Annotated in this window: 39 protein-coding genes and 2 tRNA genes (2 of these 41 only partly in view); 7 read left to right on the top strand and 34 right to left on the bottom strand. The window is 67.0% G+C overall.

The genetic code is table 11. From position 1 onward, the window contains the following. The 9 genes from F6S87_RS06105 to F6S87_RS06065 form a co-directional block, all read right to left on the bottom strand. On the bottom strand, positions 1–391 hold the 5' end (the start) of the coding sequence (locus F6S87_RS06105; RefSeq protein WP_163227765.1) for a succinate dehydrogenase/fumarate reductase iron-sulfur subunit. It extends 584 nt beyond the left edge of the window; only the first 391 of its 975 coding nucleotides appear in the window; the start codon lies at positions 389–391; the stop codon falls past the left edge of the window. 61 nt (positions 392–452) lie between these two features. Beyond that, on the bottom strand, positions 453–2,444 hold the full coding sequence (locus F6S87_RS06100; RefSeq protein ID WP_163227764.1) for an FAD-binding protein: 1,992 nt from the start codon (positions 2,442–2,444) through the stop codon (positions 453–455). 36 nt (positions 2,445–2,480) lie between these two features. Next, positions 2,481–3,227, bottom strand: coding sequence for an LOG family protein (locus tag F6S87_RS06095; protein WP_231129418.1), 747 nt, complete (start codon positions 3,225–3,227; stop codon positions 2,481–2,483). A gap of 58 nt (positions 3,228–3,285) precedes the next feature. After that, positions 3,286–4,710 carry a Na+/H+ antiporter NhaA gene (gene nhaA, locus F6S87_RS06090; RefSeq protein WP_163227762.1) on the bottom strand — a complete coding sequence of 475 codons (1,425 nt, stop codon included), beginning with the start codon at positions 4,708–4,710 and terminating at the stop codon, positions 3,286–3,288. A 251-nt stretch (positions 4,711–4,961) separates the two neighbouring features. Continuing rightward, a tRNA-Arg gene (locus F6S87_RS06085) sits at positions 4,962–5,035 on the bottom strand. A gap of 57 nt (positions 5,036–5,092) precedes the next feature. Continuing rightward, positions 5,093–5,166, bottom strand: a tRNA-Arg gene (locus tag F6S87_RS06080). 178 nt (positions 5,167–5,344) lie between these two features. Continuing rightward, positions 5,345–6,832: an ATP-dependent Clp protease ATP-binding subunit ClpX gene (gene clpX / locus F6S87_RS06075; protein WP_163227761.1), complete on the bottom strand. Its 1,488-nt coding sequence runs from the start codon at positions 6,830–6,832 to the stop codon at positions 5,345–5,347. A 158-nt stretch (positions 6,833–6,990) separates the two neighbouring features. Beyond that, entirely contained in the window at positions 6,991–7,698 is a 708-nt protein-coding gene (locus F6S87_RS06070; RefSeq protein WP_163227760.1) for an ATP-dependent Clp protease proteolytic subunit, read from the bottom strand. 27 nt (positions 7,699–7,725) lie between these two features. Then, the gene (locus tag F6S87_RS06065) at positions 7,726–8,340 is read right to left on the bottom strand and encodes an ATP-dependent Clp protease proteolytic subunit (protein WP_331270764.1); all 615 of its coding nucleotides are present in this window, start codon (positions 8,338–8,340) and stop codon (positions 7,726–7,728) included. Positions 8,341–8,487: 147 nt separating this feature from the next. Between F6S87_RS06065 and F6S87_RS06060 the strand changes: the two genes are divergently transcribed. Further along, complete coding sequence (locus F6S87_RS06060) at positions 8,488–9,954, top strand: chloride channel protein (RefSeq protein WP_163227759.1); 1,467 nt, start codon at positions 8,488–8,490, stop codon at positions 9,952–9,954. A gap of 444 nt (positions 9,955–10,398) precedes the next feature. Here F6S87_RS06060 and F6S87_RS06055 read toward each other — a convergent pair whose 3' ends face one another. From F6S87_RS06055 to F6S87_RS06005, 11 genes are all read right to left on the bottom strand, one after another. Then, positions 10,399–11,496 carry a hypothetical protein gene (locus F6S87_RS06055; RefSeq protein WP_163227758.1) on the bottom strand — a complete coding sequence of 366 codons (1,098 nt, stop codon included), beginning with the start codon at positions 11,494–11,496 and terminating at the stop codon, positions 10,399–10,401. 626 nt (positions 11,497–12,122) lie between these two features. Continuing rightward, positions 12,123–13,523, bottom strand: coding sequence for a trigger factor (gene tig / locus F6S87_RS06050; protein ID WP_163227757.1), 1,401 nt, complete (start codon positions 13,521–13,523; stop codon positions 12,123–12,125). 105 nt (positions 13,524–13,628) lie between these two features. Continuing rightward, the gene (locus F6S87_RS06045) at positions 13,629–14,945 is read right to left on the bottom strand and encodes an HRDC domain-containing protein (protein WP_163227756.1); all 1,317 of its coding nucleotides are present in this window, start codon (positions 14,943–14,945) and stop codon (positions 13,629–13,631) included. Between the two features lie 149 nt (positions 14,946–15,094). Beyond that, positions 15,095–15,979, bottom strand: coding sequence for a pyruvate formate-lyase-activating protein (pflA, locus tag F6S87_RS06040; protein WP_163227755.1), 885 nt, complete (start codon positions 15,977–15,979; stop codon positions 15,095–15,097). A 123-nt stretch (positions 15,980–16,102) separates the two neighbouring features. Continuing rightward, the gene (gene pflB / locus F6S87_RS06035) at positions 16,103–18,478 is read right to left on the bottom strand and encodes a formate C-acetyltransferase (RefSeq protein ID WP_163227754.1); all 2,376 of its coding nucleotides are present in this window, start codon (positions 18,476–18,478) and stop codon (positions 16,103–16,105) included. 329 nt (positions 18,479–18,807) lie between these two features. Continuing rightward, positions 18,808–19,011, bottom strand: a complete 204-nt coding sequence (locus F6S87_RS06030) for a hypothetical protein (RefSeq protein WP_163227753.1) — start codon at positions 19,009–19,011, stop codon at positions 18,808–18,810. A gap of 36 nt (positions 19,012–19,047) precedes the next feature. Next, the gene (locus tag F6S87_RS06025) at positions 19,048–20,748 is read right to left on the bottom strand and encodes an NAD+ synthase (RefSeq protein WP_163227752.1); all 1,701 of its coding nucleotides are present in this window, start codon (positions 20,746–20,748) and stop codon (positions 19,048–19,050) included. Positions 20,749–20,769: 21 nt separating this feature from the next. Further along, positions 20,770–22,014 carry a M20 metallopeptidase family protein gene (locus F6S87_RS06020; protein WP_163227751.1) on the bottom strand — a complete coding sequence of 415 codons (1,245 nt, stop codon included), beginning with the start codon at positions 22,012–22,014 and terminating at the stop codon, positions 20,770–20,772. Positions 22,015–22,089: 75 nt separating this feature from the next. Then, positions 22,090–22,794: a methionine ABC transporter permease gene (locus F6S87_RS06015; RefSeq protein WP_163227750.1), complete on the bottom strand. Its 705-nt coding sequence runs from the start codon at positions 22,792–22,794 to the stop codon at positions 22,090–22,092. 3 nt (positions 22,795–22,797) lie between these two features. Next, positions 22,798–24,132, bottom strand: a complete 1,335-nt coding sequence (locus F6S87_RS06010) for a methionine ABC transporter ATP-binding protein (protein ID WP_163227858.1) — start codon at positions 24,130–24,132, stop codon at positions 22,798–22,800. Positions 24,133–24,176: 44 nt separating this feature from the next. Next, positions 24,177–25,190, bottom strand: coding sequence for a MetQ/NlpA family ABC transporter substrate-binding protein (locus F6S87_RS06005; RefSeq protein ID WP_163227857.1), 1,014 nt, complete (start codon positions 25,188–25,190; stop codon positions 24,177–24,179). Positions 25,191–25,779: 589 nt separating this feature from the next. Here F6S87_RS06005 and F6S87_RS06000 point away from each other — a divergent pair. After that, positions 25,780–26,613, top strand: a complete 834-nt coding sequence (locus F6S87_RS06000; RefSeq protein WP_163227749.1) for a Cof-type HAD-IIB family hydrolase — start codon at positions 25,780–25,782, stop codon at positions 26,611–26,613. Positions 26,614–26,888: 275 nt separating this feature from the next. Here F6S87_RS06000 and F6S87_RS05995 read toward each other — a convergent pair whose 3' ends face one another. From F6S87_RS05995 to F6S87_RS05980, 4 genes are all read right to left on the bottom strand, one after another. Continuing rightward, the gene (locus tag F6S87_RS05995; RefSeq protein WP_163227748.1) at positions 26,889–27,425 is read right to left on the bottom strand and encodes a peptidylprolyl isomerase; all 537 of its coding nucleotides are present in this window, start codon (positions 27,423–27,425) and stop codon (positions 26,889–26,891) included. Between the two features lie 110 nt (positions 27,426–27,535). Then, on the bottom strand, positions 27,536–29,944 hold the full coding sequence (locus tag F6S87_RS05990; protein WP_163227747.1) for a RelA/SpoT family protein: 2,409 nt from the start codon (positions 29,942–29,944) through the stop codon (positions 27,536–27,538). A 154-nt stretch (positions 29,945–30,098) separates the two neighbouring features. Continuing rightward, positions 30,099–30,578, bottom strand: coding sequence for a dUTP diphosphatase (gene dut / locus F6S87_RS05985; protein ID WP_163227746.1), 480 nt, complete (start codon positions 30,576–30,578; stop codon positions 30,099–30,101). Continuing rightward, positions 30,578–30,871 (bottom strand): DUF4193 domain-containing protein, encoded by a 294-nt coding sequence (locus tag F6S87_RS05980; protein WP_163227745.1) that lies wholly within the window; start codon positions 30,869–30,871, stop codon positions 30,578–30,580. Before F6S87_RS05980 ends, dut begins: the two co-directional genes overlap by 1 nt. A 289-nt stretch (positions 30,872–31,160) precedes the next feature. On the opposite strand from F6S87_RS05980, the gene sepH reads away from it, so the two are divergent. Next, positions 31,161–32,660, top strand: coding sequence for a septation protein SepH (gene sepH, locus F6S87_RS05975; RefSeq protein ID WP_163227744.1), 1,500 nt, complete (start codon positions 31,161–31,163; stop codon positions 32,658–32,660). 130 nt (positions 32,661–32,790) lie between these two features. Here the strand turns inward: sepH and F6S87_RS05970 are convergent, their stop codons facing one another. The 6 genes from F6S87_RS05970 to F6S87_RS05945 all read right to left on the bottom strand — a co-directional run bounded on the left by F6S87_RS05970 (position 32,791) and on the right by F6S87_RS05945 (position 46,367). Continuing rightward, positions 32,791–35,634, bottom strand: a complete 2,844-nt coding sequence (locus F6S87_RS05970) for a DNA gyrase/topoisomerase IV subunit A (protein WP_163227743.1) — start codon at positions 35,632–35,634, stop codon at positions 32,791–32,793. A gap of 187 nt (positions 35,635–35,821) precedes the next feature. Further along, entirely contained in the window at positions 35,822–37,147 is a 1,326-nt protein-coding gene (locus F6S87_RS05965; protein ID WP_163227742.1) for an alkaline phosphatase family protein, read from the bottom strand. A 36-nt stretch (positions 37,148–37,183) separates the two neighbouring features. After that, entirely contained in the window at positions 37,184–38,305 is a 1,122-nt protein-coding gene (locus F6S87_RS08760) for a GRP family sugar transporter (protein ID WP_163227741.1), read from the bottom strand. Between the two features lie 107 nt (positions 38,306–38,412). Beyond that, positions 38,413–43,332, bottom strand: coding sequence for a DEAD/DEAH box helicase (locus tag F6S87_RS05955; RefSeq protein WP_163227740.1), 4,920 nt, complete (start codon positions 43,330–43,332; stop codon positions 38,413–38,415). 57 nt (positions 43,333–43,389) lie between these two features. Further along, a complete protein-coding gene (locus tag F6S87_RS05950) occupies positions 43,390–44,709 on the bottom strand; it encodes an MFS transporter (RefSeq protein WP_163227739.1) in 1,320 nt (439 codons plus the stop codon). A gap of 143 nt (positions 44,710–44,852) precedes the next feature. Next, on the bottom strand, positions 44,853–46,367 hold the full coding sequence (locus F6S87_RS05945) for an MFS transporter (RefSeq protein ID WP_163227738.1): 1,515 nt from the start codon (positions 46,365–46,367) through the stop codon (positions 44,853–44,855). A 277-nt stretch (positions 46,368–46,644) separates the two neighbouring features. Between F6S87_RS05945 and F6S87_RS05940 the strand changes: the two genes are divergently transcribed. Further along, positions 46,645–47,817: a glycosyltransferase family 4 protein gene (locus F6S87_RS05940; RefSeq protein ID WP_163227737.1), complete on the top strand. Its 1,173-nt coding sequence runs from the start codon at positions 46,645–46,647 to the stop codon at positions 47,815–47,817. Positions 47,818–47,877: 60 nt separating this feature from the next. On the opposite strand, the gene F6S87_RS05935 is transcribed toward F6S87_RS05940, so the two are convergent. The 3 genes from F6S87_RS05935 to F6S87_RS05925 form a co-directional block, all read right to left on the bottom strand. Then, a complete protein-coding gene (locus tag F6S87_RS05935) occupies positions 47,878–50,328 on the bottom strand; it encodes a DNA gyrase/topoisomerase IV subunit B (protein WP_163227736.1) in 2,451 nt (816 codons plus the stop codon). Positions 50,329–50,454: 126 nt separating this feature from the next. After that, a complete protein-coding gene (locus tag F6S87_RS05930) occupies positions 50,455–51,942 on the bottom strand; it encodes an RNA polymerase sigma factor (RefSeq protein ID WP_163227735.1) in 1,488 nt (495 codons plus the stop codon). A gap of 157 nt (positions 51,943–52,099) precedes the next feature. Beyond that, positions 52,100–52,909, bottom strand: a complete 810-nt coding sequence (locus tag F6S87_RS05925) for a hypothetical protein (protein WP_163227734.1) — start codon at positions 52,907–52,909, stop codon at positions 52,100–52,102. A 164-nt stretch (positions 52,910–53,073) separates the two neighbouring features. On the opposite strand from F6S87_RS05925, the gene F6S87_RS05920 reads away from it, so the two are divergent. After that, positions 53,074–54,204 (top strand): polyprenyl synthetase family protein, encoded by a 1,131-nt coding sequence (locus tag F6S87_RS05920; protein ID WP_163227733.1) that lies wholly within the window; start codon positions 53,074–53,076, stop codon positions 54,202–54,204. Positions 54,205–54,236: 32 nt separating this feature from the next. After that, complete coding sequence (locus tag F6S87_RS05915) at positions 54,237–56,498, top strand: Stk1 family PASTA domain-containing Ser/Thr kinase (RefSeq protein ID WP_163227732.1); 2,262 nt, start codon at positions 54,237–54,239, stop codon at positions 56,496–56,498. Positions 56,499–56,561: 63 nt separating this feature from the next. On the opposite strand, the gene F6S87_RS05910 is transcribed toward F6S87_RS05915, so the two are convergent. Next, positions 56,562–57,305 carry a lysophospholipid acyltransferase family protein gene (locus F6S87_RS05910; RefSeq protein WP_163227731.1) on the bottom strand — a complete coding sequence of 248 codons (744 nt, stop codon included), beginning with the start codon at positions 57,303–57,305 and terminating at the stop codon, positions 56,562–56,564. 48 nt (positions 57,306–57,353) lie between these two features. On the opposite strand from F6S87_RS05910, the gene F6S87_RS05905 reads away from it, so the two are divergent. Further along, positions 57,354–57,671, top strand: partial view of a DUF4491 family protein gene (locus F6S87_RS05905; RefSeq protein WP_163227730.1) — the 5' portion only. It continues 270 nt past the right edge of the window; only the first 318 of its 588 coding nucleotides appear in the window; its start codon is at positions 57,354–57,356; its stop codon lies off the right edge, out of view.

Genomic DNA, 57,671 nt, shown 5'->3' with positions numbered 1-57,671 from the left:
GGAAACTCGACGGCAGCTTGGCGACGTCGCGGATCTTCGCCGTGCACAGCAGCGTCGGCGTGCCGTTGACGGCGACGGCGTCGGAACCGCACATGCCATGGCCGCACGAGTAGCGGAACGCGAGCGACGGGTCGACGGTGCGCTTGACGGTCAGCAGCGCGTCGAGCAGCGTCGTCTCCGGCGACAGCTCGAGCCGGTAGTCCTGCGTCCACTGCCTGCCGCGCACGCGCTTGGCGCCGCCGAACGGCGACGACGAGCCGCGCCGGCCGCCGAACGGCGAGCCGCCGCGCTCGCGACGCCCGGCCCTCGCCGGACGCTCGCGCTCGGCCTTCGGCTGGAATCTCGCCACGCGCAGCGTCACGGTCGCCTTGTCGCTTCGCTCGTCACTCATCGTCTGGCCTTTCCATTGATCGAACCAAGGAACCCATTATATACGGCCGTCCTCCGCGCCGTCAGTACGCCCGCTGTCGCGGCTCGATGTCGACGATCTCGACCGGCTTCCAGTCGACGTCGCCGTCGCGACCGGTCATCGAGTGGGCCAGGAAATGCCCGTCGTCGCGCTTCGGATAGTCGGTGCGGTAGAGCGATCCGCGCGACTCGTGCCGCGCGGCCGTCGCCTCGAGCACGGCCGTCGCCAGCTCGATCAGGTGGCGCGTCTCCCAGATCGCCGTGATTTCCTGGTTGAACGCGGCGGCGTCCATGTGCGACGCCAGCGCGGCGGCCTGTTCGCGCAGCTCGCCGACTTCGGCGAGCGCGCGGTCGATCTTGTCGCCGTCGGTGATGACGGCGAGCGCCGCGTCCATGACGGCGCCGAGCCGGTCCATGACCTGGTAGGCGTTGGCGTCGGACGATTCTTCCGCGGCGGTCCCGCCCATGTTGTCGACGTTGTCGTCCTCGCCGGCGGTTTCGTTCTCCGGTCCCGGCGTGACGGTGCCGAGCAGCGCCCTGACGTCGTCGGCGCGGGCGTCGGCGGCTTCCCGCACGGGGTCGGTGTCGTCTCCGGTGTCGGCGCCGTCGTCGGCCATCGGGTTGTCGACGGGGTCGGCGAGGACATTGGCGGCGATCGTGTGGCCGGCGCGCGTGCCGAACAGGCAGGCGTCGAGCAGCGAGTTGCCGCCGAGGCGGTTGGCGCCGTGGACGGAGACGCACGAGCATTCGCCGGCCGCGTACAGGCCGGTGACGGGCGACGTCCTGACGCCGTCCCCGTCGCCGGTCACGGTGTAGACCTGGCCGTCCACGGTGATCGGGATGCCGCCCATCGTGTAGTGGGCCGTCGGCTTGACTGGCACCCAGTCGCGCGTCGGGTCGAGGCCGCCGTACATCTCGATCGTCTCGAGGACCTGCGGCAGCACTTCGCGCATGTGTTCCGGGTCGATGCCGGTCATGTCGAGCCAGACGCAGTCCTTCGGACCGTCGGGGTCCTTCGGGTCGGCGACGCCGCGGCCCGCGTCGACTTCGGCGCGGATGGCGCGGCTGACGACGTCGCGGGCGGCGAGGTCGCGGTGCTCGGGCGCGTAGTCGGCCATGAACGCCTTGCCGTCGCCGTTGCGCAGGATGCCGCCCTCGGCGCGGCTCGCTTCCGACAGCAGGATGCCGGTGTGGGCCAGGCCGGTCGGATGGAACTGGACGAATTCGACGTCCTCGACCTGCAGGCCGGCGTCCAGCGCGAGCGCCATGCCGTCGCCGGTCAGGTCGTAGGAATTCGACGTCGTGTGGAACAGCCGGCCGGCGCCGCCGGTCGCGATCAGCACGTTGCGGGCGTGGACGGCATGTGTCTTGCCGGTGTGGGTGTCGAACGCGACGACGCCCTCGACCCTGCGTTCCCCGCTGCCGGAGGACGATTCGGCCGTGGATTCGGTGGCGGCAGCGGCGCGCGAATCGTGCCAGTCGTCGAGAACCAGGTCGGAAACGTACCATTCCTCGGCGAACTGGACGCCGTAGTTGACGCACTGCTGCCACAGCGTCATCAGGATCTGGTGGCCGATGCGGTCGGCGGCGTAGGCGGCGCGCTCCATCGGTTCCCCGCCATAATCCTTCGTGTGGCCGCCGAAGCGGCGCTGGGCGATATGGCCGTCGGCGGTGCGCGAGAACGCGACGCCGGAACGCTCGAGGTTGACGACAGTTTCCGGCGCGTACTGCGCGAGCAGCTTCGCGGCCGGCTGGTCGACGAGATAGTCGCCGCCCTTGACGGTGTCGTAGTAGTGCCACTGCCATTCGTCGGGCTCGATGTTCCCGAGGCTCGCGGCAATGCCGCCCTCGGCCGATCCGGTATGGCTGCGCAGCGGCTGGAGCTTCGAGATGACGAGCACCTTCGGCTCGACGCCCCGCTCCCTCAGCTCGTTCACCGCCTCGCTGCGATAGAACCCCAGTGCCGCCGACAGGCCCGCGGCGCCCGCGCCGATGATCACGGCATCGTACATCTCTTCGACTGTGTTCGGACTCATGCGGGCCATTATACAAAACGCGCCGGCCGGTGACTCCTAGATCGCGCTCGTCGCGACGTCGACGGCCTCGTCGACGTCGTCGGTGATCGTCACGAGGCTCGGATCGAATTCGGAAATCATGCCGTGTTCGCTCACCGGACCGTTGATCCAGTCGAACAGGCCCTTCCAGTATTCGCTGTCGAACAGCACGACCGGCATCGACGCGACCTTGTGCGTCTGGACGAGCGTGAGCAGCTCGAACGTCTCGTCGAGCGTGCCGAAGCCGCCGGGGCAGATGATGACGCCGTTCGCGTACTTGACGAACATCGTCTTGCGCACGAAGAAATAGCGGAACGTCATGCCGAGGTTGACCCACTCGTTGATGCCCTGCTCGTGCGGCAGCTCGATGCCGAGGCCCACCGACTTGCCGCCGGCTTCCGCGGCGCCACGGTTGGCGGCTTCCATGATGCCGGGGCCGCCGCCGGTGATGACGGCGATCTTGCGGCCGGCGATCTTGCGGCCCATGTCGTAGGCGGACCGGTAGGACGGTTCGTCCGGCTTGATCCTCGCCGAGCCGAAGACCGAGACGGCCGGACCGAGCTCGGCGAGCGCGCCGAAGCCGTCGACGAACTCGGCCTGGATGCGCAGCACGCGCCACGGATCGTGGTGCAGCCAGTCGGATTCGTCCTTCTCGAGCAGCTGTTCGGTGCTCGATTTCTCCGGCACCAGGTTGCCGCGCAGGATGACCGGGCCGCGGTGGTAGGTCTCGCCGAGCGGCGACTCGACCTGCGGGTTCGGCGGCATGACGGACGAATCGTCCGTATCGCCGGCGGAACCGCCGGCGGACGAGGCGTTCACGAAATTAGCGTTGGCTGCCGGATGCCTGCCCGGCACCCTCGGAGGTTCCATTCTGGCCATGGTGATGCAGTCCCTTCATTGTCTGACTGACCACCACCGTACCATCGGAGAGCGTGGTGGCGGTTTCGCCGGCACCGGAATCGAGGGCTTCCTCCCCGGCCTCGAGCGCCGGATGGAGCTTCGCGAACCTCGCCGACTGACGGCTCAGCAGCACGCCGGAGATCGCGGCGGCGAGCAGCGACGCGAGCAGCACGCCGAAGCGGCCCTCCGCCGACAGCTCGGCGTTCGAGTACGCGAGCGAGGCGATGAGGAACGAGACGGTGAAGCCGATGCCGCAGGCGCAGGCCGCCGGGAACATGTCCCGCACGCGCAGGCCCTTCGGCATCTTCAGGCCGCCGGCATGCGTGGCGAGCCACGCCGTGATCATGATGCCCAGCGGCTTGCCGACAACGAGCGCGACGATGATGCCAATCACGACCGGCGAGACGAACAGCATCAGCGAGATCTCGTCGAAGTGGACGCCGGTCGCGAAGAACGCGAAGATCGGCAGCGCGAGCAGCGCCGAGAACGGCTGGAGCTTCTCGGCGTAGCGCTCGGCGCGCGGCGTGCGCTCGCCGTAGACGGCGCGCGCCGGCGTCAGCAGGCCGACGAGGACGCCGGCGAGCGTCGGATGGACGCCGGCCTCGTACATCATGACCCACGCGAGGATGCCGATGACGGCAACGCCGAACCACGGCACCTTCTTCATCCTGACGAGGAAGTACCAGGCGACGCCGCAGATGGCGATGCCGAGGAACCAGTACCAGGCGTTAAGCGACGAGAAGAACACGGCGATCAAGATGATCGCGAGCAGGTCGTCGACGGTGGCGAGCGTCATCAGGAACGCGCGGATGGAGCCGGGCAGCGCCTTGGCGAACAGGGCGAGGACGGCGAGCGAGAACGCGATGTCGGTGGCCGTCGGGATGGCCCAGCCGTGGGCCGTGTCCGCGAAGCTGAACATCGAGCCGTTCGCAATGACCAGGCTGCCGGGGTCGCCGGCGCCGACGTGGCAGAAGATCGCGATGACGGCGAGGAACAGGACCGGCGGCACGATCATGCCGCCGACGGCGCACAGCATCGGCACGGCGGCGGCCTTCGGATTGGCGAGCGAGCCGGTCGACAGTTCCTGGCGCAACTCGAGGCCGACGACGAGGAAGAAGATCGTCAGCAGGCCGTCCTGCGCCCAGTGGCCCAGGCCCATGTCGATGTTGGTGCCTGGGATGCCGAGGTGAAACTCGGAGAGTTCCTCGAAGAAGTGATAGGTGGCCGGCAGGTTGGCGAGCACGAGGCCGGCGAGCGCGAACCCGAGCATGATCAGGCCGGAAATCCTGTCGGAGGCGGCCACGTGCCGGATTTTCGCCCACACCCCGTTGCTGCTGCTTTCGCCCATGTCTGTCCATCCCTTCGTCGGCGGCCGTGCCGCCGGTGCCGTGATCGGTCAATACGCAAATCGATACCGCTAATCAATACCGCCACCGTCAACAGCCGGTCAAGCCCGGTCATTCCGGCCGCGGCCAACCGCGACCAAACGTTCACCATTATGCCATCCGGACGCGTCTTCGGGGGCCTGCTGCACCGACGGCGCAGCTACCGCGGCAACGAAAAACCCCGGCCGCTTTCGCGACCGGGGTTTCGGTTCCGTGCGCGAGACAGGATTCGAACCTGCGACCTGCTGATCCGTAGTCAGCTGCTCTAATCCGCTGGGCTACTCGCGCAACACCACTTGCATCCGCCATGTGCTCGACTCGCGGTTTGGCGGAAACCGTGGCCAGTGCGCGAGACAGGATTCGAACCTGCGACCTGCTGATCCGTAGTCAGCTGCTCTAATCCGCTGGGCTACTCGCGCATGTTGTCCGTCAAGCTGCAATTTCTTGCTTGCTTGAAGCAACTCGTATAAGTTACCGCCGTTTGCCGGTTTGGCCAAATCGCGGCGTGTCGAAACGGGGGCATTCGGCTTGGTTTCGCCGGAATTCCAACGGTTTTCGCCGCCGGAACAGGCAATGGTCCCGGGCGGAGGAATCGTTTTACATCTGCGAGAGCGACGGATGGCCGAACGACGTCAGGCGGCCGCGGCCGCCGCGGATGACCCGGAACGCCGCCGTGTCCGCGCCGCCGGTCTTCCAGGCGCGGTACTCGGTCTCGTCCATCGCCTTCGGGACATCGCCGTCCGTCACGCACTTCTCGTCGACGATGACGCCGCCGCCCTCGAGGCCGGCGCCGGGCACGCGGAACATCGTGTCCTCGAGCGTGCGCTCGATGATCGAGCGCAGGCCGCGGGCGCCGGTGCCGCGGGCGATCGACTGCCGCGCGATCGCGGCGATGGCGTTCGGCGTGAACTCGAGCGCCACGCCGTCGGCGGCGAACAGCTTGCGGTACTGCTTGACGAGCGCGTTTTCCGGCTCGGTCAGGATGCGGCACAGGTCGTCCTCGGTCAGTTCGTCGAGCGTCGTGACGACGGGCAGGCGGCCGACGAATTCGGGCAGCAGGCCGAATTCGGCGAGGTCGTCGGCGCTGACCTGACCGAGCAGTTCCTCCTTCGGCACCTCGTGGTCGTGCCAGGAAGCGCCGAAGCCGCTCTCCCGGGCGCCGAGGCGCCTCGCGACGATGTCGGCGAGGCCGACGAACGCGCCGCCGCAGATGAACAGGATGTTGCGCGTGTCCACCTTGACGGTCTCGACGTCGCGATGCTTGCGTCCGCCCTCGACCGGCACGGCGGCGACGGTGCCCTCGAGGATCTTGAGCAGCGCCTGCTGCACGCCCTCGCCGGAGACGTCGCGCGTGACGGAGGTGTTCTCGCCGGACTTGCGGGCGATCTTGTCGATCTCGTCGATGTAGACGATGCCGCGCTGCGCGGCCTCGATGTCGCCGTCGGCGGCCTGCAGCAGTCGCTGCAGCACCGTCTCGACGTCGTCGCCGACGTAGCCGGCCTCGGTCAGCGTCGTCGCGTCGGCGATGACGAACGGCACGTTCATCGTGCGCGCGAGCGTCTGCGCGAGGTACGTCTTGCCGACGCCGGTCGGCCCGATCATCAGGATGTTCGATTTCGCAACGGTGACGTTGGCCAGCTCGTCGGCGTCGTCGGGCATGAACGCCGCGCCGCCGGGGGCCGGCACGCCGCGGCCGGCGTCGCGGTCGGCGAAGAACCGCCGGTACTCCGGACCCATCTTCGCCTTGAGTTCGTCGGCCTGCCGCCGCTCCCGTCCGGAACGATCCATCCGCAGGCGCTTGAAGTGGTTGTAGACCGCCACCGACAGCGTGCGCTTGGCCGCGCGCTGGCCGACGACGTCGCGGTCGAGCTCGTCGAAGATCTCGGCCGGCCGCACGGGCGCGACGTCGTCGTCGACGGTTCCGCCGGTGTTGTCCGGTTCGGCGATGATGTCCACGCACAGCGCAATGCATTCGTCGCAGATCGCCACGCCGGCGCCGGCGACGAGCTTGACGACCTCGCGCTCGGACTTGCCGCAGAACGCGCAGCGCTGCACCCCTTCGTTGTAGCTGATGACGTGTCCCACGGCTCACCTCCCCCGGCGTTGCAGTTGCCACGATTCTAACACGGACGGTCCGCGTCCCGGCGGCATGTGCCACCGGGACGCGGACCGTCGCAAGCGCGGGAAACCGTGCTATCCTACGCCGTCATGCCGGCGCGGCATCGCGGCACGGCCGCGTCACGTCACTTGGCGCGGTGCTCGAGCACCTCGTCGACGACGCCGTATTCCTTGGCCTCCTGGGCCGTCAGGAACGTGTCAACCTCAATGTCCTTGCGGATCTTCTCGATCGGCTGGCCGGTGTGCTCGGCGAGCGTCTTCTCGAGCCAGTCGCGCATGCGCAGCATTTCCTTGGCCTGGATCTCGATCTCGGTCGCCTTGCCGAAGCCCTGGTCGATGGCCGGCTGGTGGATGAGCACTCGGGCGTTCGGCAGGATCAGGCGCTTGCCCTTCGTGCCGGACGCGAGCAGGATGGCCGCCGCCGAGGCCGCCTGGCCCAGGCACACCGTCTGCACGTCGGGCTTGATGTACTGCATCGTGTCGTAAATCGCCGTCATCGCCGTCATCGAGCCGCCCGGCGAGTTGATGTACATCATGACGTCGCGGTTCGGGTCGAGGCTCTCGAGCACGAGCAGCTGGGCCATGATGTCGTCGGCCGACGTGTCGTCGACCTGGACGCCAAGGAAGATGATGCGGTCCTCGAACAGGCGCGTGTACGGATTCTGGCGCTTGTAGCCGTACGGCGTCTTCTCCTCGAACTCCGGGACGACGTAGCGGTCGACGGGCTGGCCGAACGCCGCCGCGCGGGCGGCCGCCGGCTGGAAGCCGACGATGCCGGACGGTCCGGCGAGCCGCTCGGCGCGGCCGACAAACTTCGCTTCTTCAGATGCCATGGTTATGTTCACTCCCCTTCCGCGGACTCACTCGGCCTTCGTCATCGTCTCGGGCGTGGAGACGAGCTTGTCGACGAAGCCGTACTCCAGCGCCTCCTGGGCGGTGAACCAGTGGTCGTATTCGTTGTCGCGGTAGATTTCCTCGACGGTGTGGCCGGTCTGCTCGGCCGTCAGCTCGGCGAGCGTCTTCTTCATGTTCATGATGAGCTCGGCGGAAATGCGCACGTCGGTCGTCGTGCCGCCGATGCCGCCGGACGGCTGGTGCATCAGCACGCGGGCGTGGCTCGTCAGGAAGCGCTTGCCCTTCGTGCCGGAGCTCAGCAGGAACTGGCCCATCGACGCGCACATGCCGATGCCGACCGTCGCGACGTCCGGCTCGATGAGCTGCATCGTGTCGTAGATCGCCATGCCGGCGGTAATCGAACCGCCCGGCGAATTGATGTACAGCCAGATGTCCTTCTTCGGATCCTCGGCGGCCAGCATCAGCATCTGGGCGCAGATGCGGTTGGCCATGTCGTCCTTGACCTCTTCGCCCATCCAGATGATGCGGTCCTTGAGCAGCCGGTTGAAAATCGGATCGATCGGGCCGCTCGGCGCGTCGCCTTCATCCATCCGAGGCGACGTCGTCATGAGATTGCTCACCTTTGTCTCCTTGTCTTCACAGTTGTGCCTTAGCCTACCTCGGTCAAACGACGGTGCCGGATATTATTCCCGTTTTATTCCCGCGTAGCCGATATTGTCGCCGGGTCGCCGTCTTCGGCACGCGAATCGTTAGACTTGACGTTCAGTATGAGACGGAACTTTCTTCGCAAGCATTCTCCCGACGACGGCACCGCCGGCAGCCGTGCCGCTGGCGCCGGCGACGCCGGCGACCACGCCGGTCCTTCCTTCTACACCGGCGACCTCAAGGACGCCGGCCACTTCGACAATACCGAGCTGCGGCCCGGCCAGCAGGTCGCCGACACCACGCTCGACCATCCCGACACCCGCCGCGACGGCCGCGTGCGCATCCTCGTCGTCATCGTCGCGACAGTCGTCCTCGGCCTTGCCGTCGGTGCCGGCGCCGGCCTGCTCACCGAGCTGCTGTACGGCATCGAGCATTGCTTCCTCGGCTTCGTCGAGAGTCCGGACCTGCCGGGACCGTTCGAGACCGACTGGCGCCGCCGTTTTCTCTCCGTCGTCGTCGCCGCCGTCGTCGCCGCCGTGCTGTGGTACCTGCTGCGCACGAAGACGAAGAAAGTACCGTCGGTCGGCCAGGCGTTCCGCGGCGCGCTGATGCCGGTCTGGCAGACCGTCGTCCACGTGCTGCTGCAGATCTTCATCGTCGGCGCCGGCCTGTCCGTCGGCCGCGAGGTCGCCCCGCGCGAACTCGGCTCGATGTTCGCCCAGCGCGTCGGATCGTGGCTGCGCGTCCGCGAATCCGACCTGCACCTGCTCGTCGCCATCGCCGCCGGCGCCGGCATCGGCGGCGTCTACAACGCCCCGCTCGCCGGCGCGTTCTTCGCCATCGAGATCCTCATGGTCGACGTCACCGTCGGCCGCGTGGCGCTCGCGTTCGGCTGTTCGGCGCTCGCCGCGTGGACGGCGTCGCTGATCAAGGGCACGCACACGTTCTATGTCATGGGCACCGTCGACGCGCTCTACTCCCCCGACCTCATGCTGTACGCCGTGCCGGCCGGCATCGTGCTCGGCCTGCTGGGCATGTGGTTCCGCCGCGGCGCGCAGTGGGCGGAACGCAGGAAGGCGTCCGACCGCTCGATCCTCTGGATGCTGCCGCTGGCCGGCCTTGTCACCGGCGTCGTCGCGATCTGGGTGCCGCAGGTCATGGGCAACGGCCGCGCGACGGCCCAGATTGCGTTCTCGGGCACGCCGACGATGTCGCTGATCCCGCTGCTGCTGTTGTCGTTCGTCGCGAAGGCGCTCGTCACCTTGTTCACGATCCGCTCGGGCGCGTCCGGCGGCGTGCTGACGCCGGGCATCGCGCTCGGTTCGTCGATGGGTTGCATCCTCGGCATCCTGTGGATGCAGCTCGCCGGCACGAACTCGATCGGCGTCTACGCGCTGATGGGCGCCTGCGCGCTGCTGTCGGCGTCGCAGAACGCCCCGCTGATGGCGATGTCGCTCGTCATGGAGCTCACCGAGGCCCCGCTCAATCTCTTCATCCCGGTCGCCTGGATCAGCATCGTCGCCGTCCTCACGGCGAAAATCACCGAACACTGGCACGATTCTCCCGCCAAAACGCTGCTGGGAGACTGACCAACACTCCTGTGTCCCAGAACCTCCACCAATTTGGCAGGCACGGTATGTGACAAAACGTCCCGTATCCGGGAGCTGCCTGCGTTGGTGGCGGCGGTTTTCGCGGTGGTCATCAAAACGCCCCGTATCCGGGAGCTGCCACCACGCGCCTACGCCAACGACAACAGTGAAACTGCCCGTATTCAGTCTGCCATCCCGGGGGCAACGGAGACCCAGCATGTGGTTTCCGCCAAATGCAACTGGCTTCTGGCAGCTCCCTCATGCTGCGGTCTCTTTTCCGTGAGGCAGATGCCAAACTGCTGGTCACGGTGATCATCGCCTCACGCTATTTGCCTCCTGGCATGACTTTCTTGTGCGAAGTAGGCATCTCCTGTCAGTTGCCTCACGCTACCGATCCATAAGCATGGGACAACTGACAAATCATGGACCGTCCTGACGGCAGCCTCACTGGATCATTGCGCACCAGTCGGGTGCGGCATATGCGCCACCAGAACAATTCAGGGGTGCCATGAACCCACGGTTACATCGGGGAATCCCGGCACTCAGCAACAGCGCAATGAATCGTTCGGTGTTCAAGACGTCGGCGAACGTGAACCGAAAGACCCTGGTGACACCGCAATGCCGGACAAGCCACGTTTCGCGACGGGACTCCTCGTGGCCGATCTGCGCCGGCGACTTGCCGCGCGTCATTACAGGGTCGCCGTATTTATCCTTGCCATCCAGTTCCCCGACAATGACGACGCCATTGGGTAGCCGCCAACAAAAATCCACGCGGTAGGGGAAATCGGGATTGTCCGGATTCGGGAATTGCACCTGCAAATCCGGCAGCAGGAACCCCTGCTGGATCATGACTCCCCGCGCAAACGATTCGCCGCCGTTATCGGACAGCGGATTTGCATAGTCCACCAGCTGTCGCACCTTGTCCACCGGCACGCCCAGCGAACCGGCCGAACGGGACGCAAATTCGAGCAGTCGATCATCGTTCACCGCGGGAATCGTTTTCATTGCCGAATCAAACACGGCAAGTGCGTGAGGAAAATCAGTCATCGCCGCGATCACCACCAGCTGCCGGACCGGAGACGTTACGACAACGCCGCCGACATTCCATTGCTCGGCCGGGTCGTCGTCCGGAATATACAGCTTGTTCAGCGTAGCCGGAACCTTCCATCCCCGCGCCGGCGCCGACGTCGCCATTGGAACCGTACGATTGTCACGTCGTGTTCCGACGACGAACAGTCCGCCGGCATGCAGCACCCGCGGCACTTCGAAACCCATCAGCATTGCGCCCGTCGGACCGTCGAAACAGTATTTCCCCGGACGCAATTCTTGCAGTCCCAATGCAAGGTGCCATGCTTGCCGGGGTTGATCGAGGCCGTTCCAGTATGGAATGTCAATGAAGAGTCCTTCCATCGGACTCAGCAGTTCGCCATTGCGCACGCGCCGGCGAGACGCCTCCTGCAGATTGCAGTCATGCGGCGCCGCACAACGCTGTCGGGCATGCGCGTCGGCAAGCATTGTTTCCAGTCGTTCGTTTCTTCTCATCGCCATGGTCCAACGCTATGCGCCGTAGCGACGTCATTCAAGGAAAAATGGTACGGGTGGACGACTGCCTCGTTTTCCACAGTTCGCTCGCCGCACACGGCACCGGCGTCGGTCCCGCCCACGCATGAATCCAGTGACCAACCTTGTCTCCACCGGCGCCTTCTTGACACGGGTCCTCGCCCGCGTGGAAATCCCGATAACAGCAATGTCCGACGATTTCCCATTGGATTCCGACGCCTCGCTTACGCATGGGTCCGATGACAGGAGGAACTCTTTTTTGGTCGCTTCCCCACGCGCTCACGATCTAAGCGTGAGTTCGTCGCCATAATTGCCCTGTTATTGACTGTCAACCCACGCTACGCTTGCCAAAGCATGTATCCGACGGCATATAGCTCTTGTTTTGGCAGCGGACTCACGCTACCGGGCGCCAACTGTGCGGTTCCTGCCATTCCGGGCCTGTTTTTGGCAAGACACTCACGCAAGACTCTCACGCAAGACACTCACGCAAGACACTCACGGAAAAAACGAAGGTGCCGGACCTGCATGGTCCGGCACCTTCAGACAGGACGATTCGCGCGACGGAACTGTCGCGCGACGGACGTCAGTACCGAATTACCCGGCGAACGTCACTCGGCGTCCTCGGCGTCCTCGGCGGATTCGTCGGTGGCAGCGAGGTCGTCGGCGACGGCGGCAGCGGCGGCCGCGGCGGCGACGGACTCGTCCTCGTCGAGAGCCTCCTCGGCTTCCTCGGAGCCCAGGAAGTCGGACAGGTCGAGCGGCTCGCCGTCAACGGTGAAGCTGACCTTGCGCATGCCGGCGACCATGCCCTTCGAGCGGGCGACTTCCTCGACGGCCGAGCCGATCTGGCCGTTCTTGATGATGGCCTGGATGAACATGTTCGGATCCATGCCGTACTGCTGGGCGATGGAGGCGATGAACTGGAAGACCTCGTTCTGGGAGACCTGGACGTTCATCGTCTCGGCGAGCTGGTCGAGGACGATCTGGTTGCGCAGGTCCTTCTCGACCTGCTCCTCGACGTCCTTCTTCTCCTCGGCGGAGATCGTCTCCGGATCCTGGCCGGAGTTCTTGAGCTGCTGCTCGACCATGTTGGCCTTGATGCCCTTCGGCACCGGCACCTCGATGTTCTCCTCGAGGTAGGCGACGAACGCGTCGCGGGCGGCGGTGGCCTGGCGGCCCTTGGCGTCGGCGGCGGCGGCCTTGCGGATGTCTTCCTTGAGCTCGTCGAGCGTGTCGAACTCGGAGGCTTCCTGGGCGAACTCGTCATCGAGCTCCGGGAGCTCCTCGGCCTTGACGGAGTTGACCTTGACCTTGACGAGGGCCTTCTCGCCCTCGTGCTCGCCGGCTTCCAGCGTCGACTCGAACGAGGTCTCCTCGCCGGCGGACAGGCCCTCGAGGGCCTCGTCGATGCCGTCAAGCATGGTGCCGGAGCCGAGCTCGTAGCTCACGCCTTCCTGGGAGTCGACCGACTCGCCGTCGATGACGGCGTCGAGGTCGATGTTGACGAAGTCGCCCTTGGCGGCCGGACGGTCGACGCCGACGAGCGTGGCGAAGCGCTGCTGCAGCACGTTGAGGCGGCGGTCGACGTCCTCGTCGGAGACCTCGGTCTTCTCGACGGCGATCGTCACGTCGTCGAGGGCCGGCAGCTCGAAGTCGGGGCGGCGCTCGACGGTGGCGGTGAACTTCAGCTTGGTGTCGTCGTCGGCGGATTCCGGCACGTCGACGACCTCGATCTCCGGGCGGTCCATCGGCTTGATGTTCTTTTCGCCGAGGGCTTCCTCGTAGAACTTCGGGACGGCGTTGTTGATGGCCTCGCCGGCGACGGCGCCGAAGCCGACGCGCTGGTCGACGATCTTGCCGGGCACGTGGCCCTTGCGGAAGCCGGGGACGGTGATCTGCTTGGCGATTTCCTTGCGGGCTTCCTCGAGGTACGGCTCGAACTCTTCCTTGTCGACGGTGATGGTGAGCTTCGCCTTGGTCGGCTCGAGGTTCCTGACGCTGATCTTCACGTTGTACGCTCCTGACGGTAACGGTTCGTAAATACTTTCGCCTCCGGAACGGAGTTCCGTGGCTCACGGGTATTGTCCACGATTCTTCCGTTGCCAGAGCAACCGTTACATGATAGCTCGGCTCAGCGACGGCGCGCACAGCGCGACCTGCCAGTCGCGGGCGCCGTGTTCGGCGAGGAAGCCGGCCACGTCGGCACGCGGCTCGTCGCTCCAGCACAGGTTGCGCACGATCTGCGGCTTGAGCAGCACGTCGGGCGGCGTGTGGGTGTCCTGCGCGATCGTCGTGATCGCCTTGCGGGCCCGCTGGAAGCGGGCGAAGCGGTCGGGATGCCGGTTGCGCCAGACCTTCATGTTCTTTGGGGCCTCCCCCTCGCCGGCGTCGTGAGTCGGCCGGTGCGGAATCGTCGGCAGTTCGTCGTCGGGCAGGTCGAGGGCGTGCTGGATGGCCGTCTTCCAGACCGACGGCTTGACCTTGCGCTGGATCGGCGCGTAGCGTTCGAACATCTTGTGGCGGTCCGGCGGCACATTGAGCTTCACGCGCTCGTTGAGCGAGCGGACCGAACGGAACTGCGCGGCGTTGTGCGGCTTTTTCTTCGCCGCCTCGATGATCGTCGAGTCCTCGAGCAACAGGCCGGGATCGATGTCGTATTCGCGCGCGAGTTCGTCGCGCTGTTCCCACAGCGCCTTCGCGACGGCCAGCCCGCGGCGGTCGCGTCCGAGCTCGGTGATCTTCGAGATGTGCAGCCACGGCACCGGCGGCTTCTTCGGCTCCCCGAGCCCGCTGGCCAGCTCGTAGGCGAACTCCTGCAGCGCCCACTCCCACTTGCCGGCCTGCTTGAGCTCGGCGGTCAGCGCGTTCTCGAGCTCGATGAGCAGCTCGACGTCGAGCGCCGCGTACGCCCGCCAGTCGCGCGGCAGCGGCCGGTAGGACCAGTCGGCGGCGGAATGTTCCTTGGCGAGCGTGAGGCCGAGATAGTGCTCGGTCAGCGCCGACAGGCCGAAGCGGTGCGCGCCGAGCAGCCTCGCCGCCGTCTTCGTGTCGAAGAGCTTCTTCGGTTTCAGGCCGATTCTCGCGAATCCGGGCAGGTCCATCGCCGCATCGTGAATAATATAGTGCGATTCTCCCGCCAGGACGTTGAACCGTTCCCATTCGTCGGGTCCGATCGGCAGCTCGCCGGGCCGCTGGGGACTGGCGATCGCGACGGGGTCGACGAGCGCGATGCCGGCACCCTCGCGCTTGAACTGGACGAGCCAGTCCTGCTGGTCATAGCGGTACGAGCAGGCGCGTTCGGCGTCGATCGCGATCGAGCCGGTGCCACCCGCGAACCGGTCGCAGAACTCGAAGAACCCGCGCGGCGTGTCGATGATGTCCGGCACTCCTCCGCGGGGTTCCCTCAACAGTACCGGCTCGACGTCAGCCACGGGACCTCCAGAACACGACGGAAACAACTTGAACGTCTCAATGATAATGAGGCACCGTGACCCGCGACGGAAAGACCCCCTCCTGAAAGAAGAGTCTTTCAGGAGGGGGTCTTTCCGTCGCGGGCAATGTCCGGGGCGACTTTCCCGGATCAGTAGACCTTGAACCCGTGGTTCTCGAACTGTTCCTTGACGCGGGCCCGGAGCGCCTGGCTCGGGCCCTTCTGGTCCTCGAGCGGGTACGGGATGCGCAGTTCGTGCCACTTCGGGCGCCCGAGCTGGTGGAACGGCAGCACGTCGATGTGCTCGACGGCGTCGCCGAACCGCTCGCAGATCTTCGCGACGTTCTCGACGTTCTCCTCGTCGGAAGTCAGGCCGGGCACGAGGACGAATCGCACCCAGATCTTCTTGCCGGCCTTCGCGAGCCGCTCGCCGAAGTCGATCGTCGGCTGCAGCACGCCGCCGGTGACCTTGCGGTACGTTTCCTCGTCGCCCGACTTGACGTCGAGCAGGCACAGGTCGATGTCCTCGATCATCTCGTCGGTGTAGTCCTTGTTGAGGAAACCGGACGTGTCGAGGCAGGTGTGGATGCCCATTTCCTTGGCGGCGCGGAAAACGCGGGAGACGAACGGCGCCTGCATCATCGATTCGCCGCCCGAGAACGTGATGCCGCCGTTGGTCGCCTTGAACAGGTCGGCGTAGCGGTCGATCTTCTTGATCATGGCTTCCAGCGTGACCGGCTTGCCGTCGCGCATCTTCCACGTGTCCGGGTTCTGGCAGTACTGGCAGCGCAGCGGGCAGCCGCTCATGAACACTGTCATGCGCGTGCCCGGGCCGTCCACCGACGTGTTGATGTCCCACGAATGCACGAAGCCGATGTCGCCGGTCCGCAGCGCGCGGATGCGGTCGCGCCGGTCGAGTCCGATCGGGCTTTCGAAGCCGGACAGGCCGCCCATCAGCGTCTGGCTCCGATATTCCTTGGATTCCCGCAGCATGTGCTGCTTCGTGGAGCGGAACCCCGCGTCCTGTTCTCCCATGGCTGCCTCCCTGGCATGTGCGATATCGACGATTATAGGACGTTCGCGCGTGACGTCCGGCAACGTGAAAGGCGGAGCCGAAGCCCCGCCTTTCACTCAGTTTCCCGTGCTACGCACCGAGTCTCACTCGGTGACGGCGCCCTGATGGAACGTACGCGAGATGACGTCGAGCTGCTGTTCCTTCGTCAGCTTGACGAAGTTGACGGCGTAGCCGGAGACGCGCACGGTCAGGTGCGGGTACTTCTCCGGGTGCTCGACGGCGTCCTCGAGCTGCTCCTTGCGCAGGACGTTGATGTTCGCGTGGTACAGGCCGTGGCCGTTGCCGGCGTCCAGGATGCCGACGAGGTTGGAGATGCGCTCGTCCTCGTCGCGGCCCAGGCCGTCGGGGGTGATCGTGTTGGTCAGCGAGATGCCGTCGAGGGCATCGTCGTAGTCGATCTTGCCGACGGAGAACATCGACGGCAGCATGCCGTGGGAGTCCATGCCGTTCTCCGGGTTGGCGCCCGGGGCGTACGGCGTGCCCTTCTGGTGGCCGGACGGGAAGGAACCGGTGTTCTTGCCGTACTCGACGTTCGAGGTGATCGTCAGGATGGACTGCGTCGGGACGGCGCCGCGGTACACGGGCAGGCGCTTGACCTGGCCCATGACGGTGGAGACCACCCACTTGGCGATGTCGTCAGCACGGTCGTCGTCGTTGCCGTAGAGCGGGAATTCGCCTTCGGTGCGGTAGCCGACGATCAGGTCGTCGTCCGCGCCCTCGACGTACTCGTACTCGTGGCCCGGCATGTCCTTGGCGTCCTTGTTGTAGATCGGGTAGACCTTGGCGTACTTGCAGGCGGACAGCGAGTCGGCGGCGATGGACAGGCCGGACATGCCGCAGCCGAGGGTGCGGTAGACTTCGCGGTCGTGCAGGGCCATCTCGATGGCTTCGTAGGCGTACTTGTCATGCATGTAGTGGATGATGTTCAGCGCCTCGACGTAGGTCTCGGACAGCCACTCGAGGGCCTTCTCGTAGTTGGCCTTGACCTTCTCGTAGTCGAGCGTGCCGTCGGCTTCCGGCGTGATCGGATCGATGACGCCCTTGTCGATGACCTGCATGCCGGTCATCTCGTCGCGGCCACCGTTGATCGCGTAGAGCAGCGCCTTGGCGGAGTTCACGCGGGCGGCGAAGAACTGCATCTGCTTGCCGACGCGCATCGGGGAGACGCAGCAGGCGATGGCGGCGTCGTCGCCCCAGTGCGAGCGGATGTCCTTGTCGGACTCGTACTGGATGGCCGAGGTGTCGATCGAGATGCGGGCGCAGAAGCGCTTGTAGGCTTCCGGCAGCTTCGGATCCCAGAAGATCGTGATGTTCGGCTCCGGGCCCGGTCCGAGGTGCTCGAGCGTCAGCGTGTTGAGCAGTCGGAACGACGTCTTGGTGACCATCGTGCGACCGTCGTCGCCGAAGCCGGCGTCGGACCAGGTCGCCCAGTACGGGTCGCCGGAGAAGATCGCGTCGTAGTCCTTGGTGCGCAGGAAGCGGACGATGCGCAGCTTCATGACCAGGTTGTCGATGATCTCCTGCGCGCCTTCCTCGGTCAGCGTGCCGTTCTTGAGGTCGCGCTCGAAGTAGATGTCGAAGAACGTGGAGACGCGGCCGAAGGACATGGCGGCGCCGTCCTGGCTCTTGACGGAGGCGAGGTAGCCCATGTAGGTCCACTGGACGGCTTCCTGGGCGTTCATGGCCGGACGGGCGAGGTCGAGGCCGTATTCCTTGCCGAGGTTGATGAGCTTCTTCAGGGCCTTGATCTGCTCGTCGTGCTCCTCGCGGTAGCGGATCCAGTGCTCGATCTCCGGCTCGGTGAAGTCGTTGCGGTACGGAACGGCGTCCTTGTCGCGCTGCTTGAACTTGATCAGCGCGTCGACGCCGTACAGCGCCACGCGGCGGTAGTCGCCGATGATGCGGCCGCGGCCGTAGGCGTCCGGCAGGCCGGTGAGGATCTTGTTGTGGCGGGCGACCTTGATGTTCTTCGTGTAGACGCCGAAGACGCCGTCGTTGTGGGTCTTGCGGTACTTCGTGAAGATCGTCTTGATGGCCGGATCGACTTCCTTGCCGGCTTCCTTGATGGCCTGCTCGACCATGCGCCAGCCGCCGTTCGGCATCATCGCGCGCTTGCACGGCTCGTCGGTCTGCAGGCCGACGATGACGTTGTCGACCTCCGGGGACTCGATGTAGCCGGCCGGGAAGGCGTCGACGTCTGCCGGGGTGTGGGTGTCCACGTCGTAGACACGCTGCTTGCGTTCCACAGCCAGGTAGTTGTCATCGAGGTATTCCCACAGGTGCTTCGTCTTGTCGGTCGCGTTGGCGAGGAACGTCTCGTCGCCCTCGTACGGCGTGTAGTTCTTCTGGATGAAGTCGCGGACGTCGATGTCTTCTTCCCAGTGACCCGGCACAAAGCCCTTCCAGGCCTCTTCCTTGAGCTGCTCCGGGGAGACTGCAGTTGCGTCAACAGCTGTCATTACCACTCCTTTGTTGGTGTTCGTCACGACGCGTCGTCGTGTCGTTGGCTGAGATCAATCGTAACGAATTTCCGTCGGCGAAACATCCCTCGGGGGCGTGAGCTTCGTCACATTTCGCGATTCCGCGCCGTTTTCGGGCTTCCTCGCGCCGTCTTCCGCCACGGAAAATCAGCCATTTCGAGTTCCGTACGTCGCATTTTGTGATAAGGCTCACATTTGCGACGATTCATGCGGACGATTCATGCGCATGCACGGTTGCGCGCATGAAAAATCGGATGTCGCGAGCCCGGGACCGAAGCCCGGGTCCGCGACATCCGAGGGAAGAGGGATCAGTTGGCCGCGTCCTTCGGCCACTGCTTCCATTCGCGCTCCTGATTTTCCCATTCCTTGTTGCGCTCCTCGGCGATGTCGAGGGCCTTCTCGGCCTCCTCCTTCGTCTTGTACGGTCCGAGCCGGATCGCCATCGGAGACTGCGGCCCCAGTTCCACCTTGCCGGTGACGGTATTGAAGTACCACTCCTTGTCGCCCATCATCCCCACCTTTCTGTTGAGCAATCGATACGATTCATCCTACTCGCGGAACATCGACGTGATCGGCAGGCGGCGGTCGCGGCCGAAGGCGAGCGCGGTGACCTTGGGTCCGAGCGGATACTGGCGACGCTTCCATTCGGCGCGGTCGACGAGCCGCATGACGGTGTCGACGGTGTCCGGGTCGAATCCGTCGGCGAGCAGGTCCGCCCTGCCATGCGCGTGCTCGATGTAGGCCTCGAGGACCTGGTCGAGCAGGTCGTATTCGGGCAGCGAGTCGGAGTCCTTCTGGCCCGGGCGCAGTTCGGCGCTCGGCGGCTTGACGATCGAGTTGACCGGAATGACGTCGCCGTCGACCGGCTGGCCCTTCCAGCCGCCCTCGTTGCCGACGATCTTCAGGCCGCCGATGCCGACGCCGTCCGCCGCGGCGCGGTTGCGCCAGCGGGCAAGCTGCCAGACGCGCGTCTTGAGCAGGTCCTTGATCGGCGCGTAGCCGCCGACGGCATCGCCGTAGATCGTCGAGTAGCCGCAGGCCAGCTCGCTCTTGTTGCCGGTGGCCAGCGCGAGCAGGCCCTTCGAGTTCGAGTAGGCCATGACGATGACGCCGCGGATGCGGGCCTGCAGGTTCTCGGCGGCCACGCCGTCGAGGTCGAGCTGCTTCTGGAAGGCGACGAACAGCGGTTCGATCGGCTGGACGTCATAGTGCGCGCCGAGGTTGCGGGCCAGGTCGGCGGCGTCGTCCTTCGATCCGTCGGACGAGTACATGCTCGGCATCGAGATGCCGTACACGCGGTCGCCGCCGCCGAGCGCGTCGGCCGCCATCGCGGCGACGAGCGCCGAGTCGATGCCGCCGGACAGGCCAAGGCAGACACCCTTCGTAAAGCCGTTCTTGGCCATGTAGTCCTTCAGGCCGAGCACGCAGGCCGTGTAGACCTCCTCGTCGGGGTCGGGGTCGGCGGCGATCGTGCCGGGGACCTGCTTCGGGAGGTCCGAATCGTAGTCGAAGAAGGACAGGTCCTCCATGAACATCGGCGAGCGCTCGAGCAGCGTGCCGTCGGCGTCGACGACGAAGCTGCCGCCGTCGAAGACGAGGTCGTCCTGGCCTCCGACCTGGTTGACGTAGACGAGCGGCGCGCCGACTTCGGCGGCGCGGCGGCCGGCGAGGTCGCGGCGCACGTGCGTCTTGCCTTCCTCGTACGGCGAGCCGTTGATCGTCAGCAGGACGTCGATGTCCTTCGCCGCGAGGTCGGCGACCGGGCCGCCGTCCTGCCAGATGTCCTCGCAGATCGCGACGCCGACCCTGATGCCGGCCATCTCGAGCACGACGGACTTGTCGCCGGCCGAGAAGATGCGGAATTCGTCGAAGACGCCGTAGTTCGGCAGGAAATGCTTGTCGTAGCCGGCCCAGACGACGCCGTCGTGCAGCACGATCATGCGGTTGCGCGGCTTGCCGGTCTCGTGGTCGGTGCCGATCGTGCCGACGACGACGAACAGGTCGGCCAGTCCGTCGCCGGCCAGCCGCGTGGCGAGCTCGGAGGCCGTCTGCCAGGCGGCGCGGCGGAACGTGGCGCGCAGCGCGAGGTCCTCGATCGGATAGCCGGTCAGCGTCATCTCCGGAAACGCGACGACCTGCGCGCCGCCGGCCGCGGCCCGGCGCGCGAAGTCGAGGACGCGGTCGGCGTTGCCGTCGAGGTCGCCGACGCAGGTGTCCATCTGTGCGAGTGCAAAGCGTACTTGAGTCATGCGTCCAGTGTAACGCCGACGCTACGCGAGCACCTCGAGCAGCCGTAGCGCGGCGTTGGCGTAGAAGCTCGCGCCGGTGGCGACCGAGGCGTCGAGGCCGAGGAAGGCCGGGCTGTGCCAGTCGGCGCAGTTGGCCGTGCCGTTCGAGCCGATGAACGCGAAGACGACCGGGCAACGGTGCGAGTACTCGATGAAGTCCTCCCCCGCCATCGACGGCCGGATCGGCGCGATGCGCGCGTACGACGGGACGTCGTCGGCGATGATCTCGGCGAGCTTCGCGTCCGACTGGACCGGTTCCTGCAGGTCTTCCCAGTCGATGTCGGCGTGGATGCCGTAGGCGGCGGCCGTCTGCGTGACGATCGAGCGGAAGCGCGCGCCGGCCATGCGGCCGTCGTCGGGATAGAAATACCGCACGGTGCCCTGGAAGCCGGCTTCCTGCGGAATGACGTTCCAGACGTCGCCGCCGTGGACCGCGGTGACGGAGACGACGAGCGGATGGAACGGCGTCTCGTTGCGGGAGACGATCGTCTGCAGCGACAGCACCATCGACGCCATCGCCTCGATCGGGCTCCTGCCCTTCTCGGGATAGCCGCCGTGCGTGCCGGTGCCGGTCAGCGTCACGTTGAACTTGATGCAGCCGGCCATCATCGGCTCCACACCGACGGCGACCTGGTCGGGCTTGTAGTTCGGGTTGTTATGCGTGCCGACCATGACGTCGAGTCCGTCGGTCAGTCCGGCGGCGATCATGTGCTTGGCGCCCTCGCCGGTTTCCTCGGCCGGCTGGAAGAACAGCCGCACGGTGCCGGCGAAGTCGTCGGTGTGGTCGGCCAGGTAGAACGCCGCGCCGACCAGCGACGCCATGTGGATGTCGTGGCCGCAGGCGTGCATGACGCCCTCGTTGAGCGAGACGGGGTTGTTGTGTTCGGGTTCGGTGACCGGCAGCCCGTCGATGTCGGCGCGCAGGCCGACGACCGGATGGCCGGCCTTCGTCTTCCTGTCAAGCGTCGCTTCCGTCGCGGGAATCGTGTCCGCGTCCCTGGCGGCCGTGCCGTCCTCGACGATGTCGGCGACCGGCTTCGTGCCGACGATGTCGGCGACGAGGCCCGACTTCATCGGATCGTCCCTGATCACGATGTTGCCGTGGTCCCTGAGCAGCTTCTTCAGGTAGGTCGTCGTGTTGAATTCGCGGAACGAACGTTCCGGATGCTCGTGCAGGTAATGCCGGATCCCCTCCAGCTCGGGGGTGAGTGGAATGCGTACTGTCATAATACCGTTATACCCCCTAAACGACGCGACTCCCTCCGGAGAGGGAGTCGCGTCGGCAAAATCGTCCTGTTGTGGTCACCGCTTGAGCAGGTGCTTGGCGATCGCGTTCGCGATGGCCTGGACGACCTGGACGAGGACGATCATGATGATGACGGCCGTCCACGTGACCGTCTGGTCGAACTTCTGGTAGCCGTACGCGATGGCGAAGTTACCGAGGCCGCCACCGCCGATGTAGCCGGCCATCGCCGACATGTCGAGGACGGAGATGAACAGGAACGCGTAGGCGAGGATGAGCGGCGCCAGCGCCTCCGGGATCAGCACCGACCAGATGATGCGCAGTTTCGACGCGCCCATCGAGCGGGCCGCCTCGATGACGCCTGGATCGACCGGCACGAGGTTCTGTTCGACGAGTCGGCTCGTCGCGAACGTGCACATCACGCACATCGGGAAGATCGCCGCCGACGTGCCGATCGACGTGCCGATGACGGCGATCGTCACCGGCTGCATCGCAGCGAGGAAGATGATGAACGGGATGGGGCGGACGATGTTGACGATGATGTCGAGAATGCGGTAGACGACGGCGTTCTCGAACAGGTTGCCGGGGCGCGTGCCGTAGAGGAACACGCCGAGCACGAGGCCGAGGATGCCGCCGACGACGAGCGTGATGCAGACCATCTCGAGCGTCTGGCCGATCGACTGCCACAGGATCGGCTTCAAGACGCTCCAGTCGGTGCGGCTGGCGAGCGTGACGGTGCCGTCGGCAATGAGGGTATTGGTCATCGGTTACTGCCTCTCCTCTTCGCTGCGTGCCTCGAGGGCGCGCGGGTCGGTGACGTCGACCATGTCGTCGACCTGTTCGAGGTCGTTCCAGTCGGCCTTGAGCCGGGACGATTCGTCCGTGGCAACGGAATCGTTCATGATGGCGGAATCGTCCGCATCGTGCGGATCGTCCCCGTCGGCGTTGTCCGGCGACATGACCGGCGTCGCGATGCCGGCCTTCTCGACGGCCTCGGCGTACGGCACCGGCTGTTCCTTCGTGCCGAAGTCGACGACGTCGCTGTCCTTCGCGAGCGCGGCGAGGAATTCGTCGACGTGCGACTGGTCGCCGCTGAATTCGTAGGTGATCGCGCCGATCGCGATGCCGCGCACCGTGTCGATGCCGCCGTACAGCAGGCTCGACGTGACGCCGAACTTCGCGATCAGGTCGGAAATGTTCTGGCCCGACGCCGTGATGAGCGGCTTGCCGTCGCCGTCGACGATGTCGTGCTGGCGGATGACGACGGTGACGATGCGGCCCGGCCACTGCTTGCGCATCTCGGCGACGCGCTGCTCGTCCGGCAGGCCGGACATCGCCGTCGCGATGAACCGCTTGGTGATCGGTTCCTTCGGCGCGGCGAACACGTCGTAGACGTCGCCGCGCTCGACGACCTTGCCGGCCGACATGACGGCGACGCGGTTCGCGATCTGCTGGACGACGTTCATCTGGTGGGTGATAAGGACGATGGTGACGCCGAGCTGTTCGTTGACGCGCTTGAGGAGTTCGAGCACCTCGGTTGTCGTCTCCGGGTCGAGTGCGCTTGTCGCCTCGTCGGCGAGCAGGATCTGCGGGTTCGTGGCGAGCGCGCGGGCGATGCCGACGCGCTGCTTCTGGCCGCCGGAGAGCTGCGACGGATACTTGTCGGCATGCTCGGACAGGCCGACGAAGTCGAGCAGTTCGCGCACGCGCTGTTCCTGGTAGTCCTCGCGCCAGTGGTCGAGCTTCAACGGGAAGCGGATGTTGTCGGCGACGGTTTTCGTCGAGAACAGGTTGAACTGCTGGAAGATCATGCCGATCTTCTGGCGGAACGGCCGCAGCTTGCCTTCCGACATCGACGAGATCCGTTCGCCGAGAACGGTGACAGTGCCGCTGGTGGGCTGCTCGAGCGCGTTGATCATGCGCACGAGCGTGGACTTGCCGGCGCCCGAGTAGCCGATGATACCGAAGATGTCGCCCTTGTTGATCGTCAGGCTGACGTCGTCGACGGCCTTCGGCGCCGCCGCGCCCTTCCTGCCGCTCCTGGCGGCCTTGTACTGCTTGACGACGTGGTCGAATTCGATGATCGGCTCGCCGACGGCGATCCTGCCGGCCGCCGCCTCGACGGCCTCGCGTGCCTTGATCTGGTTCACTGGTTGTCCCTCACGTCCTGCTCGATGTCCTTGAGATACTGCTGCAGCTGTGCCGTGGTGAAGTTGTTGGCGAACACGGCCGTGCCGTCGGAATTCTCCTGCAGCTTCTCGAGCACGGCGTCGCTCTGGAAGATCTCGACGGCCTTCTGGTAGACGGGATTGTCGACGTCGTCGGCGCGCACGACGAAGACGTTGATGTACGGGCGCGATTCCTCCGACTCGGCGTCGTCCTGGTAGATGGCGTCCTTCGCGGACAGGCCCGCGTCGGCGACATAGTCGTTGTTGATGACGCCGGCCGCGATCGTCGGGTCTGACTTGAGCGAGTTGGCGATCTGCTCGGCCTTCATCGCGACGACCTTGACCTTCGAGGCGCTTTCGTCGATGTCCTGCGGAATCGAGAACGCCGTCCATTCGTTCTTCAGCGTGACGAGGCCGGCGGCCTTGAGCACGCCGATCGCGCGGGCCTGGTTCGTCTCGTCGTTCGGAATGGCGACCGTGGAGCCTTCCGGAATCTGCGAGATGTCGGTGTAGACCGGGTTGCCGTCCGAATCCATCTGCGAGTAGACGCCGAGCGGGAAGATCGCGACGCCGCCGATCGGCTGCAGGTCCTGGTTGTCCGAGACGTTGTAGTTCGCGAGGTAGAGCAGGTGCTGGAACTCGTTCATGTCGAGGTCGCCGGCCGCAAGCGCCGGATTCTCGGACGTGTAGTCCTGGAAGTCCTTGATCTGGACGTAGAGGCCCTGCGCCTCGGCCTGCTTCTTGAACTCGACCCACTGCGGGTCGGTCGCGCCGACGACGCCGATGACGACCGGGTTGCCGGCCGTGCCCTTCTCGGCCGCGTGGCTGTCGCGGTTCATCACCCACGGAATGCCGATCGCGAGCGCCGCGATGACGAGCACGGCAACGACGGCAATGATGGCGTTGCGCCTGCCGTGATAGACGCGGACCGGATTGGAGGTGTCCAGCGGGTAGCGCGGATCGCGTCCGCCGCCGGAAGTGCCGTTGGGCATTGGCTGCGCAGTCATTCAGGCCTTTCTTTCCATTCTTCGCTCGGTGCCGGCCGCCGTTCCCCGTCCGGGGCCGCGTTGGCCAAGCAAACTCTATTACTGTACGGCCGGTCGTCCGGTTTGCCCAGCCGATCCTCCCCCGAACCTCTATAACTTTTTTCTATGGCCGGTTATTGTCGCCCGGCACCCCGGGCGACAATAACCGGCCAGCAGGTACCGGGTCGTTGTCGATCATGGCCCATTCCTCTCTCTGTGGCCTGTCGGTTCTCTCGCCGTTGCGGCGTTGGGCACCACCCTACGGAAGATGCAACCGCCACACGCCTGCGCCGTCATCGCCATTTTCTATGGCACGTTCTAAGAAGTGCCCGGAGTCGCGCCAGTGATCGCGTAGGGGGTCGGAGATTCGCTGCGCTCCCAGTAGTGCAGCCGTGACCGGAAGGACGGCGGAGAACTGTTTCTCGAGACGCTCGAGGCCGCTCGGCCAAGCCTACGCTCGAGAAACAGTTCTCCGCCGTCCTTCCTCCCTCCGTGGTCAGGTTGCTGTTCGGCTGTAGGATGGCTACGGAAGAATCGTTCAAAGTGAAGGGGAACCATGACGGCTATCCAGGCGGCGTTTTTCGACATCGACGGAACGCTGACGAGCTTCGAGACGCATCGCGTGCCGGAGTCGACGATCGAGGCGCTGCGGCAACTGAAGAGCAGCGGCGTGAAGATCTTCATCTGCTCGGGCCGCGCGCCGGCGTTCCTCGATGTCATCATCGACATGATTCCGGTGAGGTTCGACGGCTTCGTCTGCGTCAACGGACAGTACTGCGTCGACGGCGACTTCAATCTCATCCACAAGGAGCCGCTGTCCGATCACGACGTCGCCGTCGCGCTCGACTGGATGGACGCCCATCCCGACGTCGTCGTCAGCTACTGCGAGAAGGACTACGCGTATTTCAACCATGCGAACGAGCAGCTCGAGCGGTCGTGGAAGTCGCTCGGCAAGACGGCGCCGAGGATCTTCTTCGACGACGCGCGCGCCAGGACGGCCGCCGGCCACGAGCTCTTCCAGTTCTCGCCGTACATTTCCGCCGAGCAGGAAGCCGAGCTCGTCGCGCTGTCCGACAACCTGGTCGGCGTGCAGTGGGCGCCCGATTTCTACGACATGATCAACAACAACGGCGGCAAAGGCTTCGGCATGCGGCAGATGGCCCGTCATTTCGGCTTCGGCATGGACGCCACGATCGCGTTCGGCGACGGCGGCAACGACATCCAGATGCTCGAGGCCGCCGCGATCGGCGTCGCGATGGGCAACGCCGGCGACGACGTCAAGCAGCGTGCCGACTACGTGACCGATGCCGTCGACGACGACGGCATCATGAATGCGCTGAAGCATTTCGACGTGCTCCAGGAGACTCCCTCTTCAGAGGTTGAGCCGTGAAGCAAACAGCCCTGTGGGCTGTTTGTAGGCGAAGGCGAGCGACAGCGAGCAAATGATGAGCCTCGCCGAAGGCGAGTCCAAACTCACAGGAAGGTCGGCGAGGCGTAGCCGAGCCGGTGGGAGTAGCGTAGCGGCATCGCCGCGAAGCGTAGTTCGCAAGTGGGCTGGAACGTGACGTTTCTCGGGAAAATGTCACGTTCCAGCCCACTCGCGAACTCCCACCGAAAATCCCTACGGGATTTTCGACTCCCTCCAAGGAGGGAGTCAAGGGGAGGTCAGACGAGCTCGATCGACTCGATCATGACCGGCTCGAGCGGCATGTCGTTGCGGCCGGTGGCGACGGAGTCGATCTTGTCGACGACCTTCTTCGAGGCGTCGTCGGCGACCTCGCCGAAGATCGTGTGGTGGCCGTCGAGCCACGGCGTCGGGACCGTCGTGATGAAGAACTGCGAGCCGTTCGTGCCGTGGATCTTGCCGTCGGCGCCGCGGCGCAGGCCGGCATTCGCCATCGCCAGCAGGTACGGACGGTCGAACGACAGCGACGGATCGATCTCGTCGTCGAAGTCGTAGCCCGGGCCGCCGGTGCCGTTGCCGAGCGGGCAGCCGCCCTGGATCATGAAGTCCTTGATGACGCGGTGGAACGTCAGGCCGTTGTAGAATTCCTCATTCGACGGCTGGCCGGTGAACGGATCGGTCCACTGCTTCTTGCCGGTCGCCAGTCCGAGGAAGTTCTCGACGGTGTGCGGCGCCTTGTCGTCGAACAGGTCGATCTTGATATCACCTTCGGAGGTGTGCATGATAATAGTGCTCATGGAGCGCCAGCCTACCACACCGTCCCCGTGACCGGCCGGAGAAATGTCGCAGGGCCGAAGCGGCGGCGCAAGCCGGCGACCACGGAGACAGTGGTGCCTACGAGAACGATTCAGTGCGTCTTCGGCTCCTGGCGGCGGTCGGCGCGCGATTCGCGGGCGCGCTGGCGTAACCGTCGCAGCTTCGGCTGGGCGTCCTCCTTCGCGCCGGTCAGGCGATAGACGTCGTAGACGCCGTCGATCTTGCGGATGGCGGCGAGCAGCGAGTTGAGATGCTGCGGGTCGGCCATCTCGAAGCTGAACTGGCTCGTGGCCACGCGGTCGGCGCCGGTCGAGATCGTGCCGGACAGGATGTTGACGCCGTGGTCGGACAGCACGCGCGTGACGTCGCTCAGCAGGTGCGGACGGTCGAGCGCCTCGACCTGGATGCGCACCATGAACAGGCCCTTCGAGCTCGCCCATTCGACCTCGACGACGCGTTCGGGCTGGCGGCGCTTCAGGTTGATCATGTTGATGCAGTCGATGCGGTGCACCGAGACGCCCTCGCTGCGCGTGACAAAGCCGACGATCGCGTCGCCGGGCACCGGCATGCAGCAGTGCGCGAGCTTCGTCCAGACGTCGGAGACGCCCTTGACGGTCACGCCGGTCGAGTTCGTGCCGGACCTCGAGACGCTCGAGTTCGAGTGAACGCGCAGCGGCAGCATCTCGCGTTCGGCTTCCTCGGACACCTCGTCGTCGCCGGCGTCCTTGACCAGGTGGGAGATGACGTTCTGCGTGGAAATCTGGCCCTCGCCGATCGCCGCGAGGACGACGTCCGGACTCGACAGGCCGAGGTCGTCGGCCACGCCGATCATCGCCTCGTTCGTCAGCAGCGCCTGGATCGGCAGGTTGCGCTTGCGCATCGCGCGCGTCAGCTCGTCGCGGCCTTCCTCGATCGCCTCGGAACGGCGTTCCTTGCTGAACCACTGGCGGATCTTGTTGCGGGCCTTCGGGCTCTTGACGAAGTCCATCCAGTCGCGCGACGGGCCGGCCGTCTCCGACTTGCTGGTGAGCACCTCGACGGTGTCGCCGTTCTCGAGCTTCGTGTCGAGCGGCACCAGTCGGCCGTTGACGCGGGCGCCCATCGTGCGGTGGCCGACCTCGGTGTGGACGGCGTAGGCGAAGTCGACCGGCGTGGCGTCTTTCGGCAGCGAGACGATCTTGCCCTTCGGCGTGAAGACATAGACTTCGGCGGCACCGAGGTCTTCCTTGAGCGACCCGAGGAACTCGTCGGAGTCGGGCGTCTCGCTCGTCCAGTCGGCGAGCTGCTGGATCCACTTGAGATTGTCGGCCGACGTCAGGCCCTGGCGGTCGGATGATTCATGCGCCAGTTCGTCGCCGCGCTTCTTGTCCTGCTTGTCCGGCGTCGACAGCGCGCGGCCGGCCTGGCCGTTTTCCTTGTACTTCCAGTGCGCGGCGATGCCGAACTCGGCCTTGCGGTGCATGTCCCACGTGCGGATCTGGATCTCGACCGGCTTGCCGCCGGGGCCGACGACCGTCGTGTGCAGGCTCTGGTACATGTTGAGCTTCGGCATCGCGATGTAGTCCTTGAACCGGCCCGGCACCGGCGACCAGCGCGCGTGGACGGCGCCGAGCGCCGCATAGCAGTCCTGGATCGTGTCGACGATGATGCGCACGCCGACGAGATCGTAGATGTCGGAGAAATCGTGGCCGCGCACGATCATCTTCTGGTAGATCGAGAAATAGTCCTTCGGGCGGCCGGTGACGGTGGCGTGGATGTGCTGGTCCTCGAGATCCTCGTTGATCTCGGCCAGGATTTGCTTGAGGTAGACGCTGCGCTGGCCGGCGCGGCGCGAGACGAGCATGACGATCTCGTTGTAGATCTTCGGATAGAGGACCTTGAAGCTCAGTTCCTCGAGCTCGGTCTTGATGGCGTTCATGCCGAGGCGGTTGGCGAGCGGCGCGTAGACGTCGAGCGTCTCGCGGGCCTTCTTCTGCGCGCTCGACGGCTTGACATAGCGCCAGGTGCGGGCATTGTGGACACGATCGGCGAGCTTGACGACGAGGACGCGCACGTCACGGCTCGTCGCGATGACCATCTTGCGGATCGTCTCGGCCTGTGCCGAGTCGCCATAGTCCATCTTCGTGAGCTTGGTGACGCCGTCGACGAGGCCGGTGACGGTGTCGCCGAATTCGGCGCGACATTCCTCGAGCGTGTAGTCGGTGTCCTCGACGGTGTCGTGCAGCAGGCCGGCGGCGACGACGATCGGTCCCATGCCGAGGTCGGCGAGGATCTGCGCGACGGCGAGCGGATGGATGATGTACGGTTCGCCGGACTTGCGGCGCTGTGTCGAATGCTGCCTGACGGCACGGCGGTAGGCGCGCTGCAGGATCGACATGTCGTCGTCGGGATTGTGGGCCTGACAGGTCTTGAGGATCGGCAGCAGCGGATCGAGCGCGTTCTCGCTGATCTCGCACCCGAGCATGTGGGCAGGCTGCATCTCGTCCTGCTGTGCGGTCATCCTCTTGCCTCCTCCTGCCGCCCGTCGCGTCGCCGGACGCGCGGGCCACCCGCTCCCGCCGGGCGGACCTCACGGCGAGATTGTTCCCATCATACGCCGTCCGGACAGCTGGAACCCAACCGGACGGGACGACGGCGCCGGCGGGCCGTCCGGCTCAGGCCGAACGCACGCCGGTGGAGCCGAAGCCGCGCTCGGCGCGGTCGGATCCCGGCAGTTCGTCGGCCTCGACGAACCTGGCCTCGACGTAGCGCTGGACGACGAGCTGCGCAATGCGGTCGCCCGGATGGAACACGACGGTGTGCTCGGGATCCAGGTTGATCAGCGGCACCTTGATCTCGCCGCGGTAGCCGGCGTCGATCGTGCCCGGCGCATTGAGCACCGTCACGCCCTGCTTCGCGGCGAGGCCGGAGCGCGGATGAACCAGCCCGACGTAGCCGGCCGGCAGCGCGATCGCGACGCCCGTCGGCACGAGCGCGCGTTCGAACGGCTTGAGCGTCACGTCCACCGTCGTCACGAGGTCGGCGCCGGCGTCGCCGGCATGCGCGTAGCGCAGCCGCGCCGGAAACGCCGGGTCCAGCGACTTGACGAGGACTTCGGTCTGCTCTGGTTCGTTGTATGCCGGATCGAACGTCATCAGGCGGCGCACTCCTCGCAGACGGGCTGGCCGTCCTCGTTCGTGTAGGCGAGCTGGCTGCGGTGCTTGACGAGGAAGCACTCGGCGCAGATGAACTCGTCGCCCTGCATCGGGACGACGGTCACCGACGCGTCCTCGTTGGAGAGGTCGGCGCCCGGCAGCTCGTAGTCCTCGGCGATGGCGTTCTCGTCGTCGTCCATGCCGTTGCTGGCATCCTGGTTGCCCTTGCTCAGCGCCTGCAGCGACTCCTCGTCCTCGTCGGCGTTGCGCGGCGTGTCATAATCCTGTGCCATGGCGATTCCTTTCGTTTCGTTCCCTGGCTGCTGTTCCTGTTCTTCGCCCGGATGATCGCGCACGATTCCCGCGCGGGAATCGTTCTCGTCCCCGAGTCCGGTCGGCTGGTTCCAACCAACCCAAGTCCTTGGCATTCTCGTCGGAGAATTCCCCAACCTTAGCGCGGATAGCGACAAATGGTATGGTATTTTCCCCGCATAGGATACACGATTTCCAACATCCGTACAGTCCGACACTCCACCCGCGTGTACACTGGTTCAATATTGTCACCGTGAAAAGAGGAATGCCATGGCAGCTGAGTCGGACCACGTGGCCCGTTTCGATCATGTCAGCAGCGAGGGGCAGCTGGTATTCACCGTCGACGGTCGGAACGCCGTCGTCACCGTCGACGACGAACTCGAACGCGCTATTCTCGAGGCCAAGCAGATCTTGTCCGAACGAATGGAAGACGAGGCGCCGGCGCAGCGCACGCAGCCGCTGCCGATCTCGCAGATCCAGTCGCTGATCCGGGCCGGCGCGACGACCGAGCAGGTCGCCGCGAAATACAGCCTGAGCGAGGCGATCGTGCGACGATTCTCGACGTCGGTCGAGGCGGAGAAACAGTACGCGATCAACCAGTTCCTCCATGTCGGGGCGCCGCGCGAGAGCCACATGCACACGATTTCCCAGCTCATCGAAAACACGCTGGCCGCCGCGCAGGTGGCGCCGGCCTCGGTGTCCTGGGCGGCCACGCGCCGCGGGCTGGAACCGTGGCAGATCTCGGCGACGTTCGAGTCGAACGGCCGGCCCGTCGTGGCGCGCTGGTCGTGGAACATGCGCGACAACGCCGTCGTCTGCGAGAACAACGCGGCCAGCGTGCTGCTCGGCGAGTTCATTCCGTCCGAGAACACCGCGATCAAGGCGGCCGAGGCGGCGCCCGACGACGACTCGTTCCCGATGTCGCTCAACCTGCCCGGCAACTCCGCCGATTCGGCGCGCATCGAGATGACCTTGTCGTCGTGGCGGCACGACCAGGCGGCCGCTGCCGTCGCCGAGCGCGACGCGTTGCGCATGGAAGCAAGCAGGCGCGATCCCGCCGACCGGCCATCCGGCGAACAGGTCGCCATGGCGCCGGCTGGCGATGGCGGCCAGGTGAACGATGGCGGAGTCCCGGCGGCTGTCGCCGGCGACGCCGCCGCGACCGGTGTTCCGGACGCCGGAATCCCGGTGGCCGGTGACGGCCACGGCGCCGGCCACCCGGACGACGACGCCGTCGATGTGGTTGCCGATGCCGCCAACGCCGACGACATGGATCAGGCCGGGACGACGGCCGAAGATCATGCTGCCGACGGTCGCGAAGCCGGCGGCCATGACGCGGCCGCCCATGACGACATGCATGACGGCATGATGGACTTTCCGCCGACTTCCGACCGGCTCGTCGCCGTTCCCTCCCCCGATGCCGATGTTCCGGCGGCGACCGCTGGCCGTACCGGCGACGCCGTCGTCAGCGCGGCACCGAAGGCCGAAGTCGAGGATGCCCGCGAGGCGGCCCGCAAGCGCACGCCGAACGTCTCGATCTCGGCGATCGCCGGCGGCGGACGCTCGCGTCGCCAGAATGACCGTCAGCCGTTGCGGCCGGCGACGACGCCGACGCCGGCCGACGGCGAGACGACGTCGGTCATCGACCAGGACGACCTGCGCACGCCGACGAACGGCTTCCCCGCCGTCAACGAATCGGCGCAGGCCGCCGCGAAGAAGGCCAAGAAGAACAACGCCTTCCGCAGTTGGGACGAGATCATCTTCGGCTGAGCAGCCATATGGGCACAAGCAGAAGACCCCGCTTCGGCGGGGTCTTCTGCTTGTTGATTCACAAACCCGGGCTCATGGCCCGGGTTTGTGAATCAACATGGAGCCGGTCCTCGTTCTCGGACCAGTCCTTCTAGCCGGCACAGGCGATCGGGGCGTCCAGCTCGCTGCCGCTGCCGTCGCGGCGCGGGTCGACGGCCGGCAGCGCAACGGGCTTGCCACCCTCGGTCGAGGCCAGCAACGGGAACGGGCCGACGTGGGCGAACAGCAACGTGTCCTGTCCCTTGAGGAAGCGCTGCGAGCGCACGCCGCCGGTGCCGCGGCCCTTCGTCGGGTACAGCGCGAACGGCGTGACCTTGGCCGAGCCGTTGTCGGTGCCGGGCAGCGCGTCGGCGTCACCGGCGACGGTCAGCACGACGGCACCCGACATCGCGGGCGCGTCGTCGCCGGATTCGGTACCGTCGGAGGCGCTGTCCGCCGTGCCGTCGGCGGCACCGTCCACTCCGGCCGCGCCTTCGTCGTCGTTCCAGGCGATCTCGCCGGCCGGGACGACGGCGAACGTGATCGCCTCGCGGCCTTCGGCCAGGCGGATGCCGGCCATGCCGCCGGCCGTGCGCCCCTGCGGGCGCACGTTCTTCGCGTCGAACGTCAGCAACGATGAGTCGGACGAGACGAACACGAGCCGGTCGCCGTCGGCCGCGTCGGCGGCGAACAGCACCTCGTCGCCGTCCTTGAGGTCGATGACGCTCCACGAATCCATCGTCGTCGGCGCCTCGCGGTTCCAGCGCTTGACGACGCCGTGCCTGGTGCCGAGCGCGAGCGGTGCCAGCGTGACGGCCTTGCCGTCATCGTCCGTCCCGTCGCGGTTGTCACTCCGGTCGGCCGCCCCGGCGGCCGTCATCGGGACGGCGGCGACAACGTGTTCGCCGCGAATCGGCCCGGTGCTTTCGGTGCCGGCGAGCAGTTCGTCGGCCCTGATGCCGCCGGTCAGCGACAGCGCGCCTGCCGAGCCGCCGGCGTCGACGCCGTCGACGAGGTTCGGCAGGTCGACGGCGTGCGCGAGGACGAGCCTGCCCTTCGACGTGATCAGTGCGTAGGTCGAGCGGGTCGTCGTCGCGAAGACCGAGCGCGGCACGTCATCGGACGTGCGCTTCGTCGCCGTCGAACGCTGGTGCAGCGCGTCGAGGGCACTGGCCGGCATGCGTCCGATCAGGCCGCTCGCTGACAGCGCGACGACGCACGGTTCGTCGTCGATCGCGAGCGCCGACAGCAGTCCCGGCGCCCCGGCACCGTCGGTCGCGCCGGTCTCGCCGTTCTTCGCGGCCCTGGCGGCGGCCTTGCGGGCGGCGTCGACGTCGGCGGCCGTGCTCGACAGCGTGTCGGCGGCGCGGGCGGCGACGAGCGCCTCGTCGGAGACGGCGCGGGAGCCGCGAATCTTCACCGGCGCCATCGCGCCGGATTCGTCGGCCTCGAGGATGACGGTGCGCCGCGGCGTGCCGTATTCGGCGACGGCCTTGTCCATTTCGTCGACGACGACGGCGTCGAGCGCCTCGTCGGACGAGAGGATGACGTCGAGTTCGTCGAGCTTCGCCTTGAGGTCGTCGCGTTCGGCCTCGAGCTCGATGCGGCTCATCCTGGTCAGTCGGCGCAGGCGCAGGTCGAGGATGTACTGGGCCTGGATGTCGTCGAGGTCGAAGACCTGGATGAGCCGGGTCTTCGCGGCGTCGGCGTTCTCGGAGGTGCGGATGACCTGGATGACCTCGTCGATGTCGACCATCGCCATCAGCATGCCCTCGACGAGGTGCAGCCGCTCGAGCGCCTTCCTGCGACGGAATTCGCTGCGCCGGCGGATGACGTCGCGGCGGTGGCCGATCCAGACGTCGAGCATTTCGCGCAGGCCCATCGTGTGCGGACGGCCGTCGACGAGCGCGACGTTGTTGATCGTGAAGTTCTCCTGCAGCGGCGTGTGGCGCAGCAGCTGGACGAGGACGGCGTTCGGGTCGAAGCCGGTCTTGATCTCGATGACGAGGCGGGTGCCGTTGTGCCGGTCGGTCAGGTCGATCGCGCCGCTGATGCCCTCGAGCTTGTGGTTCTTGACGCCGTCGGAGATGCGTTCGAGCACGCGTTCGGGGCCGACCATGTACGGCAGTTCGGTGACGACGATCGCCTTCTTGCGGGCCGTCACGTTCTCGACATGCGTGCGGGCGCGCGTCGTGACGGTGCCTCGGCCGGATTCGTAGGCGTCGCGGATGCCGTCGCGGCCGATGATCGTGCCGCCGCCGGGCCAGTCCGGGCCGGGCACGAATTCCATCAGCTTGTCGAGCGTGGCGTTCGGGTGCTTCATCACGTACTTGGCCGCGGCGACGACTTCGCCGAGGTTGTGCGTGGCCATGTTCGTCGCCATGCCGACGGCGATGCCGGAGGCGCCGTTGACGAGCAGGTTCGGGATGGCGGCCGGCAGCACGCTCGGCTCCTTGAGCTTGTTGTCGTAGTTCGGCGTGAAGTCGACGGTGTCCTCGTTGATGTCGGCGTTCATCGCGAGCGCCGCCGGCGCGAGTCTCGCCTCGGTGTATCGGGAGGCGGCGGGCCCGTCGTCGAGCGAGCCGAAGTTGCCGTGGCCGTCGACGAGCGGCAACCTCATCGCGAACGGCTGGGCGAGGCGGACCATCGCCTCGTAGATCGCCGAGTCGCCGTGCGGGTGCAGCTTGCCCATGACCTCGCCGACCACGCGGGCGGATTTCATGTACGGCCGGGTGGGCAGCAGGTTCATTTCGCCCATCTGGTAGACGATGCGTCGCTGCACCGGCTTCATGCCGTCGCGCGCGTCCGGCAGCGCGCGGGCGTAGATCACCGAATACGCGTATTCGAGGAACGACTTGCTCATTTCCTCGTTGAGCGGCGTCTCCACGATGTTTTCCCTGACCGTTCTCGGGTCGTAGGAAGCGGCGTGTGACTTCTTGCGACGTGCTGCTGCCATGTCTCTCCTGTTACTCGGTGCCGACGGGTTCGTCAACAGTCACGATTCGTCCGTCCGGCTCGTTCGCCCGGACGAATCGTGACCATTCATTCGAACATCCATTCGAATACTGTCCCTATATTACCAGCCAGCCGGCGACGCCCCTCGTCGCGCCGTTTCGCCGGCCGTCGCGCGGCGGCGCCGGCGATCAGGCCATGTCGACGAGGCAGGGAATGTCCATTTCCGTCATCGTCTGGCTGCCGTGGACGCTCGGCAGCGCCATCGCCTGCTCGGTCTGCGTGCGGCTGTCGACGATCGTGACGACGCCGTTGCCGGGCGTGCCGTCGGCGCCGGGCCGGCCAGCCGCCTCGTCGTCGATGCCGGCGCAGACGACGACGTCGCCGACGACCTCGGCCGTGCGGTGCAGCATCGGCCCGTAGAATCCGGAGGCGACGATCTCCTCCTTCGTGCGCACCCAGGCGCGTGTGCCGAGGCGCCGCTTCCAGCGGTGGGCGATCTCGTCGGCGCTCTCGTCCTCCTCGGCGTACAGCGCCACGCAGCGCGGCTCGCCGCCGACGAGGCGCACGCCGCGCATCAGCTCGGGTTCGGCGGCGATGTCGATTCGCGCGGCCGGATCGGTCATCACCATGCCGTGGTCCGCGACGATGACGATCAGCGTGCCCTTCGGCGCGAGGCGGCGCAGCGCGGCCAGCTGCGCGTCGGTCTTCTCGAACGCCGCCACCCATTTCTCGCTGAGCCATCCCTCGGCGTGGCCGACCTTGTCGGTGTCGCGCAGGTACAGGTAGGTCAGGCCCGGCTGCCGGGCCGATTCGGCGGCCTTCTTCACGCGCTGCATCGGCCGTTCGTCGGCGATGTAGCGGGCGCCGCGCAGCGCCGCCGTCGTCAGCGGCGAGCGGGCAAACTTCATCAGGCCCACGCTCGTCGCGCGCACGCCGAGGCTGTCGAGCTGCTCGAAGACGGTCGGCTGGCGCTGCAGGTCGGCCGGGTCCGGCGCGCCGCGGAACTGGATGAGCTGGCAGATCGCGTCGGTCGTCGGGTTGAGCTGCGTGTAGCCGGTCATGCCGGTCAGGCCGGGGCACGTGCCGGTGCCGAACGTCGCCATCGCGGCGACCGTCGTGCTTGGCGAGCAGGTCGAGATCGGCCTGCGGTTGGACGAATCGTTCATCAGCGAGCGCAGGTAGGGCGCGTGGCCGAGCCGGTCGACGAGGTTCCAGTAGCCCAGTCCGTCGACGAGCACGACGATCGCGGCGCCGTTACCGGCGTCCGGCAGCCCGAGCACCGACTGCAGCGCCGCCGGGTCGCGGTGGACGGCCGTCGTCACCGGCGCGCCGATTGCCGACGAGACGGCCGGCAGCACGCTCGACAGGTGCAGCGCGCCGCCGCGCGGCGCCGTCGTCGCCGCCGGCAGCCGCCCGGGAACGTCGCTCGGTCTCTCCGGGTCGATCCGGTCGCCATACTGGGCGGTCGGCACGAACGACAGCAACGTTTCCACTTCCGGCATCTCGATGATCATGCTTCCATTGAACCACCGCCCGTGACGTCGGCGACGCTACTTCGACGTGAACAGGCCCATCAGGATGGCGCCGGCGACGAGGAGGAGACACCCGATGACGATGAAGATCATCTGGCGCTTCGTCTTGCGTTCGTGCAGGACGACGATGCCGCCGAACGTCGCGACGATGACGCCGAGCTGCGAGAACGTCGTCGCGATGGCCTGGCCGACGGACGGGCTGGCGCAGGCGATGAAGATGCAGACGTTGCCGACGGCCCAGACGAGGCCGCTGGCGATGTTCTGCCAGGTCTTCTTCACGAAGAACCGGTCGTTGGGATCGACCGGCGACACCGGCCGGCCGGCGCGGCGGTTCATCAGGCAGTTCATGGCGCCCATGATCGCGAGGACGCCGACGATCTGGCCGAACGACTGCGGCAGCACGATCGACGTCATGTAGTAGAGACCGTCGCCGTTCGGCGCGTCGTAGACGCTGTTGGCGATGAAGCCGACCTTGTGCAGCAGGTTCGGGAAGACGAAGTAGAGCATGTAGCCGACCGTCGAGATCGCGATCGCCGTCAGGCCCTTGCGGAAGTCCTTCTTCGAGACGATCTTCGGGGCGGCCGGGCTGGTCGGCGACGTGATGGCGCTGGTGGCGGTCGGGTCGGCGCCGAGGTCGGTGACGGCGTCGGCGGCCGGCAGTTCGGAGTTGAGTAGCGCCTGGTCGGCAAGCCGCTGCCTCTTCGACTTGGGCTGCGCCGACGTGCAGACGGCGCCGACGGTGACGAGGGCGATCGAGACGAGGCCGACGATCCAGACGCGCACCGTTGTCCATTCGCCGAGCACGATCGCCGCCATCAGCGCGTTGCCGATGACCTGGCCTGCCGTCGAGATCGGCATCGCGATCGAGACGCCGAGCGGTTTCAGGGCGGTGAACTGGCCGATCTGGCCGACGGACCAGAACAGGCCGGAGACGAAGCCGACGAGCCAGATGCGCGGATTGAACACGTAGCCGAGGCCGGCGCGCGGCCAGACGAAGAGGAGCGCGGTCAGCATGCCGAAGATGACGGCGCCGACGGTCATGCCGAGCGACTGCTGCGTGGCCTTGCCGCCGATCTTCGTCGCCACCACGCTCGTCGAGCCGATGAACAGCGCGGACAGCAGCGCAATCGTCATTCCCATGGCCGTGGTTCCTTTCGCCGGTCTTCTTTCCCAGCGTAGGACAGTAAGACCGCGTTGCGACGATTCATGCGCCCAAGGCGAGCACGGGGGTATCGATCCTTTCCCTGCTACCGGTACAGCTTCATCCCCTGCGGCGTGGGCGTGAAGCCGGCGGCGCGCAACGGGTGATAGAGCGGCGAGGCGACACCGATCGCCTCGCCGTTGGCTTCCGAGAACGTCACCGGGCCGGCGCCGGCGTTGCGTTGCAGCATGTAGGCGAGTTCGCCCGCGGCCTGGTTGAGCAGGCTGTCGACGTCGGTGAACGCGACGAGTTTCTTGCCCTTGACGTTGGCGACAAGCACTGGCTCGCCGTGCCGCAGCACGACGAACGATCCGGCCTTGCGCATCGGTTTCGCGGCCGATTCGCTGACCGCGTCCGGCCACCTGACGGCCCCGCCCCAGACGACGGCCGGGTCGACGGTGCTCAGCGTCACTGTCGTGACGCCCGCGGATACGGCGGCCGAACCGAAGCGCGACTGGCTGCCGCCCGTGGCGGCGTGGCCGGCCGTGGCGGCGACGGCGCGCAGCGCGTCGACGGTGTCCTTCGCCGCGAACTGGGCCGCCCCGAATCCGTCGACGAACATGCCGCGCACGACAAGGCCGCGTTCCTCCATGCGCCTGAGGACCGGATAGACGGCGGAGAATCCGCCGGCAATGCCGGCCTGCTCGACGATCGGCTGGGCGACGACGCCGTACCGGTCGAGCAGCAGCTCGACCTCGTCGATGGCGACCTGCTCGGGAGTGAAGTCGGCAGTGTTACCGTCGTTGTCATCATTACCGTCGTTGCCGCTGCCGGCATCGCCGGCCGGCGCGGCGGGGATAAGCGACCAGAAGCCGCCGGCCGTCGCCGGCTGACGCAATGGCACGGCGGCACGCATCCGTCTGCGTCCCGTCATGCCGCCCCGGACCGTCCTTGCGCCAGTGCGCGCCGCGCCGGACTGTGCGGCGCCGCGGCCACGGACGACAGCGAACGACGAGTTCGTCACGCTCCCCTGCCACACAAGGTTCCACAGTGCCTCCTCGAAGGCGGCTCCGCTCCAGTACGGCGGCACGATCTCGCCGGTTTTCTCGTCGATGAGCGGTTCGGCCGAGGCCAGCCATGTCGACTTCACCACCGGTTCCAGCTGCGATGCCTGATAGGCGCCGCCACCGGCCAGCTGGTCGACGATGACCTGCTCGATGGTCAGTCCGCCGTCGACGGCGTTCGCGATCGCAATCTTGCGCCGTGCCGCCAGTTGCGGCGAGTCGGCCGGATAGAAGCTGACCGTCGCGCCCTGTCGTGGCGAGGTCTTCGCGTCCGACTCCCCCACCCAGACAACGTCGGACGACATGACGAGTTCGTCGAGCATCATCGGCATGTAGTCGCGCACGCGGGCCGGGAACACGGCGCGTTCCCAGACGTCGACCGGCAGGGCGACGCCCTCGAGCTGCTCGATGACGGCCATCAGCCCGTCGAGGCCGTCGCGCTGTTCGGCGCCGACCGGACCGACGCCCTGCAACTCGAGCAGGAAGCGCTGGTAGGCGTCGGGTTTCACTGGTTTCACGGCGGCGCGTGCGGCGGCAAGCGACTTTGTCCTGATGCGCTTGAAGACGTCCTCGTGCACCCACTGGTCCACGCCTTCGGGCAGTCGTCCGTCGAAGCGGCCGGTCAGGACCGTGCCGGATTCCTTCATGCGGTCGAGCGCGCGCACGACCTGTTCGGCGTCGATCGGCGTGCCGGCGGCGGTTTCGTCCTCGAGCAGGCCGGCGACGGTGAACGGTCCGTGCGTCTTGGCGTAGCGGGCCACGCGGCCGGCGATGTCGTCGGCGGCGAGCTCGTTCCAGAATGTGCGTTCCGCCAGCTGCCTGGCGACGGCATCGATGGCCTGTTCGTCGAGCACCGTGACGTAGTCGGCGGTGCCGAGCAGCTTCTCGAGCATGCCGGGGTCCATCGAGAGCAGTTGCGAGTTGCGTTCGGCCTGCGGCACGTCGTACTGGTACATGACCGATCCGACGAAGCCGAACAGTAGCTGTTCGGCCATCGGGCTCGGCGTTTCGGTGACGACGTCGGTCACCGCAATGGTGCCGGCATTGAGCCGTTCCATGACCTCGCGCAATGCCGGCACGTCGTATACGTCCTGCAGGCATTCGCGCGTGGTCTCGAGCAGCAGCGGGAAGTTCTTCTGCGTGCGTGCGGCGGCGAGCAGCTGTGCCGCGCGCAGTCGCTGTTGCCACAGCGGCACGCGCTTGCCCGGGTTCATGCGGGGCATGTACAGCGAGCGCGCCGCGATTTCGCGGAACCGTGCGGAGTAGAGCACCGAGTCGCCGACCTGTTCCTGCACGGTGCGTTGCAGGTCGTCAAGGTCGAACTTGACCAGGCCGGCGACGTCGATAGTGCCGTCGCCGTCCGGCACTTTCATGACAATGCCGTCGTCGGCGGCGAAGATTTGCGGTTCGAAGCCGTAGCGTTGGCGCATGCGCGCGTTGATCGCGAGCGCCCACGGTTCGTGGACGCGCCGGCCGAACGGCGAATGGAGCACGATCGTCCAGTCGCCTTCCTCGTCGCGGGTCCGTTCGACGACGAGGTGCGTGGCGTCGGGAATGACACCGGTGCTGCGTTGCTGGTCGGCGAGGAACGCGGCGAGGTTGCGGATGGCATTGTCGTCGAGGCCGTCGCCGCGCAGCCGGGTCAGGACGGCCGGCGTGAAGGTCGGCCGTTCGGGCGTCAGGTACGATTCGTTCGCGTCCTGTCCCCTCCCGCCATGGCCGGACGTGGCCGGGGAACCCGTTGTCGTCAGGCCGGCGCCGACGGCCGCGACGAACTGGCCCTGGGCGAGGCCGAAGCGGTAGTCGCGTCCGTCGCCGTCGCCGTGCCAGAACGGCAAGCGGGCGCTGCGTCCCGGAGCCGGCGTGACGATAACGCGGTCTCGCGTGATTTCCTGGATCTGCCAGCTTGACGTGCCGAGCGTGATGATGTCGCCGACACGCGATTCGTACACCATTTCCTCGTCGAGTTCGCCGACGCGTCGCGGCCCCTTCGAGCCTCCTCCGTCGCCTTCGGGCAAGACGACGGTGTACATGCCGCGGTCGGGAATCGTGCCGCCGCTGGTGACGGCGAGTCGCTGGGCGCCGGGGCGGCCGGAGAGCATGCCGGTTTCCTTCTCGATCATCAGCGGCGGCCTGAACGCCGAGAAGTCTTCGGAGGCGTAGGCGCCGGTCAGCATGCCGATCACCGAATCATAGACGTCGCGCGGCAGGTTGGCATACGGGGCGGACCTGCGCACCGTCGCATACCAGCGGTCGACGTTGACCGGTTCGATGGCGGCGGCCGCGACCGTCTGCTGGGCGAGCACGTCGAGCGCGTTTGCCGGCATGTGCAGCGGTTCGATGGCACCGTCCATCATGCATTCGACGCTGGTGCCGGCGCCGATGACCTGCTGGCGCGTCAGCGGATAGACGAGCGCATGCGAGACGCCGCCGACCTGGTGGTCGGCGCGGCCGACGCGCTGCAGGCCGGACGATACCGACAGCGGCGGGGCGATCTGGATGACGAGGTCGACGGAGCCCATGTCGATGCCGAGTTCGAGGCTGCTCGTCGCGACGACGCATCGCAGCTGGCCGCGCTTCAGCTGGTCCTCGATCTGCTTGCGCCGGTCCTTGGACACCGAGCCGTGGTGCGCCATCGCGATGACGTCGTCGGGATCCAGCGATGCCGGACCGCCGACCAGCATGCTCGTGGACCCGTATGAGCTGCGCCGGTGTCGCGGCTCGTCGGGACCATCCGACTGGTCGATCGTGCCGGAACTGGAGGTCTGTTTCCCAAGTCCCCGAGTGCCTTCGGCGTCCCCCATGAGTACGCGGTCATATACGTCATCCAGCGAAGCGGCCCCCTTCTCTTCCCGGGGATGCCTGCGGGCGGCGTAGAGGTCGTTCAATTGGGCGGTCAGGCGTTCGGCGAGGCCGCGCGAGTTGACGAAGACGAGCGTCGTCCTGTGCTTCATGACTTCGTCGAGGACGCTGCGCTGGATGTCGGGCCAGACGGAAGCCGGCTTGCCGTCGCCGTCGTCGCTCCTCACGGCCGACAGCGAGTCGTGTTCGGTGTCGGCCTGCAGGTACTTGCGATCCTTGCGTTCGGCAAGGCGTCGCATGGCCGGCGTGACACCCGAGATTTCGGATGTGCCGATGCCGGGCGAATCGTTCGGGGCTTTCCGGCGGCCGCTGTCGGGCAGCCGGTCGGCCGGGTCGACGACCTTGAGGTCCATGGCCGCCGGCGCGGCGGCATGGACGATCTCGACGGGCCGGTCGCCGCCGAGGAACCGCGCGGCCTCCCCGACCGGATTGACGGTGGCGGACAGACCGATGCGCTGCGCCGGCGTTTCCAGCAGGTCGTCGAGCCGTTCGAGGCTCAGCGCGAGATGCGCGCCGCGCTTCGTGCCGGCGACGGCGTGGACTTCGTCGAGGATGACCGTCTCGACGGTGCTCAGCGTCGAGCGCGCCTTCGACGTCAGCATCAGGTAGAGCGATTCGGGCGTGGTAACGAGGATGTCCGGCGGATTGCGGACGATCGCGGCGCGCTCCTTCGGCGTCGTGTCGCCCGAGCGCATCGCGACGGCGATGTCCGGAACGGCGTCCTTGCCTTCCGTCTGCTCGATCTCGTGCCGGATGCCGTCGAGCGGCGTCTCGAGGTTCTTCGCGACGTCGACGCCGAGCGCCTTGAGCGGCGAGACATAGAGGACCTTGACGCCTTTCTTCCGGCGCTTCGCGCGCGCGGCGCCCCGGGCCTGCGCGCTCTCCCCGTCGCCGGAGGGCGTTTTCTCCCGGATCAGCCGGTCGATCGCCGACAGGAACGCCGCCAGCGTCTTGCCGGAACCGGTCGGCGCGATGACGAGCACGTGCTTGCCGGAACGAATGGCAGGCCACGCGAGGCGCTGCGCCTCGGTGGCCGAACCGAAGCGACGCGCGAACCAGTCGCGCGTCGCCTGCATGAATCCGTCCATCCATTCGAACATGTGTTCTATTCTATCATGGACAATTTCGCTCCTGTCGTGTCACGACAGGAGCGAAATCTATTGCGCCGCCCGCTTGCGGCGCAGCGTCTCGTGCATGGCGATCATCAGGATCGTGAACAGCAGGATGTACCACGGCAGCAGGCGCACGCTGACGTACTGGGCGATCAGGCCGAACAGCGGCGGCATCGCCAGCGTGCCGACGTAGGCGAACGCCATCTGCATGCCGACGATGGCCTGCGACTTGTCGGCGCCGAAGTAGCCGGGCGTCGAGTGGATGATGCACGGATAGACCGGCGCGCAGCCGAAGCCGAGGACGACGAACGCGACGAGCGAGTTCCACGTGCCCGGCAGCGGCAGCACCATGATCAGCACGCCGACGAGCAGCAGCGCCTGGCCAATGCGGATCATCGTCCAGTCGGGGAACTTCATCGTCAGGAATCCGGACAGCATCCTGCCGACGGTGATGCCGATGAAGAACAGGCTCGCGTACTGGGCGGCCGTCGCCGCGTCGAAGCCGTCGGCGTGGACCATGTAGGTGCTCGCCCACAGGATCGTCGTCTGCTCGACGGCGCAGTAGCAGAAGAACATCAGCAGGATTTCCGGGGCGCCCGGCAGCCGGAAGACGGCGCGGAACCCGAGCGGCTTCGCCGGATTGGCCGGCGACGGGTCGGCACCGGTGTCGCCGGCGGTCACGTACGGAGCCGTCGCCGCGTCGTCGGCGACGTTGGCCCGGGCGGCCGCCGTGGCCTCGCCGGCCCTGGCGACGACGCCGGCGTCGTCGGACATGTCCGGCTGCGCGGCCGTCTGCGACGCGGGAATCGTGGCCGCCGAACGATTCTTCCACAGCGGCAGCGAGAAGACGATGACGGCCGTCAGCACGATCTGGATGATGCCGATGTAGCGGTAGCCCCACTGCCAGCCCTGGTCGGCGCCGATCGCGTAGCTCATGATGTACGGGCCGACGAGCGCGCCGAGGCCCCACATGCTGTGCAGCCAGCTCATGTGACGGCTCGCGTAGTGGACGGCGACGTAGTTGTTGAGCGCCGCGTCGACGCCGCCGGCGCCGAGGCCGTACGGGATGGCCAGCAGGATGAGGACCCAGTAGTTCGGCGCGATCGAGAAGCCGAACAATGCGAGCGCCGTCAGCGCCACCGAGCAGGCCGTCACCTTGCCGGCGCCGAACCTGAGCGTCATCCTGTCCGACAGCAGCGCCGAGACGATCGTGCCGGCGGAGATCGTCATCGAGATGCCGCCGGCCCAGCTCAGCGGCGCGCCGAGCGAGATGCTCATCGTCGGCCATGCGGAGCCGAGCAGCGAATCCGGCAGACCAAGCGAAATGAATGCCAGGTAGATGACGGCAAGGAGCAGACTGGCCATGATCCTCCATTGGGGTGCGTGACGAAGCGGGACGCGACGGCGCAATATGCCGGAGCCGGGGCCGTCGTGTCGAATCTCTCTGAATAGCCACGATTATAGGGAGACCCGCCACCATGGATTGCCGGACGGCGGTCGTTGTCGTGTCACGGCCGGCGTTTCGGCAATGCGACCCGGCGTCGCGACGGTGCGCCGGCCGCCAGCATCAGCATGCCGGCCGGAATCGTCAGCAGGCCGCCCGCGACGAAGACCGACCGCACCGGCACGATGTCCGCCAGCGGTCCGAAGACCAGCAGTCCCAGCGGCGTGCCGAACGACGAGAACGTCGTCAGCAACCCGAAGACGCGGCCCTGCATGTCGGCCGGCGTCTGTTGCTGGAGCAGCGTGAACGTCGGCGGCGCCGTGAACGACGTGGCGACGCCGAGGAGACCATCGACGGCCATGTAGGCGCCCAGCGTCGGGGCGAGCCCGAGACCGGCCGTCAGCACGCCCATGGCCGCGATCACGACGGCGAGCACGAGCAGCTGCCGCGGCGCTGGACGTTTCCGCCGCTCCCCCGCGCCGTCCGGCGGCGCGGAGGCGGTGTCCGGCATGTTGCGCGAGCCGAACGTCGACAGCACGAGGCCGCCCAGTACCATGCCGACGCTCCAGCACAGTTCGTCGGCGGCGAGCTTGTCGGCCGACGTCGTCAGCGACAACCACCCTCCCAGCTGGAAGGTCTGGCCGGCGAAGGCGCGGTTGACGAGGACGAGCGTCAGGTTCATCGGCGCCGTGTTGAGCAGGCAGACGGCGAAGTAGCCCAGCAGGACGGCGCGGACGACGCGGTGATGCCACATGTAGCGCACGCCGGCGGCGAGGTCGGCGAAGACGGTGCCGACGGAGCCGGCGCCGCGGGAATCGTGTGCGGTCCGGCGGTCCGGAACCCTGATCAGCGCGACGAATCCGATGCCGATCACCGCCGTCGCCACGTCGACGAACAGGATCGTCCACAGCGGCAGCACGTTGACGAGGACGGCGGCGATGGCCGGCGCGGCGAGCATGTTGGCCGACTGGATGGTGCCGTTGATCGAGTTGACGCGCAGCAGCCGGTCCTCCGGCGCGACGTCGGGAATGAACGACTGGACGGCCGGCGTCTGCACGCCGGCGCCGGCGGAACGGATGGCGAGGATGACGAGGATGGCGGCGAGCGCCGCCGGACCGCCGGCGTTGCCGTTGCCGGCATCGCCGGCGGCGCGCAACAGCAGCGCCAGCACGACGGTGGCGGCGGCGATGAGGCCGTCCGGCAGCATGATCAGCGTCTTGCGGCGCCAGCGGTCGGACCACACGCCGCCGAACAGCGAGAGGACAGCCTGCGGCAGGCAGGAACAGAGCATCGTGGCGGTGACGACGGCGCCGGAATCCGTCCGCATGACGAGCGTCCACGACACGGCGTACTGGACGATCGACGAGCCGGCGAGCGAAAGCGCCTGCCCGACGAGCAGCAGGGCGACGCGCCGTCGCCACGGCCGGGTCGCCGGCCCGGCTGGCCGGGCAGAGGGCACGTCGGTCGTCACTGTCGCGGCGGACGATGCGGCAGTCGAATTGGAGGAATGCGGGGAAGTTGAAGATACGGGAGTGCCGGCCGGTTCGACGGTCTCGGCGTCTTCCGGAATGGAAGTCATGACGGCTTGCTTTCTGAATGGAATGACGGATGGCTGAATTGGGCACGGTCGACGGGCCGGCGGCGCGTCCCGCAGGACGCGGACCGACGGCACGTCGGGGCGCATTCAGAAGATCCGGAATGCAAACCAGCATTGACAACTCATGGTCGATCACTGTACCAGTCGAGTCGGCGCCGTCAAGCCGACGGGCCACATGGCGACCCCGGCGCCGGGAAACGGCGAAGGTGCCGGGCCGGGATCCGCGGTTTTCCCACCGTCGGGCGTACAGTGAGGCTTCATGACTTCCTGCTTTGACCGGCCACTGACCATCGGATTCCTGTTCGACGACACGCTCGACGTTCTCGACGGCGTCCAGCAGCACATCGTCACGCTCGGCACGGAGCTGGCGCGGCGCGGTCACGACGTGCACTATCTCGTCGGGGAAACGCACGACTCGCCAATGCCGAACACGCATTCGATGGCCCGCAACGTGCAGGTCAGGTTCAACGGCAACCGCATGCGCATTCCGTTGCCGGCCAGCCGCGCCGGCATCCGCGACGTCCTCGCGGCCAACGATTTCGACATCCTGCACGTGCAGGCCCCGTATTCGCCGTTCATGAGCGGCGAGGTGCTGTCGATGGCGGCGCCGTGGACCGGCGTCGTCGCCACGTACCACATCGCGTCGGCCGATCCGGTCTCGCGGCTGGGCGGCATGGCGCTCGGCCTGCTCAACCGGCCGACGCACCGTCGCGTCGACGAGGTCGTCGCCGTGTCCGCCGTCGCCGCCGAGTACGCGACGGCGACGGCCGGCGTCACCGGCTCGGTCATTCCGAATCCGGTCGACGTCGGACGATTCTCCACGCCGGCCGCGCACCGGGCCGCGGCCGCCCGCGACACCGCCCGTGCGCCTCACGTCGTCTTCCTCGGCCGGTTCGTCGAGCGCAAGGGCGCGTCGCTGCTGCTCGACGCCATCGAGTACGGCGAGCGCGAGCGCCTGTTCCCCGACGGCCTGCACGTCACGTTCGCCGGCAAGGGCCCGTTGCTGGACGAGTGCCGGGCCCGCGCGGCATCGCTGAGGACGCCGGTCGAGTTCCTCGGTTTCGTCGACGAGGAGGACAAGCCGGCGCTGCTGGCGAGCGCCGACGTCGCCGTGTTCCCGGCGACCGGCGGCGAGAGCTTCGGCATCGTGCTGCTCGAGGCGATCGCGGCCGGCGCCGGCGTCACGCTGGCCGGCGACAATCCCGGCTACCGCTCGACGTTCCGCGACAGCGAGGCGATGCTGTTCCCCGTCACGCCGCAGGACCATGCGCGGGCGCTGGCGACGAAGATCCGCGCGGCCGTCACGTCGCCGGAATGGGCCGCCGACGTCCACGCCCGCCAGCAGGACCTGCTGCGCCGCTACACCGTCCAGACCGTCGCCGACCAGGTCGAGCGGGTCTACGCGAGGGCGATCGCGAAGCGGCGCGGATAGCTTGCCGTTGATGTCGCGAACCCGGGCTTGCGGCCCGGGTTCGCGACATCAACGGGAAGATCAGGTGTCGATCTTGCTGCGGTCGAAGTCGTTGGCGTTGTCGACGATGAACTGGCGGCGGGGCGGGACTTCGTCGCCCATCAGCAGGCTGAAGATGCCGCTGGCCTGTTCGGCCTCGATCATCGTGATGCGGCGCAGCATGCGCGTGCGCGGATCCATCGTCGTGTCGGCCAGCTGGTCGGCGTCCATTTCGCCCAGGCCCTTGTAGCGCTGGATGTCGGCGTCGTAGCCGATGCCGTCGGCGTCGAGTCCGGCCAGCCTGTCGGCGAGTTCGTCGTCGGAATACGTGTAGATGTATTGTCCCTTGCGCGGGCCGGTCAGCGCGATGCGGTGCAGCGGCGGCACGGCGGCGTAGACGTGGCCTTCCTCGATGAGCGGGCGCATGTAGCGGTAGAACAGCGTGAGCAGCAGCGTGCGGATGTGGGCGCCGTCGACGTCGGCATCGGTCATCATGATGACCTTGTCGTAGCGGCGCTGCGAGATGTCGAACGTCGCGCCGGAGCCGGCGCCGACGACCTGGATGATCGCCGCGCATTCCTTGTTCGACAGCATCTGCGCGAGCGACGCCTTCTGCACGTTGAGGATCTTGCCGCGGATCGGCAGCAGCGCCTGGAAGCTCGAGTTGCGGGCCGCCTTCGCGGTGCCGAGGGCCGAGTCGCCCTCGACGATGAACAGTTCGGCGATGTCGTCGTTGCCGGGCTGGCAGTCGGACAGCTTCGGCGGCATGGAGGCCGATTCGAGCGCGTTCTTGCGGCGCGTGACTTCCTTGGTCTTGCGGGCCTGGATGCGGGCGTGCATTTCGCCGACGATCTTCTCGAGCACGCGGCCGGACTGGTCCTTGTAGCCGCGCTTCGAGCCGGTGATCATCTCGGAGAACTGCTTGTCGGTGAGCCTGGAGACCACGCCGCGCACCGGCGCCGTGCCGAGGACGCCCTTGGTCTGGCCCTCGAACTGCGGTTCGGCGATGCGGACGGTGACGACGGCGACGAAGCCGGTCAGGATGTCGTCGCGGTCGACCTTGTTCTTGGCGTCCTTGAGGTTGACCTTGAGCTTGCGGGCGTTGTCCTCGACGGCCTTGCGCACCTGCCTGGTCAGCGACTGGAGGAAGCCGTCGACGTGCGTGCCGCCGCCCGGCGTCTCGACGACGTTGACGAAGCTGCGGATCGTCGTGTCGTAGCCGTCGACCCAGCGCATCGCGATGTCGACGGTGCAGTCGCGCGTCACCTTCTCGGCGTGCAGGTCGCCGTTGTCGTCGACGGCCTGCGTTTCCTCCTGGTAGGTGCCGGTGCCCTGCACGCGCCAGACGGTCGAGACCGGTTCGCCGTGGGACAGGAAGTCGACGAAGTCGACGACGCCGCCGGTGTGGCAGAATTCCTCGACGCGGCGGTGCGCCGGCTTCGCGGCCGACGCCGTGTCCGCCACGACGAGGTCGGCGGCGCGTTCGGCCCCGGCGAGGTTGCCGTCGGCCCCGGCCAGTTCGGCGTCGGCTTCCGGGGTCCCGGCGGACTCCCCGCCATCTCCGCCGTCTCCGGCATCGGCGGCCGCCGCTTCGGCCAGCAGGTCGATCGTCTCGGCGTCGGCGAGCGACGATTCCTCCGCGCTTGCCTCGTCCCCGGCCGCCACCGTGTCCCCGTCCTCGACGGCGTCGGCCCGCGCCGTCTCGACGTCGCTCTCGATGAGCTCGTCGACGGCGGCGTCGCCGGTTTCCGGAATGTTCTCGTCGACGACGGTGATCTTGAGTCCCGGCACGAGGAACGATGTCTGGCGCACGCGTTCGATGAGCTGTTCGTAGTTGAACTCGGCGGTCTCGTTGAAGATTTCGGGGTCGGCCCAGTAGCGGATGCGCGTGCCGGTCTTCCGTCGCGGCACGGTGCCGATGATCTCGAGTTCGGTCGGCTTGTTCTTGCGCGTCTTCTTGAACGGCGAGTCCGGCGACGGATGGGCCGGGTCGGCGTCGGCGTAGACGCCGGCGTGACCCTGGTGGAACGCCATGTGGTGCGTCTTGCCGTCGCGGTCGACCTCGACGTCGAGTCGCGAGCTCAGCGCGTTGACGACGGAGGAGCCGACGCCGTGCAGGCCGCCGGCGGAATTGTAGGCGGAGTTGCCGAACTTGGCGCCGGCGTGCAGTTTCGTCAGCACGACCTCGACGCCGGTCATCTTCGTCTTCGGCTCGATGTCGACCGGAATGCCGCGGCCGTTGTCGGCCACTTCGATGGACCCGTCGGTGTGCAGCGTCACGACGATGTGGTCGCAGACGCCGGCAAGCGCCTCGTCGACCGAGTTGTCGATGATTTCCCATAGGCAGTGCATCAGGCCCTGGCTATCGGTCGTGCCGATGTACATGCCCGGCCTCTTGCGCACGGCATCCAGCCCCTCGAGGACGGTCAGGTTCTTCGCCCCGTAGGCGTCCCGCTCATCCCCGTCCTGGCCGGACTTTCTCCTAGTGACCATCTTCCCTCTCTGTCGACGAAGTTGAAACGATTCGAACAATTGTTCGACATCCAAGTATAACACAACGAAAAGAGCGGCAAAACGGGAACCGTTTTGCCGCTCCTGCAGCCTGTCGCGCGGGCCCCGTCACTGGTCGAGGAAGTCGCGCAGCGTCTGCGACCTCGACGGGTGACGCAGCTTCGACATCGTCTTCGACTCGATCTGGCGAATGCGTTCGCGCGTGACGCCGTAGACGCGGCCGATGTCGTCGAGCGTCTTCGGCTGGCCGTCCTCGAGGCCGTAGCGCATCTTGATGACGCCGGCCTCGCGCGGCGACAGCGTCTCGAGCACCTGCTTGAACTGCTCCTGCAGCAGCGAGAAGGCGACGGCGTCGGACGGAGCGATCGCGTCGGTGTCTTCGATGAGGTCGCCGAACTCCGAGTCGCCGTCCTCGCCGAGCGGCGTGTGCAGCGAGATCGGTTCGCGGCCGTACTTCTGCACTTCCTGCACCTTCTCGACCGGCATGTCGAGTTCGCGCGCCAGCTCGTCGGGCGTGGGCTCGCGGCCCAGGTCCTGCAGCATCTGGCGCTGCACGCGGGACAGCTTGTTGATGACCTCGACCATGTGCACGGGCACGCGGATGGTGCGGGCCTGGTCGGCCATGGCGCGGGTGATGGCCTGGCGAATCCACCACGTCGCGTAGGTGGAGAACTTGAAGCCCTTCTTCCAGTCGAACTTCTCGACGGCGCGGATGAGGCCCAGGTTGCCTTCCTGGATGAGGTCGAGGAACAGCATGCCGCGACCGGTGTAGCGCTTGGCCAGCGAGACGACGAGTCGCAGGTTCGCCTCGAGCAGGTGGTCCTTCGCCTTCTTGCCGTCGGCGGCGGCCCACTTGAGCTCGCGGCGGCGCTTGAAGTCGAGGTTGTCGCCCTCGGTGTCCAGCAGGTGCTGCGCGTACAGGCCGGCCTCGATGCGCTCGGACAGGTCGACTTCCTGCTCGGCGTTCAGCAGCGAGACGCGACCGATCTGCTTGAGGTAGTCCTTGACCGGATCGGCGGTGGCGCCGGTCGTCACGACGCGGCGGCGCGGATTCGTGCCGCTGCTGCGACGGCGGCGCGAGGCCGGCGGCACGTCGTCATCGTCGTCGTCGGAGACGACGAAGGCGCCCTTGGCCTTCGGTTCCTCGGCGACCGGCTCGTCGTCGTCCTCGTCGTCGTCCTCTTCCGGTTCGCTTTCGCGGTCGATGCCGAGATCGTCATCGTCGTCGTGCTCCGACGACGACTCGTCAAGGTCGCCGTCGAGGTCGAGGTCGTTCTCGTCGATCTCCTCGTCGTCGAGCATCGCCTCGTCGTCCTCGGACTTCGCGTCGGCCTTGGCCTTCGGGGAAGCCTTCTTCGCGCGGGTCTTGCGCGGCTTCTTCTTCGTCTCGGCGGCGTCGGCGCCGTCGCCGGCCGCCTTCTTCGCGGACTTGCGTCCGCGCCTGGCGGGGGCCTTCTTCGCCGTCGAATCCGCGTCCGCCGTCGCCGCGGCTGCCGTCTCTGCGGCCTGCGCGGTGTCCGCGGTCACGTCGACGCCGTCCCCGGAGACCGTCTTGCCGGACTTCTTCCTGGCTGCCGTCGTTTCCTTCGCGACCAAACTTTCCTCCTAAGATTTCGCCAGACGAACTTTTGGGCGCACTTCCCGCAAGTGCAAGTTCGTCAACTATGCGAGTAAACCACGCTCCGGGGACGATTATTCCGGAATTGTCAAGCGTGTCGCCGCAATTTTTTCACGGCACGATCTGGCCGTCCGGTCATCCGCGGCCGCCGGGCACGCCCATCGCCGCCCGGGGATCGCCGACCATGCATATCTCGAGGCCGGTGTCCAGCACGCTGACGGCCACGCTCTCGTGTTCGCCGGGGTTCGGATCGCGCCGGAGGATCCTGCAGTGGTGCGCGCCCGGGTCGCCGTGGTCGGCGTGTTCGGCGTTCTTCGGATAGACGCCGCAGATCAGCGCCTGCATGACGATCGGCGCGAGCGTGTTGCCGCGGTTGGCGACGAGCGATCGCCACACATAGCGCCACGCCTCCGCCTCGCCGCGCCACCAGGCGACGTAGGCGGCGACGGCGTACGGCTCGTCGACGTAGGGACGCATGACGGTGTCGGCAATGCGGTCGAGCAGCCTGACGCCGCGGTCGCAGCGCGGCATGCGGCCGGCGACGTCGGTGGCGGCGAACGCGTCGGCGAGCAGCTCGCGCATCGTGTTGACCTGCGCGCAGCCGCGCGGATGGGCCGCGACGTCGAGCAGCAGGTCGCGGTTCCACATCGCCGGGTCGGCGACCATCGAGACGACGATTGCGTCCCGGATCGGCAACGCGAGCTTCATCGCCGTGGCGAGCCGGCGCATCGTCGCCGTCGTCATCGTCGTGGCCGCCGGTCCGCCGTCCGTGTTGTCGCCGATCGCCGCGAGCCAGTGGTCGAGCGGCTCGGCGAACACCGACCGCACGGCCTGGGCGTAGCCGCGTTCGAGCCGTATCTGCCGGAATTCCGCCGCGATGCGGTCGCACGTCGGCGCCGTCGCCGTTCCGTCGCCGCCGCGTTCCCGTTCCGTCGCCTCCGTCATGCCGTCTCCTTTCGCCGTGATCGCGGACGGTCGCCGTCGACCGTCCGCTTCCACTGTCGGCCATCGTCGCCGCCAGATCCAGCGGGCCGGACACCTGTGGGCGAACGCCCCAGTTTCCACAGCCCGGCCGGCGGCTTGTCGCAACACTGTGGGTGAATGGCACTATGAGTGTGAGCGCCGATCTCGAGCAGATAGAACCGCGAATTTCCAGCCTTGTCGCCAGGCATGCCGGCGCCGGAATCGTCGATGTCGACGACGATTCGTCCGCCACTGGCCTGTGCGGTGCGCTGCGGCCGACGATGGACGCCGTCGCCGCGCAGGCGCTGACGAGCAGCGAGGGCGGCAAGCGGCTGCGGGCGCTGCTGACGCTCGCCGCCCACGACGCCGTCGCGGCTGGCGACGCCTCGCCCTCCCCCGCCCGCGACGCCGTGCTCGACGTCGCCTGCGCCATCGAGGTGTTCCAGACGGCCGCGCTCGTCCACGACGACATCATCGACGACTCGGACCTGCGCCGTGGCAAGCCGTCGGCCCACCGCGCGCTGTCGGCAATGGCCGGCGACGACGCCGTCGGCGAGGGCCTCGGCATCATGCTCGGCGACCTACTGGCCACGGCGTGCATCGGCATCGTCAACGCGGCGGCGACGTCGCTGCCGCACTCGGGCCGACTGCTCGACGTGTTCCTGCGCATGCAGCGCGAAGTCGAGGTCGGCCAGATCCTCGACCTGTCGATCGAGACGATGGCCCTCGACGACCCGGCGGCGCTGGCCGCCGCGTCGCTCGACGTGTTCCGATGGAAGACGGCGAGCTACACGACCGTCGCGCCGCTCGAGCTGGGCTTCCTCGCCGCCGGCATGGCGCCGGCGGACGCCCACCGGCACGCCGTCGCCGTCGGCCGGCCGCTCGGCGTCGCGTTCCAGCTCGCCGACGACCTGCTCGACGTCGCCGGCTCGCCGGGCGTCACCGGCAAGCCCGTCGGCGGCGACATCCGCGAGGGCAAGCGCAACGTGCTGCTCGCCGACGCGCTGGCCGCGCTCGGCGGCCCCGGCCGGGGAACCGCGGACGGTGAACGTTTGAAGGAGATTTTCACGGCCGTCCGGCGCACCGACGACGACGTCGAGTTCGCGATCGCGACGTTCCGCGCGACCGGAGCGATCGGACGCAGCGAGGAACGGATCCGGGACCTGTGGCGCGAATCGTGCCGGGCGATGGATACTATGGAACTCGATCGCGGGGCGGCCGCGCGCCTGAAGTCGATGTGCGCGCGGTTCCTCCCCGCCGACCTGGTCAACGAATGAACCTCTCCATGGAAGAAGGACAGCCGCCCGAGATGAATGACGACGCACATCTTTCCGTCGGCGCCGTGATCGACGGCCGCTACCGCATTGTCCGCAAGATCGCCGACGGCGGCATGGCGACCGTCTACCAGGCCACCGACGGGCGGCTCGGCCGCGACGTCGCGATCAAGGTCATGCACGTCCAGCTGGCCCAGGGGCCGCACCGCGCGCAGTTCGTCGAGCGGTTCCGCCGCGAGGCCAAGTCGGCCGCCGCGATCGCCAACCCGCATATCGTGCAGGTCTACGATTCCGGCGAGACGCACAACCTCGACTACCTTGTCATGGAGTACGTCGAGGGCCAGAACCTGCGCCAGGAAATGACGGCGCACACGACATTCACGGTGCGCGAGACGCTGCGCGTCATCGGCGAGACGCTCGACGGCCTCGCCGCCGCCCACCGCGCCGGCGTCGTCCACCGCGACATCAAGCCGGAGAACATCCTGCTCAACAAGCGTGGCCGCGTGCAGATCACCGACTTCGGCCTCGCCAAGGCCGTCTCGCAGGCCACGCTGTCGACGACCGGCATGCTGCTCGGCACGGCCGCCTACCTGGCGCCGGAAATGATCGAGCGGAACCTGGCCACGCCGCAGGGCGACTGCTATTCGGTCGGCATCATGGCGTGGGAAATGCTCGCCGGCGCCGTGCCGTTCCAGTCGGACAATCCGGTCACGCTCGTCTTCAAGCACGTCAACGAGAACGTGCCGAGCATCGCGACGGTCTGCCGCGGCATCGACCCGAAGGTCGCCGACTTCGTCTCGTACCTGACGGCCAGGGAAGTCGGCAGGCGCCCGGCCGACGCCGGCGAGGCGCTCGCGCGGCTGCAGGCGCTGATTCCGCAGCTGTCGCAGAAGGCGCTCGACTACCGGTACGATCCCGCCGCCCCGCAGCTGGACACGCTGCTCGATGTCGGCGCGTCCGGCCTGTCCGCGAAGTTCGCGACATCGGACGCCACGAGCGCCGAGGTCAACGAGATGTGGCACGACAGCACGGCTGCCAAGGCGGCCACGGCACCGGATCCGGACGCCGCCGCGGCGGACGGATCGTCCGGCGCTCCGGCGACGGCGGACGACGGCGATGCCGTCGACGGCGCGCCGACGGAGATCCTGCGCGACGACGACGGCACGCTCGCGCTCGAACGGCACGGCGACGACGACGTGCCGAAGACGACGGCGATGCCGGTCGCCGACGACAGGAAACACCGTCGCCGGCACCATCACGGCGGCAAGCAGCTGCCGGGCACGCACGTCGGCGCCGGCAACGAGACGAAGGCGAAGAAGAGCCACCGCGGCCTGGTCATCGCGCTCGTCGTCGTCCTCGTCCTCGCGCTGGCCGGTGGCGGCGGATTCGCGGCCTGGTACTACATCGGCCCCGGCAGCTACTGGACGCTGCCCGGCTCCGATGCGCTGAAATGTTCGGGCGAATCGAACTGCAAGGTGACCGGCATCTCGTGGGACGACTACGAGAAGACGCTCAAGGTCGCCGACATTCCCTACACGGTGACCGAGGAGTATTCCGACACGGTGCCGGCCGGCGACATCGTCTCGACCGACCCGAGCAGCGTCGGCGCGAAGATCAGCAAGCGGCTGGGCGAGTCGCTCGAGGTCGTCGTCTCGAAGGGCGTCAAGCAGGCGACGATTCCGTCCGACATCATGGATTCCTCGACCGCGGACGGCAAGGATCCGATCAAGGCGCTGCAGAACGCCGGCTTCACGAACATCGTCCACGACACGGGCGACGACGAATACTCGACGACGGTGCCGGAGGGCGCATTGCTGTCGATCACGCCCGACCCCGGCACGACGATGGACTACAACGCCGCCGTCACCGTGACGCTGTCGAAGGGACCGATGCCGGTCTCGATGCCGGACGTCGCCGGCAAGACGAAGGACGACGCGGCGCAACTGTTCTCGGCCGCCAAGCTGAACGTGACGTACACCGAGGAGTATTCCGACACCGTCGCCGCCGGCACGATCATCTCGACGTCGGTCGCCGCCGGCACGACGCTGCACTGGGGCGACTCCGTCTCCGCCGTCGTCTCGCTCGGCCCGCAGATGGTGACGCTGCCGAACGTCGTCGGCATGTCGACCGACGAGGCGACGAGCACGCTGGAGGCGCTCGGTCTCCAGGTCAAGACGACGGCGCCGCTCGGCGACCTGACGCACACGGTGCGGCTGATGAGCCCGTCGGCCGGCGAGTCCGTCCGCGTCCGCGACGCCGACGGCAACCCCACCGTCGTCACGCTGACGATCGTCTGACCGGCATGAAAAAGGATCCACGCCGCGGCGGGGATCCTTTTTCATGCCGGACCGTATTGGCGCTCACTCGTTCGCGAACTCGTTGCCTTCCTCGGTCCTCGCGGTCTGCGCGGCCTCGCGGGCTTCCTTCTCGGCCTTGATCTGCGCCTTGACGACCTGCGCGTACTCGTCGACGTATTCCTGGCCGGACAGCTTCTGGATCTCGCGAACGACGCGGTCGGTCAGCTCGCGCAGCATGTCGTGCGTGACGGCTTCCGACGGCACCTTCTCGACCTCGATCGGCTTGCCGTAGATGACGCGGGAATGGCCCTTGTTCGGGATGACCTGGCCCGGCATCTGCAGTTCGCGCGAGCCGATGATCGCCGTCGGGATGATCGGACAGCCGGTTTCCAGCGCCAGTCGCGCCGCGCCGGTGTGGCCCTTGTACAAGCGCCCGTCGGGACTGCGGGTGCCCTCGACGTGGATGCCGAACAGGTGGCCTTCCTCGATGATCTCGCGGGCGTGCTCGAGCGCGCCGAGCGACTTCGAGCCGCCGGAGCGGTCGACCGGGAAGACGCCGACGCTCGTGAAGAACCACTTCTTGATCTTGCCCTTGATGCCCTTGCCCTCGAAGTATTCGGCCTTGCCCATGAAGTGGATCATGCGCGGGCACGTCATCGGCAGCAGCGCATCGTCGATGACGGCGAGGTGGTTGGCGGCGATGATGCCGCCGCCCTCGCGCGGAATGTTCTCGAGGCCCTCGGGGGTCGGGTCCATCCGCTTCCATGCGATCGGCCCCAGACCCTTCACGAAAAACCAATACAACATGCTCGATTTTGCCTCCCGGTGACTGTCCACCGCATGTAAAGTAATACTATGACTGACCACAAGAATAGCAACGACGGCGACGATCGCAGCGCGGATTTCCGCAAGGGCGAGCGGCAGGCGGGAAGCGACGTGGCTTCCGCCGGCGCCAATACGGAAGAATCGTGGGCCGATTTCATGGCCGAGCACGCCGGCGACCTCGACGACGTCGAGAACTCGCGGGCGGCGAGGAAATTCAACCGGAAAGCCGAATGCGAGGAAAAGAAGGCCCTGCTCGACGTCGAGGATCTCAAGAAGAACGCGTTCGTCGGCGGCAACCGGTTCACGCAGCCGGGGCCGCGCGACCACGCCGGCACGAGCTGGCTGGAC

Source organism: Bifidobacterium choloepi, assembly GCF_010667615.1.
Taxonomy (GTDB): Bacteria; Actinomycetota; Actinomycetes; order Actinomycetales; family Bifidobacteriaceae; genus Bifidobacterium; species Bifidobacterium choloepi.
Note: the sequence above shows the minus strand (reverse complement) of the source record. Positions and strands in the feature narration are given on the sequence as shown.

What these genes read in the sequence shown, in the direction of transcription:
- F6S87_RS06055 (WP_163227758.1), bottom strand. Translation starts at nt 11,496, where the DNA reads ATGAGAAGAAACGAACGACTGGAAACAATGCTTGCCGACGCGCATGCC.
- nhaA (WP_163227762.1), bottom strand. Translation starts at nt 4,710, where the DNA reads ATGGGCGAAAGCAGCAGCAACGGGGTGTGGGCGAAAATCCGGCACGTG.
- F6S87_RS06060 (WP_163227759.1), top strand. Translation starts at nt 8,488, where the DNA reads ATGAGACGGAACTTTCTTCGCAAGCATTCTCCCGACGACGGCACCGCC.
- dut (WP_163227746.1), bottom strand. Translation starts at nt 30,578, where the DNA reads ATGACGTTCGATCCGGCATACAACGAACCAGAGCAGACCGAAGTCCTC.
- F6S87_RS05950 (WP_163227739.1), bottom strand. Translation starts at nt 44,709, where the DNA reads ATGGCCAGTCTGCTCCTTGCCGTCATCTACCTGGCATTCATTTCGCTT.
- F6S87_RS06020 (WP_163227751.1), bottom strand. Translation starts at nt 22,014, where the DNA reads ATGACAGTACGCATTCCACTCACCCCCGAGCTGGAGGGGATCCGGCAT.
- F6S87_RS06095 (WP_231129418.1), bottom strand. Translation starts at nt 3,227, where the DNA reads ATGCCGCCGAACCCGCAGGTCGAGTCGCCGCTCGGCGAGACCTACCAC.
- F6S87_RS06015 (WP_163227750.1), bottom strand. Translation starts at nt 22,794, where the DNA reads ATGACCAATACCCTCATTGCCGACGGCACCGTCACGCTCGCCAGCCGC.
- F6S87_RS05935 (WP_163227736.1), bottom strand. Translation starts at nt 50,328, where the DNA reads ATGGTCACTAGGAGAAAGTCCGGCCAGGACGGGGATGAGCGGGACGCC.
- F6S87_RS05915 (WP_163227732.1), top strand. Translation starts at nt 54,237, where the DNA reads ATGAATGACGACGCACATCTTTCCGTCGGCGCCGTGATCGACGGCCGC.
- F6S87_RS05955 (WP_163227740.1), bottom strand. Translation starts at nt 43,332, where the DNA reads ATGTTCGAATGGATGGACGGATTCATGCAGGCGACGCGCGACTGGTTC.
- F6S87_RS05940 (WP_163227737.1), top strand. Translation starts at nt 46,645, where the DNA reads ATGACTTCCTGCTTTGACCGGCCACTGACCATCGGATTCCTGTTCGAC.
- F6S87_RS05980 (WP_163227745.1), bottom strand. Translation starts at nt 30,871, where the DNA reads ATGGCACAGGATTATGACACGCCGCGCAACGCCGACGAGGACGAGGAG.
- F6S87_RS05920 (WP_163227733.1), top strand. Translation starts at nt 53,074, where the DNA reads ATGAGTGTGAGCGCCGATCTCGAGCAGATAGAACCGCGAATTTCCAGC.
- F6S87_RS08760 (WP_163227741.1), bottom strand. Translation starts at nt 38,305, where the DNA reads ATGGGAATGACGATTGCGCTGCTGTCCGCGCTGTTCATCGGCTCGACG.
- F6S87_RS06000 (WP_163227749.1), top strand. Translation starts at nt 25,780, where the DNA reads ATGACGGCTATCCAGGCGGCGTTTTTCGACATCGACGGAACGCTGACG.
- F6S87_RS05990 (WP_163227747.1), bottom strand. Translation starts at nt 29,944, where the DNA reads ATGACCGCACAGCAGGACGAGATGCAGCCTGCCCACATGCTCGGGTGC.
- sepH (WP_163227744.1), top strand. Translation starts at nt 31,161, where the DNA reads ATGGCAGCTGAGTCGGACCACGTGGCCCGTTTCGATCATGTCAGCAGC.
- F6S87_RS05945 (WP_163227738.1), bottom strand. Translation starts at nt 46,367, where the DNA reads ATGACTTCCATTCCGGAAGACGCCGAGACCGTCGAACCGGCCGGCACT.
- F6S87_RS06100 (WP_163227764.1), bottom strand. Translation starts at nt 2,444, where the DNA reads ATGAGTCCGAACACAGTCGAAGAGATGTACGATGCCGTGATCATCGGC.
- F6S87_RS06025 (WP_163227752.1), bottom strand. Translation starts at nt 20,748, where the DNA reads ATGACTCAAGTACGCTTTGCACTCGCACAGATGGACACCTGCGTCGGC.
- F6S87_RS06030 (WP_163227753.1), bottom strand. Translation starts at nt 19,011, where the DNA reads ATGATGGGCGACAAGGAGTGGTACTTCAATACCGTCACCGGCAAGGTG.
- pflB (WP_163227754.1), bottom strand. Translation starts at nt 18,478, where the DNA reads ATGACAGCTGTTGACGCAACTGCAGTCTCCCCGGAGCAGCTCAAGGAA.
- F6S87_RS05965 (WP_163227742.1), bottom strand. Translation starts at nt 37,147, where the DNA reads ATGATCATCGAGATGCCGGAAGTGGAAACGTTGCTGTCGTTCGTGCCG.
- F6S87_RS05970 (WP_163227743.1), bottom strand. Translation starts at nt 35,634, where the DNA reads ATGGCAGCAGCACGTCGCAAGAAGTCACACGCCGCTTCCTACGACCCG.
- pflA (WP_163227755.1), bottom strand. Translation starts at nt 15,979, where the DNA reads ATGGGAGAACAGGACGCGGGGTTCCGCTCCACGAAGCAGCACATGCTG.
- F6S87_RS05910 (WP_163227731.1), bottom strand. Translation starts at nt 57,305, where the DNA reads ATGTTGTATTGGTTTTTCGTGAAGGGTCTGGGGCCGATCGCATGGAAG.
- F6S87_RS05925 (WP_163227734.1), bottom strand. Translation starts at nt 52,909, where the DNA reads ATGACGGAGGCGACGGAACGGGAACGCGGCGGCGACGGAACGGCGACG.
- F6S87_RS06005 (WP_163227857.1), bottom strand. Translation starts at nt 25,190, where the DNA reads ATGCCCAACGGCACTTCCGGCGGCGGACGCGATCCGCGCTACCCGCTG.
- F6S87_RS06070 (WP_163227760.1), bottom strand. Translation starts at nt 7,698, where the DNA reads ATGGCATCTGAAGAAGCGAAGTTTGTCGGCCGCGCCGAGCGGCTCGCC.
- F6S87_RS05995 (WP_163227748.1), bottom strand. Translation starts at nt 27,425, where the DNA reads ATGAGCACTATTATCATGCACACCTCCGAAGGTGATATCAAGATCGAC.